This window comes from Photobacterium indicum (assembly GCF_003026215.1).
GTDB classification, from domain to species: domain Bacteria; phylum Pseudomonadota; class Gammaproteobacteria; order Enterobacterales; family Vibrionaceae; genus Photobacterium; species Photobacterium indicum.
The window spans coordinates 115,343-165,945 of record NZ_PYOC01000010.1; the positions used below are offsets into that span (position 1 = coordinate 115,343).

44 protein-coding genes (1 of these 44 cut by a window edge) are annotated in these 50,603 nt (G+C 39.4%); 19 read left to right on the plus strand and 25 right to left on the minus strand.

All coding sequences use genetic code 11. The annotated features are described in order from the left end of the window. The 3 genes from C9J47_RS21060 to C9J47_RS21070 form a co-directional block, all read right to left on the minus strand. Positions 1-662: the 5' portion of a YfcC family protein gene (locus tag C9J47_RS21060; protein ID WP_107255260.1), read on the minus strand. Its footprint begins 745 nt before the window's first position; the window shows 662 of its 1,407 coding nt (coding positions 1-662); its start codon is at positions 660-662; its stop codon lies off the left edge, out of view. Positions 663-725: 63 nt separating this feature from the next. After that, positions 726-1,835 carry an NAD/NADP-dependent octopine/nopaline dehydrogenase family protein gene (locus C9J47_RS21065; RefSeq protein WP_107255261.1) on the minus strand — a complete coding sequence of 370 codons (1,110 nt, stop codon included), beginning with the start codon at positions 1,833-1,835 and terminating at the stop codon, positions 726-728. 181 nt (positions 1,836-2,016) lie between these two features. Then, the gene (locus tag C9J47_RS21070; protein WP_107255262.1) at positions 2,017-2,964 is read right to left on the minus strand and encodes a LysR family transcriptional regulator; all 948 of its coding nucleotides are present in this window, start codon (positions 2,962-2,964) and stop codon (positions 2,017-2,019) included. Between the two features lie 510 nt (positions 2,965-3,474). On the opposite strand from C9J47_RS21070, the gene C9J47_RS21075 reads away from it, so the two are divergent. Beyond that, positions 3,475-4,014 carry a hydrolase gene (locus tag C9J47_RS21075; RefSeq protein WP_107255263.1) on the plus strand — a complete coding sequence of 180 codons (540 nt, stop codon included), beginning with the start codon at positions 3,475-3,477 and terminating at the stop codon, positions 4,012-4,014. 110 nt (positions 4,015-4,124) lie between these two features. On the opposite strand, the gene C9J47_RS21080 is transcribed toward C9J47_RS21075, so the two are convergent. Next, positions 4,125-4,895 carry a DmsC/YnfH family molybdoenzyme membrane anchor subunit gene (locus C9J47_RS21080; protein WP_107255264.1) on the minus strand — a complete coding sequence of 257 codons (771 nt, stop codon included), beginning with the start codon at positions 4,893-4,895 and terminating at the stop codon, positions 4,125-4,127. A 194-nt stretch (positions 4,896-5,089) separates the two neighbouring features. Beyond that, entirely contained in the window at positions 5,090-6,487 is a 1,398-nt protein-coding gene (locus C9J47_RS21085; protein WP_107255265.1) for an MDR family MFS transporter, read from the minus strand. A 99-nt stretch (positions 6,488-6,586) separates the two neighbouring features. Here C9J47_RS21085 and C9J47_RS21090 point away from each other — a divergent pair, with 99 nt between their 5' ends. Continuing rightward, on the plus strand, positions 6,587-7,474 hold the full coding sequence (locus C9J47_RS21090) for a LysR family transcriptional regulator (protein WP_006229616.1): 888 nt from the start codon (positions 6,587-6,589) through the stop codon (positions 7,472-7,474). Positions 7,475-7,809: 335 nt separating this feature from the next. Next, entirely contained in the window at positions 7,810-8,946 is a 1,137-nt protein-coding gene (gene nagA, locus C9J47_RS21095; RefSeq protein ID WP_107255266.1) for an N-acetylglucosamine-6-phosphate deacetylase, read from the plus strand. Between the two features lie 141 nt (positions 8,947-9,087). Here nagA and C9J47_RS21100 read toward each other — a convergent pair whose 3' ends face one another. Together C9J47_RS21100 and fdhF are read right to left on the minus strand one after the other, a co-directional pair. Next, positions 9,088-9,459, minus strand: coding sequence for an NADH:ubiquinone oxidoreductase (locus tag C9J47_RS21100; protein ID WP_107255267.1), 372 nt, complete (start codon positions 9,457-9,459; stop codon positions 9,088-9,090). A 502-nt stretch (positions 9,460-9,961) separates the two neighbouring features. Next, positions 9,962-14,119 carry a formate dehydrogenase subunit alpha gene (gene fdhF, locus C9J47_RS21105; RefSeq protein ID WP_107255268.1) on the minus strand — a complete coding sequence of 1,386 codons (4,158 nt, stop codon included), beginning with the start codon at positions 14,117-14,119 and terminating at the stop codon, positions 9,962-9,964. A 401-nt stretch (positions 14,120-14,520) separates the two neighbouring features. Between fdhF and C9J47_RS21110 the strand changes: the two genes are divergently transcribed. Further along, complete coding sequence (locus C9J47_RS21110) at positions 14,521-15,486, plus strand: chemotaxis protein CheV (protein WP_107255269.1); 966 nt, start codon at positions 14,521-14,523, stop codon at positions 15,484-15,486. Between the two features lie 334 nt (positions 15,487-15,820). Here C9J47_RS21110 and C9J47_RS21120 read toward each other — a convergent pair whose 3' ends face one another. Further along, complete coding sequence (locus C9J47_RS21120) at positions 15,821-16,057, minus strand: hypothetical protein (RefSeq protein WP_107255271.1); 237 nt, start codon at positions 16,055-16,057, stop codon at positions 15,821-15,823. A 52-nt stretch (positions 16,058-16,109) separates the two neighbouring features. Continuing rightward, positions 16,110-16,868, minus strand: a complete 759-nt coding sequence (gene pdsO / locus C9J47_RS21125) for a sortase-associated OmpA-like protein PdsO (RefSeq protein ID WP_107255272.1) — start codon at positions 16,866-16,868, stop codon at positions 16,110-16,112. A gap of 259 nt (positions 16,869-17,127) precedes the next feature. Between pdsO and pdsR the strand changes: the two genes are divergently transcribed. After that, a complete protein-coding gene (pdsR, locus tag C9J47_RS21130) occupies positions 17,128-17,814 on the plus strand; it encodes a proteobacterial dedicated sortase system response regulator (protein ID WP_107255273.1) in 687 nt (228 codons plus the stop codon). 6 nt (positions 17,815-17,820) lie between these two features. Beyond that, entirely contained in the window at positions 17,821-20,076 is a 2,256-nt protein-coding gene (gene pdsS, locus C9J47_RS21135) for a proteobacterial dedicated sortase system histidine kinase (RefSeq protein WP_245903567.1), read from the plus strand. A gap of 495 nt (positions 20,077-20,571) precedes the next feature. Here pdsS and C9J47_RS27180 read toward each other — a convergent pair whose 3' ends face one another. The 6 genes from C9J47_RS27180 to C9J47_RS21160 form a co-directional block, all read right to left on the minus strand. Then, complete coding sequence (locus C9J47_RS27180) at positions 20,572-20,745, minus strand: hypothetical protein (RefSeq protein WP_170107555.1); 174 nt, start codon at positions 20,743-20,745, stop codon at positions 20,572-20,574. Between the two features lie 217 nt (positions 20,746-20,962). Beyond that, complete coding sequence (locus C9J47_RS21140; protein WP_107255274.1) at positions 20,963-21,226, minus strand: hypothetical protein; 264 nt, start codon at positions 21,224-21,226, stop codon at positions 20,963-20,965. 168 nt (positions 21,227-21,394) lie between these two features. Further along, positions 21,395-21,793, minus strand: coding sequence for a VOC family protein (locus C9J47_RS21145; protein WP_011220835.1), 399 nt, complete (start codon positions 21,791-21,793; stop codon positions 21,395-21,397). Between the two features lie 298 nt (positions 21,794-22,091). Continuing rightward, complete coding sequence (locus C9J47_RS21150) at positions 22,092-22,343, minus strand: hypothetical protein (protein WP_107255275.1); 252 nt, start codon at positions 22,341-22,343, stop codon at positions 22,092-22,094. 203 nt (positions 22,344-22,546) lie between these two features. Next, positions 22,547-24,019: an ArnT family glycosyltransferase gene (locus tag C9J47_RS21155; RefSeq protein WP_107255276.1), complete on the minus strand. Its 1,473-nt coding sequence runs from the start codon at positions 24,017-24,019 to the stop codon at positions 22,547-22,549. After that, positions 24,012-25,172: a glycosyltransferase family 2 protein gene (locus C9J47_RS21160; RefSeq protein WP_107255277.1), complete on the minus strand. Its 1,161-nt coding sequence runs from the start codon at positions 25,170-25,172 to the stop codon at positions 24,012-24,014. The genes C9J47_RS21155 and C9J47_RS21160 overlap by 8 nt, the downstream gene beginning before the upstream one ends. Before the next feature lie 180 nt (positions 25,173-25,352). Between C9J47_RS21160 and C9J47_RS21165 the strand changes: the two genes are divergently transcribed. Both C9J47_RS21165 and C9J47_RS21170 read left to right on the plus strand, forming a co-directional pair. Continuing rightward, on the plus strand, positions 25,353-26,027 hold the full coding sequence (locus tag C9J47_RS21165) for a response regulator transcription factor (RefSeq protein ID WP_107243780.1): 675 nt from the start codon (positions 25,353-25,355) through the stop codon (positions 26,025-26,027). A gap of 5 nt (positions 26,028-26,032) precedes the next feature. Beyond that, a complete protein-coding gene (locus tag C9J47_RS21170; protein ID WP_107255278.1) occupies positions 26,033-27,325 on the plus strand; it encodes a sensor histidine kinase in 1,293 nt (430 codons plus the stop codon). On the opposite strand, the gene C9J47_RS21175 is transcribed toward C9J47_RS21170, so the two are convergent. Beyond that, positions 27,276-27,731 (minus strand): GtrA family protein, encoded by a 456-nt coding sequence (locus tag C9J47_RS21175; protein ID WP_107255279.1) that lies wholly within the window; start codon positions 27,729-27,731, stop codon positions 27,276-27,278. The genes C9J47_RS21170 and C9J47_RS21175 overlap by 50 nt on opposite strands. A gap of 260 nt (positions 27,732-27,991) precedes the next feature. Here C9J47_RS21175 and C9J47_RS21180 point away from each other — a divergent pair, with 260 nt between their 5' ends. The 4 genes from C9J47_RS21180 to C9J47_RS21195 all read left to right on the plus strand — a co-directional run bounded on the left by C9J47_RS21180 (position 27,992) and on the right by C9J47_RS21195 (position 30,854). Further along, a complete protein-coding gene (locus C9J47_RS21180; RefSeq protein WP_107255280.1) occupies positions 27,992-28,909 on the plus strand; it encodes a polyprenyl-phosphate transporter in 918 nt (305 codons plus the stop codon). 181 nt (positions 28,910-29,090) lie between these two features. Next, a complete protein-coding gene (locus tag C9J47_RS21185) occupies positions 29,091-29,585 on the plus strand; it encodes a hypothetical protein (RefSeq protein WP_107255281.1) in 495 nt (164 codons plus the stop codon). Then, on the plus strand, positions 29,582-30,178 hold the full coding sequence (locus C9J47_RS21190; protein WP_107255282.1) for an SCO family protein: 597 nt from the start codon (positions 29,582-29,584) through the stop codon (positions 30,176-30,178). The genes C9J47_RS21185 and C9J47_RS21190 overlap by 4 nt, the downstream gene beginning before the upstream one ends. 412 nt (positions 30,179-30,590) lie before the next feature. After that, the gene (locus tag C9J47_RS21195) at positions 30,591-30,854 is read left to right on the plus strand and encodes an Lpp/OprI family alanine-zipper lipoprotein (RefSeq protein ID WP_006229590.1); all 264 of its coding nucleotides are present in this window, start codon (positions 30,591-30,593) and stop codon (positions 30,852-30,854) included. Positions 30,855-31,101: 247 nt separating this feature from the next. On the opposite strand, the gene C9J47_RS21200 is transcribed toward C9J47_RS21195, so the two are convergent. The 4 genes from C9J47_RS21200 to C9J47_RS21215 form a co-directional block, all read right to left on the minus strand. Continuing rightward, positions 31,102-32,007: a L,D-transpeptidase family protein gene (locus C9J47_RS21200; protein ID WP_107255283.1), complete on the minus strand. Its 906-nt coding sequence runs from the start codon at positions 32,005-32,007 to the stop codon at positions 31,102-31,104. Between the two features lie 271 nt (positions 32,008-32,278). Continuing rightward, positions 32,279-33,418 (minus strand): acyl-CoA desaturase, encoded by a 1,140-nt coding sequence (locus C9J47_RS21205; RefSeq protein WP_107255284.1) that lies wholly within the window; start codon positions 33,416-33,418, stop codon positions 32,279-32,281. Between the two features lie 280 nt (positions 33,419-33,698). Then, complete coding sequence (locus tag C9J47_RS21210; RefSeq protein ID WP_107255285.1) at positions 33,699-34,169, minus strand: hypothetical protein; 471 nt, start codon at positions 34,167-34,169, stop codon at positions 33,699-33,701. Between the two features lie 64 nt (positions 34,170-34,233). Further along, a complete protein-coding gene (locus C9J47_RS21215; protein WP_107255286.1) occupies positions 34,234-34,644 on the minus strand; it encodes a hypothetical protein in 411 nt (136 codons plus the stop codon). A 305-nt stretch (positions 34,645-34,949) separates the two neighbouring features. Between C9J47_RS21215 and msrP the strand changes: the two genes are divergently transcribed. The 3 genes from msrP (at position 34,950) to C9J47_RS21230 (ending at position 37,487) form a co-directional block, all read left to right on the plus strand. Further along, the gene (gene msrP / locus C9J47_RS21220; protein ID WP_107255287.1) at positions 34,950-35,966 is read left to right on the plus strand and encodes a protein-methionine-sulfoxide reductase catalytic subunit MsrP; all 1,017 of its coding nucleotides are present in this window, start codon (positions 34,950-34,952) and stop codon (positions 35,964-35,966) included. Continuing rightward, on the plus strand, positions 35,966-36,607 hold the full coding sequence (gene msrQ / locus C9J47_RS21225; RefSeq protein WP_107255288.1) for a protein-methionine-sulfoxide reductase heme-binding subunit MsrQ: 642 nt from the start codon (positions 35,966-35,968) through the stop codon (positions 36,605-36,607). The genes msrP and msrQ overlap by 1 nt, the downstream gene beginning before the upstream one ends. A gap of 250 nt (positions 36,608-36,857) precedes the next feature. Further along, positions 36,858-37,487, plus strand: a complete 630-nt coding sequence (locus tag C9J47_RS21230) for a hypothetical protein (protein ID WP_107255289.1) — start codon at positions 36,858-36,860, stop codon at positions 37,485-37,487. 106 nt (positions 37,488-37,593) lie between these two features. Here the strand turns inward: C9J47_RS21230 and C9J47_RS21235 are convergent, their stop codons facing one another. Together C9J47_RS21235 and C9J47_RS21240 are read right to left on the minus strand one after the other, a co-directional pair. Then, positions 37,594-37,995, minus strand: a complete 402-nt coding sequence (locus C9J47_RS21235; RefSeq protein ID WP_107255290.1) for an NUDIX hydrolase — start codon at positions 37,993-37,995, stop codon at positions 37,594-37,596. A 79-nt stretch (positions 37,996-38,074) separates the two neighbouring features. Then, positions 38,075-38,632: an HdeD family acid-resistance protein gene (locus C9J47_RS21240; protein ID WP_107255291.1), complete on the minus strand. Its 558-nt coding sequence runs from the start codon at positions 38,630-38,632 to the stop codon at positions 38,075-38,077. Positions 38,633-38,795: 163 nt separating this feature from the next. On the opposite strand from C9J47_RS21240, the gene C9J47_RS21245 reads away from it, so the two are divergent. Then, positions 38,796-39,254, plus strand: a complete 459-nt coding sequence (locus tag C9J47_RS21245) for a hypothetical protein (protein WP_107255292.1) — start codon at positions 38,796-38,798, stop codon at positions 39,252-39,254. 160 nt (positions 39,255-39,414) lie between these two features. Here the strand turns inward: C9J47_RS21245 and C9J47_RS21250 are convergent, their stop codons facing one another. Beyond that, entirely contained in the window at positions 39,415-40,116 is a 702-nt protein-coding gene (locus C9J47_RS21250; protein WP_107255293.1) for a class I SAM-dependent DNA methyltransferase, read from the minus strand. Positions 40,117-40,371: 255 nt separating this feature from the next. Here C9J47_RS21250 and C9J47_RS21255 point away from each other — a divergent pair, with 255 nt between their 5' ends. Beyond that, a complete protein-coding gene (locus tag C9J47_RS21255) occupies positions 40,372-42,531 on the plus strand; it encodes a heavy metal translocating P-type ATPase (RefSeq protein WP_107255294.1) in 2,160 nt (719 codons plus the stop codon). Positions 42,532-42,683: 152 nt separating this feature from the next. Here the strand turns inward: C9J47_RS21255 and aphA are convergent, their stop codons facing one another. Beyond that, positions 42,684-43,403 carry an acid phosphatase AphA gene (gene aphA / locus C9J47_RS21260; RefSeq protein WP_107255295.1) on the minus strand — a complete coding sequence of 240 codons (720 nt, stop codon included), beginning with the start codon at positions 43,401-43,403 and terminating at the stop codon, positions 42,684-42,686. A gap of 502 nt (positions 43,404-43,905) precedes the next feature. Here aphA and ylqF point away from each other — a divergent pair. Together ylqF and C9J47_RS21270 are read left to right on the plus strand one after the other, a co-directional pair. Then, positions 43,906-44,850 carry a ribosome biogenesis GTPase YlqF gene (gene ylqF / locus C9J47_RS21265; protein ID WP_006229568.1) on the plus strand — a complete coding sequence of 315 codons (945 nt, stop codon included), beginning with the start codon at positions 43,906-43,908 and terminating at the stop codon, positions 44,848-44,850. Positions 44,851-45,508: 658 nt separating this feature from the next. Then, the gene (locus C9J47_RS21270) at positions 45,509-46,666 is read left to right on the plus strand and encodes an MFS transporter (protein ID WP_425440613.1); all 1,158 of its coding nucleotides are present in this window, start codon (positions 45,509-45,511) and stop codon (positions 46,664-46,666) included. Positions 46,667-47,397: 731 nt separating this feature from the next. Here the strand turns inward: C9J47_RS21270 and C9J47_RS21285 are convergent. Beyond that, positions 47,398-50,124 carry a hybrid sensor histidine kinase/response regulator gene (locus C9J47_RS21285; protein WP_245903569.1) on the minus strand — a complete coding sequence of 909 codons (2,727 nt, stop codon included), beginning with the start codon at positions 50,122-50,124 and terminating at the stop codon, positions 47,398-47,400. Between the last annotated feature and the right edge of the window lie 479 nt (positions 50,125-50,603).

Consider the following 50,603-nt stretch of genomic DNA (forward strand, 5'->3'; position numbering starts at 1 on the left):
CGCATCACATAAACCACACAAACGATCCAGCCTAATGCGAGAATAACGGCGCGTAAAATAATGCCTTCCATAAAGTTAATTTCGGCCGCATTCGATGCAATAACCGTCGCAAATGGATTAATGGTTGAACCTAAGCAACCAATTCCAGCTCCCACCATAATAATGGCAACACCGACGATACTGTCATAGCCCGCAGCAATCATTACTGGGATTAACAAAGCATAGAAAGGAATGGTTTCCTCCGCCATGCCATAAACAGTCCCACCCATTGCGAATAATCCCATAAGAATAGGAATCATCCACTTTTCACGTCCATCTAAACGCTTCATTGTGCCAGCAATACCTGCATCAATAGCACCGGTACGGGTCACAACGGCAAGAAACCCGCCAATTACCAATACAAATAGTGCGACATCAACAGCACGAGCTGCATAGCTAGCTGGATCGTAAAAACCCTGAATAGGAGCCATCAATACTTCAACAATACCCTGCGGATTAGCAGCAACGGTTTCAAATGAACCCACTAACGGTACCATTTTACCGAGGGTTTCATTCATCACCATTTGGTATTGCCCTGCTGGAATGATCCAAGTCAGCGCGGCCATTAAAACGGTTAAGATCATTAAAATTGTGTAGGCAGAGGGAAACTTAAATTTCGTCATTAGGATGTCCTTATTTAATGGGGCTCAGAGCCCCATATTGTGGGTGGTATTCCACCTTCTTATTTATGCAACAAAGTCCATGATTTCTTTTACTGACATGTCTGATAATCCCATTTTTTCTAAGGTGCGCCCCTCTTTAAAATAGTCAGTGTCGTTATAGGCATTATCAATATGCAGGCATGATGTCACGAGCGGTGTATTCACTCCTGTCAACTGTCCTAATTCGTAACAAGGCACTAAAAGATAAGCAGCATCTTCCGTGATATAACGGTTAGACGCTGAATTAGGGGCACTATTCAGTTTTCCATGTGTTTCTGATGTACGGTTCACTTCATACACATTTTCACATTCCATGGCATACAACGCATTCATAGCATCAAGCTCAGGGATTAATTCAAGTCCTAATGCTTTACCAATCTGAATACGCTCACTTTCCATTACTGCTGCCGCTTTCGCTGTTGAAATAGAACAGCAATCTTTGTAATAGTTAAACTGCCCATCAAAATTTTCAAGTAACCCCATACTCAAAGTTGTAAGCAGTGGATGCCCACCAAAGTTGATGTTCTCTAAACCAGCATTAATGACATTATCGAGTTTTTTTAATGGTAATGGCATCACAGGTTGCAATTTAGCGATAGCGTCATCTGTTTTAGAGGCAGGAAAAGCGGCAACAGGTAGAAACTCTTTCATTCCCAGAATCGCAAGCTCTGCAGGACCAACAATACGAGTCGCCCATGGAATTGAGATTGCATCCACAAAGGTGATATCGAGATCACCATAACCCTGCTCTGCTTTAATACGATTAAGCACCAATGAACCATAATTACCCGGCATTAACATCACTATTTGACCGTCACGCAAATGCGGTAACATCTCAATGAATAACGGTTCTTGTGCAAATGAAGGAACAGGTAAAATCAGTAAATCAGAATACGCAACGGTTTCAGCCAAATCACGACTAATGGTATCAATGGCTTGGAAACCAGCATAAGCCAATGACACATCATTAAATGAACTTAATGCTTCAATACCACCACGTTGTTCGATATCAGTAAGCGGTTGATCAAAACCTATTGCCCCGTATAAACACACCTTCGCGCCATGTAATGAAAAGTGATACGCCGCGGTTAACCCTGCATTACCAGACCCAATGATAGAGACTCGATTGGACATCATTCTTCCTTATTTTCTGTTTGTTTGATCTTGAAATCAGACTAAGAAATACAATGAATATTGACCAATGCTAAACCCTTTCAGCACTATGCAAAAATGTAATACTCTACAAACACAGCAAGCATAAGGCCATGATAATTATGAAATTTAAAAGTAAACAGTTCTAACATACAACACAAGGTTAACTGTGATGTATCTCCGTATCATCATTGTTTAAATCGCGCATAGAGCCAATTTTTAGGTAGATATTCATTTCATCGGCTAGCAACATAAACTGCTCTATGAACAACTCTGCATGGCGATGAATCGGCTTAAGGGCGGGATATAAAATATCGAACTCAAAAGGCAGTAAGAACGTAAGCGGACGCATTACAACATCACAATGCTCGCTCGCCATATGAGCCGTAAAGGGATCAGTAATGGCGATACCAACACCTTCACGCACCAATGCAGCAGCGGTACTCGCTAATGACACCTCAATATGCTCGATAGTCGATAAATTATAACGGCGTAATAACTGATCAATACGCCGCTGCGTAATGTCTTTCTCATGACGGATAAGTACCTGATCTGCAATATCATAGATATCGATCGACATTTTATTGGCTAAAGGTGATGATGCAGGTAACAAACACACGCATTCACTTTCTACTTTTTGTGCTTTAACACCCGCGAGCTGCTCATCAATAAATGCAAAACCAATATCCGTTGTTTGGCTTTGTACCCGACGAACCACATCTTCAGAACGATACGTTTTAAAACCGACTTTCATCCGTGACGATTGCTTTAAAAATGTCGCTAAGATACGCGGAAGAAAAGCATTTGATAACAAGGGCATCGCGGCAATATTTAAACTGCCAAAACGATGTGCACGAATAGAATCAGCTGCACTATCAAGGCCTGACACAGCTTCAAAGACTTTTGCGACTTCTAAGTAAAACGCCTCACCTTCGTCACTCAAGACTAATCGGTTACCCTTACGGATAAATAAATTAAAACCTAAGCGTTGTTCAAGCCCTGAAAGTAGGCGGCTTACAGCGGGTTGGCTTAAATTGAGTCGCTCTGCGGCTGCAGTCACCGTTTGGCATTCAATAACAGCTTTAAATGCGTTTAATTGCGTTAATTTCATAAGAAGCGGGCTGTAATTTTTGGGTGACTAACGCTAACAGAACAAAGCTATAATTACATTGAAGCAATTAATAGATTTAGCTTATTTATTAATTTATTAGTACTGAAAAAACTCGTCATAACCTAACTTAAATTCAATGGCTGACGTATTCAGCTAAAGTCTAATAGTCAATAATGGAAATAGTTGTATGATATATACCCAAGTTACCTCAAGATGCTCGTTTCAGCGAGAATTTGTTGGGCTCTAGGCAAGGCACTTATTTATAGACCTAGTCGTTCTACGTTGAAAATAAGTAACACCGCATATAGTCCAACAAAACTCGCCCTTTGGGAGTGATTCAGCGTATCTACTTCTGTGTCAAATGTGCTTGAAAGGGAATGCCATTCCTACACACATTTTCCTTGAATTAAATACGCTGAGATCACTCTGAATCCTGCATCTTGAGGTAGCTTGGGTATACCTAAGCAGATTTAAGGATCTGAATTACAACACTTCAATAAGGACGATACTATGCTTGATGCTAACAATACCGCGCTCGTGATCATTGATGTTCAAGGCAAATTGGCTCAAATCATGGCTGATAAAGATGCCCTATTCAGTAATTTAGAAACCATGGTTAAAGGTGCTGCTATTCTCGATTTACCCACTCTTTGGGTTGAACAGTTACCCGATAAGCTCGGTGGTACTATTGCAGAAGTTTCAGATAACCTTCCCAATAAAGAACCTATTGTGAAAAATACATTCAGCGCATACCAAACGGCTGAATTTGTCTCTGCATTAGAAGCGACGGGTTGTAAAAATGTGCTTGTTGTTGGTATCGAAGCGCATATTTGTGTGTATCAAACCGTGATGAATTTATTAGATGCAGGTTATGGCGTAGAAGTGATTACCGATGCTGTATCGTCAAGAAATGTGCAAAATAAGACAATTGCATTAAACAAAATGCAGCAAGCAGGCGCGCAGCTATCTTGTACTGAAATGGTGCTATTTGAATTACAAGCAATAGCACAAGGTGAGCGATTCAAGCAGATATTGAAGATTATAAAGTAACACGCTATTTCTTCATTTTATTTATTACATCTCAGAAAAAACGACCGGTTCACCGTTAAGATGAACCGATCGTTAAGTCACTTAATAACAATATTAAACCAAGTACAACATCAAACCAGCGTATAACCTACAGCCGCTAGATATGATGAACATAGCATTAAGGTAAGTGCAAAAGTCATGATACCTAACACAGGTTTACTACGCGTTAGTAACGGCATTAGCCATACGCCCACTGCTGCTAATAACAAGCCTAAACTCATAACCTGTGCAATAAATGGACCTAACTCACTGTGGCTGTCGACACGTGCTGCTAGCTCCCCCACTTGCGGCAACCCTGTTAGTAAGCAAATCACCGCAATCACAGCACCAGTAATAGGAAGGTAGCGATTTACCTCTTCAACTTTATGTTCAGCCTTCACCAATAAAGTATGGGCAAAAAGCGTTCCGCCGCATAATGTCGTGGCAATGAAATGACTGGCAATTAGCCATTGATCAGTCCTAACAATTAAACCATGTGTTAGGTAAACCAAACCACTCACTAACGCAACAACCAGTAGCAGAGTTCTAAATCGGTCAGATCCAAACAAGTTTTTTTCAGCAAACCAGTACACATTTGCCAGTACAAAGAATACCGTTACCATGAGTACTTCAGTGCCAAATGTAGATACTGAGTAAACTTGGTCTACCATTAAGCTTGCTTCACGTAATGTTAAAGCAACGAATAGCAGAAGCCAAAACACAGGCATAGTTTTATGTACACGATCGCTTTGCCCAAAGCATAACTTTCCGCTAAGAATGACAAATGCCAACACAATAAAGGCGCCTATTGTTAATTGTGTTAACGCGCTAGATAAGAGAAACGGCCAATCAGACCAATACATGACACACCTCGTCATTGTGCAATAGGCAGATCATTACAATATACACATTAAGACTGCATACATTGAAAATGAGTACTAGAAATAAAGCCAAGCATTCTGCCTGATTATGATAAGAGATGCGAGAATAACACTCATGCCTTAAGACATGAATGATTAGCCGTTATGCTGCAACATACAAATCATCAACTGTTAGGCTATTTGTCTTTTACTGCATGTGGTTTTATGTCTGATGATAACGCTTGCCCTTTCATTGCAAACACAGCGAGCAGAAAGGCAATAACAGCAACAACAGCCATACCCGCGTAGGTCATACTAAAACCCTGCGCTAATGCCTCTGGGGCAAAATGAGCAAGTGTATTATCACCACCTTCTGCAAGTACAACTGGCACCTGGCTATGGAATATAGTGGCACAGATCGCGACACCGATAGCGCCACCAAGTTCTCGCCCAAAGCCAAACAATGACATACCTATACCACGATCTTCTGCTGGTAATACGTTTTGAACAACGACACTTAATGCTGGCAAAGTAAGTCCTAAGCCAAGCCCTGCCGCCGCCAATGCCGCTGATAAATACAGGTCAAAGTGTAATAGCCATAACGCAATTGCCGAGAGTAAAAATCCGACAACAACAAAGCGCTTATAGTAGCCTTTTCTAGCAATTTGCTTACCACCAAAATAGGCACCTGTTGTGATGCTAAACATAAAGATCATCATCAACAGGCCACTGCCTGACGCTGTCATCCCTTTTTGCCATTGCATTTGAAGCGGAAGGTAAACCAATACTGCAAACATCAGTAACTGGGAACATAAAATCAAAAGCACGCTAATAACATAGCCCGGTAACGATACCAATCTTACTGGTAAAATAGGGTCTGCCGCTTTTCGTTCAACCCACACTAATAGCAACATAACGGTAAATAACGCAATGCTGGCAATCGTTGCATCAAGGCTGGCTTCTGGTGATATTAATAACAATAACAATGTGGTTGCTGTCATTAATAAACCTGCGCCCTTCCAATCAAACTTTGATGCGCGTTTAACACTTAGGTGCCTTAGGTTTTTGTTTATCATCCATACCGCAATAGCGCCTAATGGAATATTGATCCAGAAAATCCAACGCCATGATAACTGCTCAGAAAAATACCCACCTAACAAAGGTCCTGCAATACTGGATACAGCATAAACGATTGAAATATAGCCTTGATATTTCCCTACTTCACGGGCAGGAATACTATCTGCGATCACTGTGAATGCTAAGGCAATTAAACCACCACCACCAATGCCTTGTAACACCCGTGAGGCAATTAACTGTGTTAAGTCTTGTGATAATGCACAAGCAACAGAGCCAATAATAAACAGTAAAATACTGATGTTCAGCATTTTTACGCGTCCAAAAATATCACTTAATTTGCCATAAACAGGCAAAACAGCCGTTGCTGCAAGTAGATAAGCCGTAATCACCCATGTGAGTGCCTGCCCTGCATTTAATTCCGCCCCAATAATAGGCAAAGGTGTGGTAACAATACTTTTTTCTAATGAACCCAATGCAATAACAAGTGCTACGCTGGTAAAAATTGTTTTAGGTGACATACATTCCCCCATAACTAAAACGGAGCCTAAAATAAAACAAGTTTGCCGTTACGAAAACAGGATATAATGAACCTCATCATTTCATAAATGGGATCTTAAATGAAACTGGATGATTTAGACCTTTTCCTTACCGTCGTAAAAGCCGGAAGTTTCGCATCAGCCGCCAGACAAAGAGCCATTCCGACCAGCACGCTAAGCAGAAGAATACAACAACTTGAAACCGATACTGGCCGCAAGTTATTGGTGCGCCATGCAAAAGATATGAGTTTAACGAAAGATGGGCAACTACTTGTTCAGCAATTTTCGACTGTATTTGATGATATTCACCTTCGACTTGAAAGCGTCGATAAAGAAAAGGAAGACTTTTCTGGCGTTATTGTTATCAATGCTCCCATTATTCCACTCAAGCACCAAATTGGTCCTTTAGCGTTAGAGTTTGCAAAGCTACATCCTAAAGTACAAATACGCTTCCAGTTAGGGAATCAAAATAATTACCACCTTCGCGGTGATATTGATATTGCCTTACGCTTTGGTCATCAGCCTGCTTCTGATTGGGTCGCAAAACGTTTGTCACATAACCCATCGGTAATATGTACGACCCCTGACTACCTAAATGATAAACCAGACCTAACCCACCCTAACCAATTAGTACGTTACGATCTGTTATCACCAAGCCCTCAGCAACGATGGGTGTTCAACCATATTAGTGGCGAAAGTGTAAAGTTCATTCCGAATGCACGCATTCAATCTGACGAGCTAGATACTATCCATCGTGCTGCCGTTGCAGGGTTGGGCATTGCACGCCTTCCTGAATGGTATACAAAAAAATCCTTTGAGAATGGCGAGTTGATTCAATTATTTCCTGACTGGCAAATGGAAGGATCTGACGTTGCACTGCTATATCCACAAAGAAAGCTACTGTCAGAACGCACTCAAGCACTGATTGACTTTATTTTTGAGCATTGGAAACCTTTTGAGTCACTATAGAAACAAACAAAGTGCCAATGGCCACAATTGCTCATTTAACATACGAAATGTGAGATTTTAGAACCAATACTTTGATATAAAGCTAAATATACACCTTTAAATCAACTCGTATTATTGACTACAGCGCCCTTTTTCATATATCTTATTTTCTATCGAGAATTAAGATTTACTCTTAACTCCAACAAATTTGAACGGGCCTGCTGTTGTAACAATGCAATCCCATCTTTAACTATAATTATGCGGAGTTCATCTTCAGCATATCTCTGCAACTGAGTGATTGCGTTTATTCACAATAACCAGAAAGCAGTTACTAAGCGGATAATAACGAGAGGCTTATGTTTGCACTAACGCATGTTAATGTTTTTGATGGTCACACGACCCTTCTAGACCAAGCGATTATCATTGAACAAGACACTATAACGTCTATCGTTTCGATGAAAGATGCAAAATTACCTGCAAGAACTTTCAATGCTAATGGCTTATTAGCAACTGCTGGCTTTATTGATATTCAATTAAATGGTTGTGGCGGCGTATTGCTTAATACTGACATCAGAAAAGAAACACTTGATGTAATGAACGCAACTAACCTTAAAAGCGGCACGACGCAGTATTTACCAACTCTTATTACTAGTCAAACTGAATCAATGAAGCAAGCTATTGATATGGTTGCAGATATTAATGAGCCAAGTAAAGAAGGCGTATTGGGTTTACACCTTGAAGGCCCCTTTATTAATAAAGCTAAAAAAGGAGCGCACCAAGAGCACTTAATTCGTGAACTTGATGAAATAACAGCATACTACCTTGCTGATAATGCAGATAAAATTAGCGTAATAACACTTGCACCAGAAAACACCTCGCAGCACGTTATCGATATTTTGACACAGGCTGGCATTACAGTGTCACTTGGTCACACTAACTCGACATATGAAGAGCTTGCTGAAAAAGATGGCATCACAATGGCTACGCATTTATATAATGCGATGACGCCACTTGGCTCTCGTGAACCAGGCGCTGTCGGTTATATTTTCGATAAAAAGCCACATGCTGGCATCATTGTTGACGGCATTCACTCTTCATACGCATCTGTTCGTATTGCCCACCAACTAATGGGTGAAAAGCTATTTATGGTAACAGATGCCGTTAATCCAGCAGGCACAGACTTAACCGAATACGACATGGCTGGAACAACGGCTTACGTAACTGATGGAAAGTGCCATTATGCCGACGGTACTATCGCAGGTGCTGCAATTACCATGATTGAAGGTGTAAGAAACCTTATTGATCAGGTTGGCCTTACACGTGATGAAGCATTGCGTATGGCTAGCCTCTACCCAGCAAAAGCATTAAAACTTGACCACGAATATGGTCAGTTAAAAGCAGGTTATAAAGCGAATATCACATTGCTAACTGATGATAATCAGGTGCAGCATGTTATTCAAATGGGCAAACAACACGACTTTACTGCTCGCTAATCTCACGACGAGATACACGCAAATACAAAAAAGGGGCTGATTATTAATCAGCCCCTTTTCTATGGAATGTTTTTATAGCTAAAGGTTTTTATAACTAATAGCCATCGAGATAACTCTTCGTTGTTGTGTAATCTGTACTTATTATGCCGCTTGAGTTTCCAATGCATTCATTTTAGCAGTACGATTCATTTGGAATTCACGAAGCGTGAAATACAAGTAAGTCGCAACAATCGAGAAGAATAAGTACGATAAAGAAAATACAAACGGTGAATTGATCAAGTTTGCTTCAAGGCTCCACATCACACCTACCACTGTCACGCCCATTTTCGCAACCACTCCCATTAAAAGAAGTAAAGCCGCTAATTGAGGATAACGTGTCGAGCGAAAAGCTAACCAGTAACCTGTGCCTACAGCGACTGCTGCAATTCCAAAGCCGACCATAAATGAGTGGAAATGCTCGCCTGAAAGTACACCAGCTACAATTGATAAAAGTAGAATAAAACCAAATTTCATAACAACCTCACTAATAGAAAGCGTCCCTTCAAGATAAAACCGCGTTGACAGGGGTATTTTCCCACTTTCTGATTTATTTTCATACTAAGACATATGATGGCCGTTACCCTTAATTACTTAATTTTTCACAATTTTACATCCTGTAACATTGCAACCACCTGCAATATGGACACTTAAACAAAACTTGTTAATCAGTTGTTAAGTGGTGTGTAAATTGTAAGAAATAGTTACAAAGTGTACTTTTAGATTTAAAAACTCTAATAGACCATTCTTTTATTCCTTTACGCACTTCTATAGTGTGCAAAATCACCTTTACCACACTATTAAATATGGAATTTAAGTTTCCAAATTCAATCGAACAAAAAATACACTATTTCATATTCCACATAAAAAAAACCATCAAAAGCATGTGCTATTGATGGTTCTAGACTCTCACTATATCGATAATGCTAAACCATTCATTTAATACATTGAATGATTTCGCAGCTACAAATTGACAGTATTAGCAGGTTTCCACTAACACTCGTACTTTTTCAATTTTAACCGCTGCCACTTTGAACTCAGGGATCTTCGCATGAGGATCCGTTGCTGTCGTCGTTAAACGGTTTGCAGGCGCTTCAGCAAAATGGAACGGTACAAATACCACACCTTCTTGCATACGCTTGGTAACAAATGCGGGAGTTTCAATACTGCCACGACGCGTCGACACTTTTAGCATCTCACCATTACGTACACCCAGACGCTCTGCATCAACAACCGAAATCATTGCACGAGGCCCAGCCAAGTTATCCAACCCTCGGGTTTTTCTTGTCATGGTGCCAGTGTGGAATTGTTCTAATAAACGTCCTGTTGTCAAAATAAGTGGATATTCTGCATCAGGTAACTCAGCCGCGTAACGGAATGGGATAGCAGCCATCTCCCCTTTTCCACGCGTAAATTGAGAGGTATGCATAACACGCGTACCGTCAGGTGCGTTGTCGTTACACGGCCATTGAAGGCCATCTCTACCGACACGATCCCAGTGAATACCCGCATATTGTGGCGTTAACTGGGTGATCTCTTCAGTAATGTCTTTTACTGATTGATACGCCCAATCACTCCCCATTGCATTTGCAATGCTTTGAATGATCCACCAATCTTCCTTTGCTTCACCTGGAGGATTAACCGCAGGAGTAATGCGTTGAACACGGCGTTCAGTATTCGTGAAATGACCTGATTTTTCGGCGAAAGAACATGACGGTAAAACGACATCCGCATATTGCGCAGTTTCAGTTAAGAAAATATCTTGTACCACTAAGAAATCTAATTTCTCTAAGCCTTCTAGTACATGCGCTTGGTTAGGATCACTCAGAACTGGATTTTCACCCATTACATATAAACCTTTCACCTGATCATGACATGCTGCATCGATAATCTCGGTTAGGGTTAACCCATCCTCTTTCGGTAAGTTGGGTTTATTCCACGCTTTGGCAAACTTGGCATGAATTTCAGGAACCTGTACTTTCTGGTAACCAGGGAAGTTGTTTGGTAGTGCCCCCATATCACAAGCACCTTGCACATTAGATTGACCACGTAATGGGTTAATACCACCACCCTCAATACCAATGTTACCGCACAACATCTGCAAGTTAGCTACAGAACGTACATTATCATGGCCCGTTGTATGCTGCGTAATACCCATCGAGTAATACACTGCGGTACGATTAGCAGTACCAATCATCTGCGCCATTTTAATAACGTCTTGCGCTTTCACGCCCGTGATCAATTCAACTTTATCTGGGGCATAGCTATCAAGCATGACTTCTGCTTTTAATGCTTCAAAGCCTTCTGTTCGCTCATTGATATACGTTTGGTCATGCCAGCCATTTTTGATGATTTGCTGCATGATACCGTTCATTAGCATCACATCGGTACCTGGGCGATGTGCAACATACAATTCAGAATGTTCAGCAATATCAATGCGCTTAGGGTCCGCCACGATTAATCGTGTTTTACCCGTACGAATCGCTTGTTTGATATGAGATGCAATGATCGGATGTGCCGATGTCGTATCAGAACCAATGATAAACACCACATCAGAGAATTTGATGCTCGGAATGTCATTAGTCATCGCACCACTACCAATTGACGCTTCTAGCCCTGTAACTGTAGATGCGTGACACAAACGCGCACAGTGATCGACGTTATTTGTTTCTAACTCACGGCGAATAAACTTCTGGAAAGCAAAGTTATCTTCATTGGTGGTTTTTGCCGACGAGAAACCCGCTAACGCATTGCCGCCTCTTTCTGCTTTAATCGCATTGAATTTGTCAGCGACCAGCAAAATAGCCTCTTCCCAGCTAGCTGGCTGTAGTTCACCATTTTTACGAATTAACGGGGTTGTTAAACGCTCTTTGCTATTTACAAAATCAAAACCAAAGCGTCCTTTAACACATAACATTCCTTGGTTTACTGGCGAGTCTTTTACGCCTTGCACATAACGAATCTGATTTAATGATTCATCGACATACATCGTCAGCTTACAACCCACACCACAATAGGTACAAATCGTCTCAACTGGCTTCAGCATTTCGATTCGACCTTGCGACTTATCTCGCTTATCGACCAGTGCGCCAGTAGGACACACTTGAACACATGCCCCACATTGAACACAGTTCGAATCACCCATGCTATAGCCTTTATCAAAGCCAGGGCGGCATTCAGGGCGGCTTGCGCTTGAACCATCAGCATTTTTGGCGAAACTCAATGTACCGTGAACCGCTTTTTCATTACAGGCTTCAACACACTGACCACAACTAATGCAACGGTTAGCGTCGAATACAATGAATTCAGAGCTATCATCTACATGGAATTTCTGGCAACTCTCAGTGGTTAGTTCGGTTTCTGCAACATCATATTCGGTTGCATAGTCACGTAACTTACAATCGGTATTTGCTTGGCAACCACACTCTAAACAACGTGCCGCTTCGCGCATTGCTTCGTCATTGTTAAAACCCGTTTCAACTTCACTAAAGCTTAACTCTCGCTCTTTCGTGCTCAATTCTGGCATTACAGAACGCATTACTTTTTTAATCTCTACAAACTGCTCAGGAGCAACCTGCTTTAACTTGCGCTCTTTTTGAGAGTTAAAAAGCTTAACTGGAATGTTTTCCATATCACCGTCGAAGAAACGGTCAATCGCCTCTGCAGCAATGAGTCCATCTGCAACCGCCTCAATGGCTGTTGCGGGTCCACGACGGAAATCACCAATACTGAATACATTACCTAAACCAGAGTGCATGGTATTCGGATTAGCATCTTGAGTATTCCAGCGCGTTAATGGCAGCTCTAATTCTTCTTTATCCATGAAGCTTAAATCAGGCTTTTGCGAAACCGCAGCAATAACGGTATCAAACGCTTCGGTAAAGTATTGACCTGTCGGCTCCGGTCGACGACGACCAGATGCATCAGCCTCACCCAGTGCCATTTTCTCTAGCTTAACTTCACATACGTGACCATTCGCGTCAGCAATATTTTCAACAGGGTTTGTTAAAAAGTGAAATTTAACGCCTTCATGCTCAGCTTCTACAATTTCATAATCTTCAGCGGGCATTTCATCACGTGTACGACGGTAAATAAGCGTGGTATCAGCACCGTCACGTACAGCTGTTCGTGCACAGTCAATTGCAGTATTACCACCACCAATAACGGCTACTTTTTTACCCGTAATATAACGACCTTCAGTGACGTAATCTTTCAGGTAATCGACACCTAAATAACAGCCATTAAGATCACTACCGGTATAAGTCATTTCTACGGCTTGCGAGGCACCAACTGCAAGGCATACCGCATCATAATCTTCAGTGAGTTGCGTGAGTGTGAAATCATCGCCTAACTTCTTAGAGGTCAGTACTTGCATGCCATTTCGGCACATTAGCTCAATTTCTTTTGCCAAAATAGCCTTAGGCAAACGGTATTCAGGTATACCGTAACGTAACCAACCACCCGCTTCAGGCATCGATTCAAAAACCGTTACATCGTAGCCTTCGTTTGTTAGGTAATAGCCACACGTTAAGCCGCCAGGGCCACTACCTACAACTGCAATGGACATACCTTTTGATGCTTTCTTTGGCGGTACATAATTTTCTTGTGCAGCAAGATCTATATCGGCTGCATGTCGTTTAAGCTGACGAATGGCTATTGGCTCATCGACTAACCCACGACGGCATTCGGTTTCACAAAATGCAGGACAGACACGACCAATGGATAACGGCATAGGCAGTGTTCGTTTAATCACCTCTACAGCTTTAACATGATCATCTTGAGAAATATGGTAAAGATAAGATTGAATGTCTACGCCAGCAGGACATGCTGTTTGGCACGGCGCTTCACAATCAGCATAGTGATCAGAAAGAATACGATTTAGTGCTGTTTGACGAAGCGACGACAGTTCTTCAGACACTGTTGTGACAGTCATGTTCTCAACGGGTTGAATTTCACAAGCACGTTGAATACCTTGCCCAGCCACATCGACGACACAAAGTTCACAGGGTACTTTTTCGCCATTTTTATTAAGACCACAAAGTGACGGTATTTCAATATTACAGTCAGCTGCAGCTTCAAGTAGGGTTTGTTGCACATTTACAGGAAATATTTGTCCATCTATCGTGACATTTACCATTGATTGCCTCTTTAAGGTTCTCGGTACTGCATCTTATTAATCATTGACCGTAATCATATTTATCAAAATGATATGTACTATAGTAATGACCGAACATTTATTGTTCTTCGTATTCACGAATGGCAGTAGCTCAAGGATGACTGGAGAAAAATCATCAATTTTTACTTATTCCCACAACGTATCAAAAGCAGCAGAAAATTCTTTGATTTGGAACACTGTCGGCTGTTATATCTGGAATATTTTATCTGTATGCGGCAGTATCGCACTTAAAATATTCTCTTTCTTTGGATGTTTAACAAAATTAGACTATTCATCTTTTTTATATAAAACGTGACTTTTACCTAACCGTCGCATTATAATTTACTGATAAATTTAATAATTATTTGGATTGCAAGCAGATTATGACCAATATTTTAGATTCAGTTGATCAACGCACTCAACTTGTTGGTCAAAACCGGCTTGAGCTTTTAATCTTTCAACTCAATACATCCCAATTTTTTGCTATCAACGTCTTCAAGGTAAAAGAAGTCGTTAAACTTCCTCATCTGAATATTTTACCTGGGTCACATCCCAGCGTGTGCGGTGTCGCCAATATTCGAGGTACATCCATTCCCGTAATTGATCTACGCAGTGCAATCGGCATGCGTAGTATGGAAAAAAATGATGAGTGCAATATCATTATTACTGAGTACAACCGTACTATTCAGGCATTTCTTGTCGGTCAGGTAATGAACATTGTTAATATGACGTGGAAAGATATTCAAGCACCACCAGAACAAGTGGGACCTAATAATTACTTAACCGCAATCACTAAAATTGAACGTGATGGCATGCAACGTTTGGTCAGTATTCTGGATGTCGAAAAAGTATTAGCAGAAATCATTAATTACAATATCCAAATATCGGATGAAGTCTTAGATAAAACCATTGTTAATCAACTTCATGGTCGCAAGATCTTGATTGTCGATGATTCATCTACCGCTCGTGGTCAAATTCGCGATACCTTGTCTCAACTGGGTATTGAAGTCATCGAAGCTAACGATGGTATGAAAGCCCTAACCTTATTAAAAGGTTGGTGTGATGAAGGTAAAACAGTCACAGACGAGATTCTTATGATGTTCACCGACGCCGAGATGCCAGAAATGGACGGCTATAAGCTGACACATGAAGTGCGTAATGACCCACGCATGAATGATTTATTTATCGCACTGAATACATCGTTGAGTGGCAGTTTCAATGAAGCCATGGTTGAAAAAGTCGGTTGTAATCGTTTTATCTCTAAATTCCAGCCTGATGTGTTAGTCGATGTTGTTCAAGAACGTTTACGTGAAGTACTGGGCCATGCACCTACTAGCCACTCGAGTTAATATTTTTTAAAGAATTTAATACCGATCTGAATAAGTAGCTGATCAGACATTTTCGCAGCAAAAATGATTAGATACTTATTTAGATGGATTTCACATGAATGATTAGCAATAAATTATACTGAAATGCACTACAGACAACCTCATAAAAGCCGACATTAGTTGCCCCTCATCCACTTTTAAATAACGCCGACAAAACGCGATTATCTTACACTCTGCAACGTAAGTTATGCTCTCCCAATCATTGAACGATTTACTCTTATTCAAATACCCCACCACCTTAGTTACATTGTCACTTATATTTGCAACTAGCATTGAATAAATCCTTTTTTCAATATTAAAACCGATGAATGTATTCGTTACTTACTGCGAGTTGCTGCATCCCATCATATTCATGCCATTCAGGCGGGCTCTCTCGATCTTGGTTATCAACCAGTTCCAATGTTTCACCGTAAAGTGTGTCTATTTGCGGCTCTCTTATATCTTCAGCCCTTACTGATAGCTGCATGGTAATCAGTAAAATAATCAGAGTTGGAAGCACCCAACTAGGTGCCTCCGGTTTGTTTGATTTCATCAATATCTCCTCTGCCTACTCAATTAAATACACGTCATTAGATACAATCTGTTTATGGGTATGTATGTGCTGTAAACACATTCTCTTGAGTGCTGCGCAGGGTTACACGGCGGTCAAAAAAATCATTTTCGAAGTTTTGTTCTGATTTTAATGGCTCTAAATCACCATAGGCATCAACAAGAAGCTGATCGGTATCGATACCACGAGATTCCAAATAATCACGAACAGCATCAACACGGCGCATTGATAAATCAAAATTCTTCTGGCTATCACCTCGGCGATCGGCATACCCAGCGAGTTGCCAACTCATCTCTGGTGACTGCTTCATCATTTCTGCTATTTCATCAAGTTGTTGCTGGAAAAGCGGCTCGATATCTGATGAACCAGTACGGAAATGTACATTCACTTCGAGCATTAATGCTTGTTGTTCTTCACTTTGTAATTGCAAATCTTGCTGCAAACGGGCGATCTCGATTTGAGCTTGGTTATAGTTAATATCTACACGCTCAAGTTCAGTATTGCGCGCAGTTAACTCTGCCATATCTTCGTTTTGAGATTTAATATGCTCATCTTGCCCGACAGCTGTACCAACAATTCCGCCGACCATTGCGCCGATAATAGCGCCAACAGGGCCCCCGACTAATGCCCCAAAAGCAGCACCCGATCCTAATCCTATGAGTTGCTCTTGCTCACCAACGACATATGTTTCGTCTGCAGTTTGCAGGTCTGCTTGGTTAGCATAAGCAGTTGGTGCCATTGTTGAAGTAAGAAGTGCTGCTGTAACCAAAGTTGTAATTAATTGCTTTTTCATGATGTATTCCTCATCGTTTTATTTATTATGAGTAACCTGCAACGCGTATTCTTTATTGAAGTAACGTTTCAAAGCGGGTTGCCGTTTCGATGTAGTCATTAAAGCAAGTTGATCTGGCAATATAGAGGAAAGAAAATGGCAATGCGGTGATCAAATGTGGCGAAAAAAAGGCAATGTGTTTTCGTCCCTTTTTTAGTCCATTTTTTGTTGTATAGTCAGCACATAGAAACAATACATATAAAAGAGAAACAAGGTTCCCATGAAAAGAATTGCAATCGTTGAAGATGAAGTCGCCATCCGTGAGAACTACACCGACGTATTGGTAAAGCATGGCTATAGCGTTCAAGGATACGATAACCGCCCAGACGCATTAACCGCCTTTCAAGAACGTTTACCCGATTTGGCAATCATAGACATCGGCTTACAAGATGAAATTGATGGTGGTTTTTCGCTATGCCAATCATTGCGAGCCATGTCTTCAACGGTTCCTATTATCTTTTTAACGGCTAGAGACAGTGATTTTGATACGGTTTGTGGTTTACGCATGGGCGCTGATGATTACCTCACCAAAGACATCAGCTTGCCGCATTTGATTGCTCGTATTGCAGCGTTATTTCGCCGCAGTGAAGTAATGGCAAGCCCTACCGAGCAAGAGTCGTTAATTGAACGAGGTTCACTGACTATTGATCAAAACCGTATGCAGGTTTTTTGGAAGCACCAACCTATTGAATTAACAGTGACAGAATTCTGGATGATTTATGCGCTAGCTAAACGCCCTGGCCATGTTAAAAGTCGTGATGACTTAATGCAGGCGGCACAAGTGGTAGTTGATGACAGCACGATAACTTCTCATGTGAAGCGTATTCGCAAGAAATTTATTCAATGTGACAACGAGTTTGATTGTATCCATACCGTTTACGGTATGGGTTATCGCTGGGGTGTATAAGTGCGTATGAAAGCTAGAATGATGAAATTCACTCCCCAATTACGCCTTGGTTTGCGCACAAAAGTCATTCTAATATCAAGTTTCTTACTGTTACTTCCTTGGCTTGGATATAAATATGTTTGGGAAATGGAAAAACTGCTTCGTCAGGGTCAAGAGCAAACATTGATTGGCACCACTCGTGCTGTCGCAACCGCATTAAATGAACGCCCTAATCTGTTTAATCTTCAAGCCAGTTTTCTTAAATCGGTCGAAAAAGGTAAAGATCTGTATGCTTACGACTTACAAAACCCGATCAAGCTAGATGGAAAACTGTCTGATTGGCACGATTACGATAGCCAGATGGTCAATTATGGTCGTGATTATGTACAATTCAGCCGTCGTCCTTATTCCGCATCAAACAGCATTAACTTCAAACACATGGTCGGTAAATATCAAGGCTACCTTTACGCAGTATTCGAGGTAAATGATAAGTCGCCGATTATGCGCCGTAAAAATTCGACACGGGTTGATCGAAGTGATCACTTAATTATTGCGATGACATCGCCAAACGGTGAATTTCAACGTTATGTTATTTCACCTTATGAAAGTGGCTGGGTAAATGCTTTTCATATAACAGAACCCACTGACGATAATCAAGATTCGGCTACAAGTTATAATACCAGCATGATCGATCCCGCTTCTTTAGTGGCAGCCAGTGATATTCAAGGCTTTTGGCAAAATACAGAAAGCGGCTATAACCTTGAGCTCCGAATTCCATTAACGATGCTCGGTAATAAACTAGGTTTTGCATTTTACGATATAAACAATAGCCGTAATCGTATTATTGATACCATAATTGGCACATCTAATACATCGCACCTTAATCGATTAGGAACAGTATTGGTTCCATCACCTGAAATAGATAAAATTTTAAAAGGTATGGGACATAACAGTTCGCGTATCTCTGTTATCGACCGTCATCAACGAATATTGGCTCAAACTGGTGACATTCAAGATTCTGATGGTGTTTGGTCTTCATCTGTAAAATACAGTGAAGATGATGATTCGTGGTGGTCGGCATTTGAACAAAATGTATTACATCCCTTGTACTACAAATTTCTTATTTCAGCACCTCAGCAGTTTATCGACTCTCAACAGGATGCAGCAAACCTTAAAGGTGTCCATATATCACAAGCATTACAAGGCAGAGGCTATTCACAATGGCGACTCTCTGAAGATAAAAAAGCCATGATATTAGCGGCAGCCTACCCCATCTGGCTTGATAATAATGTAATGGGGGCAGTCGTTGCTGAAGAATCGACGAATGGCATCCAAACATTGCGTAATCGTGCTTTAGAAAAGTTGTTTAATATTATTCTAGCTATTATGGCAATAGGAACCATTACCTTATTCTTATTCGCTTCAAATATTTCATCGCGAATTCGGCAATTAAGAGACGAAGCTGAGCTGTCAATTGACAGCCAAGGGCGCATTCAGAAAACCATTTCTCCAGCCAAGGGCAGTGATGAGATTGCCGATCTTTCTCGAAGTTTAGCTTCTATGGTTGGGCGATTAGGGCAATATAATCATTATTTAGAGAACCTATCTTCACGCTTATCACATGAACTACGTACCCCCGTAGCGGTAGTACGTTCTTCAATTGAAAACCTTTCAATGCATAACCAAGATGAAGATTCACAGCGCTATATCGCACGGGCACAAGATGGTATTCACCGCTTAAGTACGATCCTGTCAAGTATGACGGAAGCTACACGTATTGAGCAGAGTCTTCAAGGTGCAGAAAAAGAGAAATTCCCGCTGAATGAGCTAGTAACAGGCTGTATGCACGGTTATCAAATGGCATTTCCTGAGCAACAATTTAAAGTGCAAGTACCCGAAGTGAATGTGATGATCGAAGGTGCACCTGATTACCTTGCGCAGCTCTTGGATAAGTTAATCGCTAATGCGGAAGATTTCAGCCACAACGAATCTGAAATTGAAGTCAGCCTTTCTAGTGAAACGATTCAAGCACAAACATACGCTTCTATAATCGTCAGTAATCATGGCCCTTTACTGCCTGATAACATGACGGATCAATTACTAAACTCAATGATCTCAATTAGAACCCAAGACAAGCAAAATAAGCCTCATTTAGGATTGGGATTGTTTATTGCGAGACTCATAACTGAATATCATAATGGCAAAATTATGCTTAGAAATAGAACGGATAATAAAGGTGTAGAAGTCATTGTTACCCTGCCTTTAGGTACCAACGATAAATAAGGCATAGGAAGGCTTGAATATATATACCCAAGTTACCTCAAGATGCTCGTTTCAGCGAGAATTTGAGGTAGCTTGGGTATACCTGTGATGCATTTATTTTTAATAGAAACTAAAATGAATATATAAAATAACGCCTAATACTTTAATAAGTATTGGCGTTATTTTAACACAAGAGATTTTGAGCTCGTAAATAATCTATACATCAAGTAATACATCTAGCTAATAATACATTTATCATTAAGCCATTACTGCAGCAGAATACAAGCCAATTGCAACTAAGATAGCAGCAATGGCCAATAGAACCTCAAAAAGCATATTTGGCATAGTTTATCCAACTAGTGACCACCAAGCCCAGCTTTCGGCGCCACTCATTACCCAGCCTAATGTCAACATTGAAAGCGTCATACCGTATCCAATAACAATATATTTACTCAGTACTTTCAATTCAGTGACTATAGCGAAGGTTGTGCATTTACAGACATATTAAACCCTCTATTAGTTAATGAGTTTCGCTCTACTTGATGCAAGGAAATAGGTGCTATTAGGTTCAACAAGCACACCATCAATATTAGATGTTGTTGTCGAATTGTTCACTGTGAATGAACGAAATACACGAACTGCGGCATACACGGTAAATAAAACAAACATTAGACTAATAATTGTATTCAATATCTCTACCTCATTATAAGTACAGAAACAATATTACGAGAAAGAGCTAAATCTAACCTGAACAACAACCAGTAAAGTGGCGACAACACGTCATAATAAAAATCGAACTACCTATCTAATTTTCAAAATAATTGTATTCCCTTTAGACACTGTTAGCATTACATCTAAGCCACCTCAAAATGTAACATTTAACACATTAAGGCAACATGAGAGTAATCTATTCCACGTTATCAATTGGCTGTGCTGAAGGTGCGCCTTCAAGGCTAAATTCTTTCTGAGTTGTATCAATTTGAGCCATAAGCTGTAGCTCTTTTTTTTCAATATCTTGATATTGTTTTTCACAAACACGTTTCGTTAATGGATCTTCGCCAAAGGTACTCAGGCAGCGTTCGATGTACATATCATGCGACATTAACAATGTTTCAGCATGCACGGTGCTTACAATCGTACACATGAATATGACAATAAATAGGCTTCTCATTTTAGCTCCTACAAGTAGGTTTACACTAATTGAAGTTGATATTGGCGAACACTGCCAGCTAAAGAATGAGAATAGAAACAAAAAAAAAGAACGAAGGTTTGAGTATATAAAAAAGCACAGGAAAGTCCTGTGCTTACGAAATCAGTTTGCAGCTTATTAGATTTAACGTTAAAGAGCCCAATCTCTGTTTTGAAGCACTAAACAATAACCATCAACATCTTGGAAGGTTTTACCTACCCCTTCCCAGTAAGGGTTATTGTTTTCAACTACGCTAAAGCCTTCATCAATCATACTTCTGCATGCTCGCTCCCATTCTCGGCTACACGCGATATAAAAGACTAACTGATGACCACTATTAGATGCTTGTCCAACAGTAACACCACGCTGGTGAGTAAACTCTAGATGGTATGCGTGCTTTGGGTGCCCTAATACAACGCCGTCGAAACCATCATGGTCATCAAACTGTTTCACCATTTCAAAACCAAGCGCTTTACTGTACATCAGCGCTATTTTTTTGAGGTTATCGGTTGGTCTTACAACACGAAGTGTTGAGTCTCTTGGTATCATTTTTATCGTCCTTTGATCTTTATTACACCACAAATAGCTATACGCTGATTAATTTCTTGGGGAAGATTCAGAAAACCATATAGCGTGGTAAATTTAATTTCGGTATCGCTGACTGAACAGTTAGGTGCATTCAGTTGACTATGGCTCTACTTTCACAGCTTGTCACAATACCGTCAAGTAATAACACAAGTAAACCACCAGCTTTGTGAGCAACACACAATAGATCAAAAAAGAGCCACAGGGTTTGTTGTGGCTCTTTGAATATAAAGTTTGAAATTACGCTTTTCAAAAACAAAGCCTAATGCTGCAGTTCACCTGAAGCCAATAACGAAAGGCTATCTGGTGTATATTTATTAAAGCTGATTAATGACTTTTTGGGTGGATAAACAAACTTAGTCACCTTAACTACATACCTTGCAACAATATGGTCTGCAGTATCTTTTTCATCGTACCAAAACGTATCAATGTCTATCTTTTTACCAATATCCCACTTCATATCGGTTCGAACAAAAACATGATCTTTAGGGATCCCGAGTAGTTCTTTATACATAATGATGGCTCCAATAATTTAAAATTAATCAAATACTGACGCTATAATTTCATACTACTTAAGTAGTAATTGATGTTTCCATCACAGTTTAAAAAACAACCAACGAGACCCCTATCGCATATCTAAAAACCAAACAAACTTACTATATCAATCTCTAATAGAATAATAAAACAAAGAACAACCAACCTTAAAATACCTATATATCAATCCCTTAAATTGACAACCGCATCATCGGAGTTAGATTGAGCGCAGTAAACCAGTTCTCGATTAGTCGACTCGGCCCTTAATTCACAACGGTTCTTATTCCACATAAAACCTTGTGGGATATGATTTATTTCTACAGCCAAAAACGTTGGTTCTTTCAATTCATTCAACACCGCACCAAGTGACCCTGTCACCTTCTTTGCTTTACCATTTGAATAGAACTGAGCAGAGAATGGACGCTTATTCAAATATACAAGCTGACTTTCTGGCGCCTCAATTTGTTGACTCCACGTTGATAATAAATTTTTCTCAACTTCTTTACCCGTTAGATTATAGCCAAGTAATAACGCAGCAATAACAATAAGTACAGGCGTGATTAAACCAATTTTATATATCTTTTCAGGGAGCTTTAACTTTCCTTGGTAACCCGCGACTAATAGTGCAAAGGCAGGTAAGCCAGGCATAACATAACTCGATAGAATATTACCCGAGAAGGTAAAGAGAATCAGTGGTGATAGCATCCAACACCACAAGAAACCGAAATACCCATTGTCACTTACTACCCCTTCTTCTCCCGCTTTGAAAAAGCGAGCAACCTGATACATCAAAATAGGTGTCCAAGGTAATGCAGAAAGTGCCCAATACAGCCAAATAGTGCCTCGTATTTCCTTATGTGCGGTGCCATATAAATCGCCTTCCCAGCCACTCACAATAAACCGTTTAATGTGTTCACCAACAATAAAGTAATTTAAGAAGCCAGGGCTTTTCCATTCTGCAAGCAAGTACCATGGTAATGACAATATTAAGAAAATAGCGATTCCACCTTTCCAAGGTAAACAGGTAGGAATACGTTTCCACCTTTTATCGCCACAAATCCAAATTATTAGGCTAATACCCACTAAAACAAGGGTTAACGGTCCTTTTGCCAGCATGCCAACAGACAGGCCAACAAAAAACATATAACCCCAGAAACGAGATTGCTTGGTCCATGATTGCCAAAAGCCAATCATGGCAAGTGTGATACCAAACGTGAGTGCAGTATCTGTCATCACTGCACCGGAAATAACAATAAACGCGACTGTAGTGGCTAATATAGCCGTCGCTAACCACGCCTGTTCTTTATTGCTATTCTCTTCCCTAGAAGCAACAAACCACGTCATCGCTAAAATAAGTAACCCAACAAGTAAATGAGGTACGCGGGCAGCAAATTCATTAACGCCGAAAATTTCAAAACCAGCGGCACTTAGCCAAGTGAAAAGCGGTGGTTTTCCCCAAAATGGCACATTGTAATCAAACATGGGGGTAATCCAATTCCCAGTTTCATACATTATTCTTGCCATTTCACCGTAACGGGCTTCTGTTGTATCCATGAGTGGGTATAAACCAAGACTCAAGAAACGAATCAGAATCGATATAACAGTAAGTGCTATTGCGAGTTGAGTTAAGGATGGTTTTCTCAATGAATTAAACATTATGCTTTACTTCCTCACCCTTTGTACTTAGCACTCCTTTCATAAAGACATGCTCTAATGAAACATTCATTGTGTGTGCGTTCTTGTCTATAGGCTTCATTTTAAATGTCTGTATTTCAGTATTGTCTTCGGCATGATTAGTATTCATAGTCACATTGGCTGTCGCATTTTTTATTGTCTGATCCATCACAACAAATAATGGCCGTTGCTTTGCTTCTATAAACAAACGCCCCACGTATTCGCCCATTAAACCAATAGAAAGTAGTTGTACTCCGCCTAACAACAGAACAATCATGATCGTCGAAGGATAGCCCGCAACGGGATCACCCCAAATAATCGTTTTCGTAAAAACAACCGCTGCCATAATAATTGCTGCTATCGAAGTAAATAAACCTGCAGCAGTGGCAAGTCGCAGTGGTCGAGTACTGAATGACGTAATACCTTCAAAGGCAAGGTGCACTAATTTGGTGTAATTCCATTTTGTTTCACCCGCTTGACGAGCATCACGATCAAATTGCAGCGTTGTACGTCTAAATCCGGGCCATGCAAACAACCCCTTCATAAAGCGAGTTCGCTCTGGCAGTTTATTTATCTCATCGACAACACGGCGATCAATGAGCCTAAAATCACCCACATTCTGAGGGATGGGTATATCCGACATACTGTTAATTAACTTATAAAAAGCAGCCGCGGTTACGCGTTTAAACCAGCTTTCGCCATGACGTTTATGACGTTGCATATCAACAACATCAAAACCCAACTTCCACTCTTTCACCATGGCAGGGATCAATTCCGGGGGATCTTGAAGATCTGCATCAATGAGAATAACAGCCTGCCCTTTTACAGCTTGTAAGCCTGCACTCATTGCCGCTTCTTTACCGAAATTGCGGCTTAAACAGATAGTTACTATCTGGTGGTATTCACTAGAAAAACTACTCGCAAGCTTGACGCTGCTATCACTACTGCCATCATCGACATAAATAATTTCACAATGCTCATTCAAACCATCAAGCACAGCACATACCCGCTTATGGCATTCTTCAATGACTAATTCTTCGTTGTACATTGGAATAATAATGGATAGCAGGGGCGACTTCTCTTTACCTTTATTCTGCTTATCTCTGTGTTGAGATAATAAAGTAATGGTCGACATACAATACCTCTTAAATGCGTCTTTCCTGTGCGATTAAGATCATCGTACGAGAAGTCGTGTCATAAAAAGGTCTCTGACATTTTTTTCACTCTAATATGTGTCATTATATGCACCATAGATATTTACTATTTTTATTTTTATTTTTATTTTTATTTTTATTATTAAAACACTGGTAAGACGATGAAATTACTCCTTATTGAAGACCATAAAGACATCGCAGGTGTCATATTCGATTTTTTCGAAATTAAAGGCTATACACTGGATTATGCCAATAATGGTTTGCATGGTTATGAGCTAGCCAGCAGTAATTATTACGACCTTATTATTCTTGATGTCATGCTGCCTCGCATGGATGGATTTACCGTCTGCCAAAAACTGCGTGAACAAGGCGTTGATACCCCGATTTTAATGCTGACGGCACGAGATACGCGAGAAGATACCTTAGAAGGTTTCGCACAAGGTGCTGATGATTACCTTGTGAAGCCGTTTGATTTAGAAATATTGGAAGCGAGAATTAAATCATTAACCCGTCGACGTATTGGCAATACAGCAACCAAAACATTAAATTTTGGCGAGCTAACATTAGATTTAAATACGCATATTGTCTCTCGTAATGACTGCCAGTTTTCTTTAAATCCCACCTTATTTACTATATTGAAACTGATGATGGTCAGAGCGCCGAACGTAGTAGCAAAAGATGAGCTCATCTCTGCACTTTGGGGAGATGATGAACCCGAAGGGAACGTGTTAAGAAGCCATATATACCAATTACGCAGTCAAATAGATAAACCATTCAAACACGCTTATATCAATACGGTGCCAAAGGTTGGCTATCAACTCATTGATAAAGGGTAAGCAACGTGTCTAAAGTTAAATCCGCAAAACAGATCACTTTCACCTATTTTGCGATTGTGGCATTTGCCATTATCGCGACCCATTTTTCTCTGATGGAATCAACACTTGAAGACCTTGAGTATTTAAATGCCCAGAACCGACTCAATTACTCAAAAGAAGTTGCTCAAGAGCTTTTAAGCGATAGCCATAACACCAGTGTTGCAATTCCCCCTTTTAGCTTTGCGTATGTTGGTAAAGAAGCATTGCCTGCCAATATAACAATTCCTGACAATTTTCAATTCAATACCGCTGTAGAGCTGAAACAGGAAGAAACACAAGACACTGAATACTTTATCATGAAGTCGCAACTAATCATTCGCGACCAAGTGCAGACGGTCTATATTTTATACTTCGATGAGATCTATGAATTCAGTGAAGAGCAAATATTTTGGAGCCAAGCAAAACAGCTTATTATCTCTATCACTCTGCTACTGGTTAGCTTTGCTGTTGTACTACGCATATCACAACGCCTTACTAGCCCATTATCAACACTCGCTGAAGAGCTAGAAGCACGTTCGCCCCATGACTTAACCCCAATACCAGTACCCAAAGGTGTCGAAACAAAAGAACTTTTACAGTTAGTTCATAGCTTTAATCAATATCAAGCTCGGCTTCATACTTCTGTTGAGCGGGAACGCTCATTCAATCGTTACGCTAGCCATGAATTACGAACACCACTAATGGTTATCAAGGGAGCGGTGTCTTTACTTGGTCAATCTAATGAACCCGTCTTTATTGAAAAACAACGACAACGCCTGCTGTCTGCCAGTAATGAAATGAACGATTTTGTGACAACATTATTGTCGCTTACCCGTGATGAAGATCTCTCTAACTTAGTGCTGCGCTCACTAGACAAAGAAGAAGTTGAAAATATCCTTCAGTCTCATTCACATTTGATCAATCACAAACCAATCAATTGTGAGGTGATACTAAAAGAAGAAACCAAGATCAAGGTACCTGAAACTACAATAAAAATATTGATAGGTAATTTAGTAAAAAATGCGTTTGCGTGTACCGAAGAAGGCACGGTAACGATCACGGTTTCCCCTTATACCATAGAGGTTGCAGATACTGGTATAGGGCTTGATACTAAGCCACGAGGCATTGAGGGCTATGGCTTAGGGCTCGTGATTGCCAACGATATCTGTCGTAAATATGGTTGGCAACTAGATTTGGTTAATAACACCACTGGAGGATGTACAGCAACTATCACGCTACAGCCGAACGAAACACCCAACGGTCAGCCAATAGATAGTTAGTTAGCATTCCCAATAACACCCCTGGCACCATCGCGACAACAGACCAAACCACCTCAATATCGAGGTGGTTTATGATTAGGGTTTTCATCTCAGGGTATTTGACTAAAAGGACGATTAATAATTGATTTATATCTATCGATTGCATTAGTAACCAATAACAGCCCCAGTTTGGAATGAAGCCGATACAAGAAACAGCGATAAAACGCCCCCACTGCTGCATCGGTTTTGGGGTATTGCTCGCATCAAAGGTAATATGCCGATTTAGCCACCAATTAGACGTTGCGGCCACCCAAAATGCAATGGCACGAGCAGGAATAAAGGCAATGTAAAAAGACAGAAGAAACATCGTTGCGGCATCAACTATAAAACCAATACTACCAACACCTGCAAATCGAAATATTTTCATTTTACTACAGCCCTTCATTATCATTAGGATCTTATCACCTGTTATCTAATCATCATCTGAATAGTATGATGAAAGGTAAAGACTACATGGTCGGCAGTAAAAAAAAGGTGAATGAAAAGAAATTAGAACGACTGTCTAATCAGGAATAACGAGTAGCTCTAATATAAATAGCCTTAACAATTAAAAATTACTTTTTTTTCACCTTAGCATTGTATAATGCCTGCAATTTCATAAATTCATTCACTTTAGTACGGATTACAATGAGTAAAATTTTCACCTTTTTAAAAGGCATGGCGATGGGTGCTGCCGATGTAGTACCTGGTGTATCGGGTGGTACAATTGCCTTTATCACAGGCATTTACGATACATTGCTAGAAAGTATTCGACGTATCAACCCCAGCCTAATTCGTGTTATTAAACAGCAAGGCATTAAGGGCGCATTCGAGCATATCAATGGTACTTTTTTAGTCTTGTTATTCTCTGGCATTTTAACCAGTATTTTTACTCTCGCACGCGTGATCACATGGATGCTTCATACGCACCCTATTCCACTTTGGTCTTTTTTCTTTGGCTTGATCATTGTGTCTGTCATCCATATGTTAAAACAAGTTGAACAATGGAAAATAACACGCCTCATTGCTCTCGCTGCTGGCGCTTTCTTTGCCTACGGTATTACGGTACTTCACCCCTTAGCAATGGAACCTACGTTACTTAATGTTGTTATTGCTGGTGCTATTGCAATTTGTGCCATGATTTTACCAGGCATTTCTGGCAGCTTTATTTTGCTGCTATTGGGTATGTATGGTCCTGTATTAGCTGCAGCGAAGTCATTCGATATTATTACACTGGCATTATTCGCGCTAGGTTGTTTAATCGGCCTACTTACGTTCTCGCACCTTTTATCATGGGTATTACGCCATTACCGAGATATCGCATTAACATTCTTAACGGGGTTAATGATTGGTACACTCAGTAAAATTTGGCCATGGAAGGAAGTGTTAACATGGCGTACAAACTCTAGTGGTGAGCAAGTTCCATTACTAGAGCAAAATTTATCACCATTCAATTTTGAACAAGTGACAGGTCAACCCTCTTTAATCGTGTATGCAATTATTGCCACGATAGTCGGCTTCGGTGTTGTATGGGGATTAGAAAAGTTTGCAGATAAGGCTGAGTAATCTGCATTAAACGGGCACCAACCATCTAAATACCTGCTCTATCTAGCCCTGCTTATTCTTTGCAGGGCTAGATTCCTCTCTTGCCATTTCTCGGTAACTACCACATTTTCTTCTAATAACACTTTGATTACACAATGCAAGTGATACTATTCACAAACACATTACAATTAATAGTCAAAAAATGTTACTGCCTCAGCCCAACTCAATATTATTGTTAACGCTAAAAACACTTGTCGCATTTGGCATTGGATTTGGTTCTTTACAACTACTCGACGCATATACTGCACCCAGTATTCAGTCAGTGTTGCCTTCGCGTACTCCTTTAGAAGAAACATGCCAACTCAGCCAACAAGCATGTGAACAACAAGCTGCCATAATCCAACTAAGTACCGATTTTGTTCACCCTTTAGAAGCTGCAACAATAACCGTCGACTGGCCTGATTTACCTCAAGGCACTACACAATTACTGGTGTCGTTAGAAGGCAACGAAATGATAATGGGGGTCTATAAATTGCTCTTAACGAAACAAGCTTCTGGTCAATACAGTGGCGAGCTCATGCTACCTTTCTGCACGACAAACGCAATGACATGGCAAGGAAGCATTAAAGCCCTTTCCTCTACTAACTCAAATGACAGTATTCAGCCTCTCAATATTTCTTTAAGGATGACACAATGAAATATCAATGGATAATTTTAGCGTTAGCACTGGGTGCAGGGCTTATTACGCGTTACGTAACAGATAGCAGCGACCCATCTATCACTGCCGATCAAACATATCCAATTAATATTTTAGAAAGTGGCGACAAAGCCATTGATTTATACAATACAGAAGATAGCCGTATACGCGTTGTCTATTTTGGCTATACACATTGCCCTGATGTGTGTCCAACCTCGCTTGCGGTGCTGTCTGCAGCCTTACAAAAGGTATCTCCGCAACATCTATCTAACCTGTGGCCAATTTTTATTACGCTAGACCCAGAGCGTGATACACCCGCAAAAAGTGCAGAGTACGCGCAATACTTCCATAAAAACATTATTGGAATGACTGGCACAGATACTCAAACAAAAGCACTTGCTGAAAAGTATGGGGTTTTATATGTTCGTACAGAATTAAAAGATTCAGCATTAAAATACGCTGTCGATCACAGTTCGTATTTTTACTTTTTGAAGCCAGATGGCACTTTGCTTGAAAAAATACCGCATACACTTAACCCTGATATCTTAGCCGAAGCAATTAACCGTTTAGCGGGTGAATCGAAACAAGCATAATGCCAATATAGCTCCTTAAAAAGGTGATTTTGCTTTCATGTCATTAATATAATTAAAAATAATGCGCATAAATCAAATTTGTCTGACAGTTTTCTAACAATCGAGTGGAATAATCATTTTTCTTTAAGGTAGATTGTCCATTAAAAAAACAAAAACATACAGGATTATAACAAGCTCAATTAGCTTGAAGCCCAGAAGCGACAAGCGATTCAGCCGTTTATCGATATCAATAAAAAGTTGATATCACTATCATTCTGTAAGGTATTCTCACGTTTGATAGAGTTTTTTTTATTAAAAACGTGCTTTTAATGAGCAATTTTAAGATGTTATGCCATAATGATCTTGCCGACTAAAACTTTTTCAATACTCGGTTTGTAGTGGCAAACTTATGTAGAATGTAGAAGGAATAAAAATGAATCGTTCACTAACTATCCTATCTGGTGTAATTTTGAGTGCAGCTCTTATGGGTTGTTCAAGTTCAGATGAAGTAGACCAAATGCAACAACTGACTAACAAAGTAGATATGCTTTCTGATCAAGTTAGTGCTCTTCAGAGTCAACAAGATCAAATGGCAGGCGCAGTAAATGACTCTCGTGCAGCGTCAGATGCAGCTTACCAAGAAGCTATGCGTGCAAACCAACGTATTGATAATATCGCTGGTTCGTACACTAAGTAATATGCTTTATTAAAATAAGTTGAAGTGATGGTATCTATATCATCACTTCTTCTTTTTATTTATAAAAAACCAAAGGTCACCGAATCCCCTACCTGCTTCTTTTCACTTATCCTATTAGTACTTAAATAAGACGAGTACATTGCCATAATATGCAATATGAGGCCACGGTATAAAGCCTCCTGAACAGCGATTAAAGCTTATTTACATATAGCTAATACCGTACAGGATAAGTAAATGCTAAGAGCTTCTACTGTACTTCGATAGGTAGACCCTGCTGAAGATTAAGAGCTGCATTTAAACGTGATATAGCAATATCATTACCTTCCACTTTTTCTTTCAGTGATTGATTCGCTTTAACGGGTTTTGATTGACCTACTTGCTCATCAGATTTAGATAACGGCTGATGTACTTCAACATACAACGCTCCATCGGGTTCAACTGATTGCTTTAATGGCTGATTAATAATTTGAACTGATGTACCTCTTGGTACTTGTGGAAATAACCACTCAATATCCCATGGGTTCATCCGTATACAGCCAGAACTTACTCGCATCCCAATACCAAAATCCTTATTAGTACCGTGAATTAAATACTCACCTCGGCTATAAGCAAGACGCATTGCATATTCACCTAACGGGTTTTCAGGGCCTGCAGGTACAACCGCTGGCAATTCAATATCTTTTTTTTCACGGTATTCTTTACGAATGTTTGCTGTTGGCGTCCATGTAGGGTTTTCTATCTTCTGACTAACCTTCGTTATCATGTTCGGGGTTGCACGTCCCACGCGACCAATACCAATCGGGAAGATATACACAATCGATTTGTCATCTTCAGGGAAATAATACAACCTAAGTTCAGCGAGATTAATAATAATCCCTTTGCGTTTTACATTAGGCAGTATCACCTTTGTCGGTACAGTCAGTAATTGACCAGGTGTAGGTAAAAAAGGGTCTACGCCTTTATTTGCCGCCAATAATGCTAAAAAACCCACATTATATTTATTTGCTATATCAGCAAGGCTATCGCCCTTAGCGACTTCGTAATACTCTACTGTGCCGACAATGTTGCTATCATCATTAGGCAGCTGATATTCAATTGCATTAGCAGCAGCTGAAGCGAAACACGTAAGAACTAAAAGTATTGAACGAAACACAGCATACCTCCTTTAGTAAACTAGTCATAATTATGGCAAATTTTTGTTTTATCTGCCGTTATACCGAAACAATTCCTACATTTAATACCGATCATATTCTATCGAGTTAACAAGATGGTCAAGATGGCGTTAAACCTCTATGAGAAAAAATAACGAATCAGCTGTAAAACACAATCTATTCAACATACGAGTTAAATTCCGCCTAAGGCGATCAAAAAGGCGGAGCATCACTGCTCCGCCTTACTCGTTTAACAATACTAAAACAATTTATCTATGCATATTGTGCTGTTAGCATTTTCCAAGATTTTCGTTGCTCTTGTAAGTGCAGTTTCATATCGTTGTATTGCTGCATAAATTCAAAATTTTCATAATGCTTGGTTAAATGCTTCTTCTTCAATTCAACCATACGTTTTTTAGCTGCGTAATAATCTGAAATTTTGCTCATCAACAATTCGTATTCTTCTTCCAGTAATCGAATGCGAGCTTGAACATCACAATTATTGGCATTAGACGCCGCTGTTAACTTAGCCTGTAAACGAACAAGTTGCATTTTCGCTCGTGCTTTCTCTACACGATCTTCAGGAGAAACACGTAACTTGCGAGTGAAACCAAAATAAGAGCACGACTTAATTAACCACTTAGTTGGATCAAACTGCCACCAGCGAATGCCGTTACGATAATCATTTTCAAATATGTGATGGTAATTATGGTAACCCTCACCAAATGTTAGAAACGCTAGAATACCATTATCGCGTGCAGTGTTCTTATCAGTATACGGCTGAGAGCCCCATACATGAGCCAATGAGTTAATAAAGAATGTTGTATGATGGCTCAAAACTAAACGAACGACGCCGACGAGCAATAGTGCCCCCCATATATCGCCATGCACAACACCAAAAATTAATGGGAAACCGAAATTCGTCACAATAGCTAATATGCCGTAATACTTATCTTGCCACATTACAATTTTATCTTTCTGTAAGTCACGGCAGTTTGAATAATCAGTATAACGACTAGCTTGATACTCACGTAACATCCAACCAATGTGGCTATAGAAAAAGCCCATTTTCGCTGAATACGGATCTTTATCATTATTATCAACGTGGCGGTGATGAACTCGGTGATCAGACGACCAATGCAAGATACTATTTTGCAATGCAAAAGCACCACCAATTGCAAAAATAAAACGCATTACAGCATTAGCTTCATACGTTTTATGCGACCATAAACGATGGTAGCCCGCAGTAATTGACAAACCACAATAGCTAAATGCCACAGCAAGCATTACAACTTGCGTCCAATCAAAGCCGATAAAATATGCGTAAAGTGGTGTGCCAATGGCTGCTACAGCCAGCGAGAATGAGAAAATAAAGACATTCAGCCAAATGAGTGGTGGTTTAGTGGTCGACATCCTTTTATCCTTTTAGCCTTTAAATTGAGCGTACATGTGTGCGCTAGAATAATAAGTACGGTTAACTAGGTCAATCAATAAATTGCCATTTTGTTATTAGATGTAAACAGATAGAGCAAAAGTCATTCATTAGTATTAATTGTGTGATGTAGTTCACTCTATAAAGTAAGCAATGTAGATACCAAAACCTTTGACTGTTGTCTAAAAGCATAGCTAACTTTCAATAACATAATGAGGTTTAGAAGCGAGTAGAAACTATTACGTGAAAGGATTTACTAATTTAGAAGGTAATATCGACGGCAGAAAAACGCGAAGAAGCTAAGTGGAAGTCGGCACTATTCTCTTGATAATACGTGGATGGCATACGTTCAAGTAAACCCGCTTTTTTAAGTGCTTGATGCTCTTCTCGGGTGATAACCACGTAGCTTAAATACGCATCAAGTAATTGCTGAATATTTTCAATTGACGCTTCATCATCCCTCACTAACACTTTCAGCATACCGATTAAAACAGGTAAAGGTAACGTCATTTCGCGAACAAGTAGTTTCCTATTAGAAATGTGACTCGCCGCTTTCGATCGTTGTGAGTATTGAAAAATACCTTCCCAATCCATTTTTCCCTGTTTAGTAACAAGGTTATGTTGGTAGCAATAATAGGACTCTAAAAAGCGACGCAAATAATGAAAGCGCTCTGCATACACCTCTAAGTAGATATGCTGAAGCTCTAAATTGATATAAAATTGATTTATCATTGCTAACTTATTATTGTTCTAAAAATACGCGACCAACTGAATGGCCGCGATTTTATGAAGAAAACTACAGGTTAAAACGTACGCCAGCAGCACCTTCAAGCTCCATGCTCGAATCATCTACATACCACGTTGTACCCGCTTCAGCATAAAGATGGAAATAAAGGAAAGGTACTTCCAACCCAAGTCCCGCTTTTGGGCCCCACGTCTTCTCACTATCATCTACCCATTGTAACCCTACAAACGTATACAAAGGTGAATACTGTGTTCGCGCTGTAATCTCGCCTAAATTCCACATAGCGTCTGCCGAAACGCTAAAAGTATCTAAGCCAACAGCAAATCTATAATCATCTTGGTATTTTGCTGTAATGCCTGATGTTGGACTGCCGAGAAAAAGTCCGGCACTCAATGGCGCAGTTGCTGATGCATGAAATGTCGTAAACAACAACGAAGACGCCAATACTAGTTTTTTAATCATTCCTGATCTGATCCTTACACTGTTTTTATCCGTACCTTAATCGTCATTTAGTCCTTTAAATTTCATGATTATAAGTTTGAACAATAAGTGCTTATCTATATTTTTAATGTAAAGCACTGCCTGTGCGAGAAGCAAAATACCTACTTTATTTTTGAATTCATAGAAAAAAATCAAAAAAATTGAAATTTATCAGCTACGCCTCAGGTCTTATACAACAGTTCATATACTTTCAATTGCACAAACAACTATGTTTAAAAACATAAGACAATGTTTAAAAGCATGACGACGACATATTAAGGATGGGTATGCTAATCAAAAAAACGAACCGCTGGACACTGAATGAAAACGAAGCGACGCCTGAGTCAGTTTATAAGCAGCGTCGTGATATCTTAAAGAAGCTTGGGATAGCTGTTGTCGGTATGCCGCTGGCCTCTAATGCACAAGCCGGTATTTTTGATTTGTTCTCCGATGATAAAGCAGCACCTTCTATTGATTTACGACAATCATTAACCGCGACACCGTCGGCAAAATATCATCCTGATTTATCATTGACGCCAGAAGATAAGATATTGCAATACAACAATTTTTACGAATTTGGCACCGAGAAGTCTGACCCTGCACGTTTAGCAGCGAACTTCAAAACAGACCCATGGACAGTAAAAATAGATGGACTCGTTAACAAAAACATTACGCTGGGCTACGACGATATTTTAAAAAAATTCACACTTGAGGAGCGCATCTACCGCTTACGCTGCGTGGAAGCATGGTCAATGAACGTACCTTGGATTGGTTTTTCTCTCGCCGATTTAATCAAGATCGCCGATCCTAAAAGCAGTGCTAAATATGTCGCCTTCGAAACCTTGTTTGACCCAGAGCAAATGCCAGGGCAAGCCTCTCGCCGTATTGGTGGTGGTATTGATTACCCATATGTTGAAGGGTTACGTTTAGATGAAGCAATGAACCCATTAGCGCTTATTTCAGTTGGTTTGTACGGTAAAACATTAGCACCACAAAATGGCGCACCACTGCGTTTGGTTGTGCCTTGGAAATACGGTTTCAAAAGCATTAAATCCATTGTGCGTATTACATTAACCGACAAAGAGCCACCAACAACGTGGAACCGTTTAGCCGCAAGCGAATATGGCTTCTATGCCAATGTGAACCCCAAAGTTGACCACCCTCGCTGGAGTCAAGCTAGTGAGCGATTCATTGGTGAAGGTAACCTATTTAGTAGCCGTCGACAGCCAACATTGATGTTTAACGGTTATGAAAAAGAAGTCGGGCATTTATACAAAGGCATGGACTTAAGGAAACAATATTAATGAAACTATCCCCACGACACATCTTTTGGCTAAAAGTCGTTATTCATATCGTATCTCTTGGTTTTTTGCTTCAACTTGTTGGTCAGACGCTAACGGGTAATTTGGGTGCAGATCCTATTCAAGGTATCAGTCACTTTACAGGTAAAGCAGCCTTGAACACGTTAATGATAACACTACTACTTTCACCGCTTGCGCGTTATTTCAAGCAAGGTGCATTAGTCAGAGTACGTCGTTTAGTCGGGATGTATAGTTTCTTTTGGGCGGCACTGCATTTAAGTGGCTACCTAATTTTAGATCTTAGTTTAGATTGGCAATTATTAGCCAGTGAAATTATTTCTCGTCCTTATCTCTCACTTGGCGCAATTAGCTGGATCATTTTGGCATCTCTTGCCATCACTTCCACCCAAGGTATGCAACGTCGGTTAGGTCGCCGTTGGCAGAAGCTGCATAATTGGGTATACCTCGCATTGTTATTAGCGCCTATTCATTATTATTGGTCGGTAAAATCAGGTATTGTTGAGCCTAGCCTTTATATTCTAATGGCCATAACACTACTTAGCTTTCGATGGAAAACGTTTAAAAAGTGGTTACCTTCTTCATCTAGACGACTGCAGTCTGGTAACAAAAACCAACAAGCATAGTGCTAGTAACAAAGCCGAAACATGTAAAACTCGATTGTAAAATAGTCGAGTTTTTGCTCACTTCCCTCTTTGTCTATTCTACGCCTTCAAATACATGTAATTTATAGGGTTGATCTACGATCAACTCTGTACTTTTTGGTAGGATGACATATTATCTCTGTATGTTTTATAGATGAGGAATCAAGATTACACTCGTCTTCGATGATTTGATTACTTGTTGCACTTCACTATTTTTTAAGGCGAGCATTTCTTGGTTAGTGATCTTATTACTGTCAGCATTCAACAATTCCAAGAGGATTGCTTGCAACTATGTGACCAGCATTACCCGACAGTTCACAATCGTGGCATGCGTGAAAATCACTTAGGAAAAGCACTATGCCGAAGAATGATGTCAACTTTTCAGCAAGCAGATATAACGCCACTATTCACTCAAATAGATGATGAAAATGCACTGCCTCAACCAATATATAATATAAAAAGCAATGAATTTACAGTTTGGGTTATCGCTCACCACTTATTAAGTGCAAATATCGCTCGGCGTGACGCGTTAGTACACACAATAAAGAATGTTTCTGAACACTTTGATGCTAATACTAAGAACTACCTTCTACTTGTTGCTGATCATTGGTTTGATCGCAGTAAAGCAAGTAAAGAAATACCGTCTTGGTGGCTAGGTCAACTACCAGAAAATATTGAAGATTATTATCACGATGGCATTAAATTGTTAGAAACGCCAAACACGCTACCTGTCGCGATGAATGAATGTGTCGAACTAACTAATGGACTAATGCAAATTCATCATCCATTAAAGAGCCATGCTAGCAACAAAACCGTTCACAAATACATTCTTTTAACTGCCATTTACACTGTTAAGCTCTAGTACACAGATAAAAGCATTCAGGATGCAGCTTAAACGCATTTACCTAATGTCTTGGTAAGCTTTGCTGTCTTGTAGTTTCAATACCTTGTAATCAATATCCGTTTAATTAATCAATCCAATCATTTTTCTTCAAATGTTCAAGAATAAGCTTCGTTGCTGCAGATCCTTTGTGTTTGTCTTTATAACTAAGCCAAGTCACCTCTTCTATTTCAGATGCAGCAACAATTTTACCGGTGTACTCAGCTTGATAGCATGTCATTTTTACAATAACACCTTCCGCTTTTCCATCCGCTTGGGCTTTGAATGTATTAAAGTACTCGATACTGTCCGGAGTAAGTTCGACTGAAAGCTCCTCGTGTATTTCTCTTACCAGTGCTTCTTTATCACTTTCACCAACTTCCCTCTTTCCACCGGGAAGATAATAAATATCTTTACCCTTAGAGCGGGCCATTAATACTTGTTTATCTTTTACATACAGCCAAGCTAATTTATCGATTTCTTTTAACACGCACGATACTCTTAAAAATTAAAATAAGCAGGAAGAGACCTATTGATCCTCTTCCCTTATATGCGCAATATGCACGCTTTTATTGTTGTTGCGCCACTTTTTTCATTTGTAGCCCTAAAAATACAAAGCTTATACCTTCAAAAAGCAAAGAGATACCAACAAAGATACCCAATAATGACATCGAGAACGTTGGATCATCCAGCATCGAAAAGAAGTACAAACCAATCGCTGTTGAAATTACGCCACTGAGCACAATCCACGTCCAGCCCCCAAGGTTTTTATTACTCATACCGAAGATAATACGTGTGACACCATTAAAAATCATGGTAATCACCATCAACATAGTAATTGTCACCAATCCCGCTAATGGCTTAAACAAGATAAATAACCCGCCAACAATATACAGCACAGCACTGAGTACGTACCATAGTTTAATGCGCCATTCAGGAATAGTGAAGGTGTGATATGCCTGTACGAGTCCGCTCATCAGAAAAGTGACCCCAATGATCGAGGTGATAGTAACACCAACCGCTACGGGTAGACTGATAGCACCAAGGCCGACAAGTGCAATAATTGCCCCCACAATAACAAACCATTTCCAGCCGCGTGCCATTATGTTGCTGATTGGATTATTCATCGTATTCCTCTAAATATTAATTATTTATAATCATTAACATGTTATGCACTCAGTATATACTCATGTAGGATTAAGCAACTGAAATTCAGAATAAATTAACTATAACCACTTGATTTATTGTTATAAAATACTGTAATGCATGAGTTTTAATTAGGAATTGAATGTGAAAGAGCATATCCATACTGCGTACAAAGGTGAAATTTATGGTATTTCATTTTTTTCTTACTTTGCTAATAATTATACTGATAAATCGCATTATCAGTTATGGGAAGCATTAATCGATGTTGAAGTTTTAACAGCAAAGCTTCTAGAACCGTATCTAGACAAACACTCAATAGAATTCGACAAACATGATACGGATATGCAGCTTAAAGGTATAAAAGATGCCAAATTTTGGGTAGATCTCCCATGGAATCAGCTGGTACAGACGCTAACTAACTGGGTTGAACCGTACGAAGAAAAATATCGATTATGGGCAGAGGATGCAAAAGAAGATATCCATGCTTTTACTCTTATTGCAGACCACGAAACGGCTATTTTTCAATGCTGGAAAGCTGAAATAAACGGGACATCTGGCGTACCTATTCTATTGAGATTCATAAAACAATATTCAACGGTATAACGACAAATACCCATTTCGAACACCAGATATACGGAAGCACCTAAGATTATTAGCCTTAAGTGCTTCTTCTGCCAAACGTGATTACAAGAAACCGAGCTTTATAATTTCATATGCAAGATAGGAAATAGTTTTGTCATAACGTATAAAAGCAGGTTGCTAGTTAAGCAATAGGTCTGCATTTAATAAAGATGAAATTAGGGTTTTTACTTAGGTGGCTAAAACGTTCAAGTGAAATTTCTTTCATTGCTTCTGATGGCTTCCCTTCTGAAAGTTCAACCACACATAAATTAGCTTGTGATATAAAATTGAAAAGCTCAGTCAAAGAGCGACGATAGAATTTAACTTCTACTGGCTCACCTATCGTGTCCCAAACCTCCGTTACCAATTCTCGTTCAAAATAATCACCAGAAAGAGAAGATTCAATATCAACAAGCGGATGATGCGTTGAAAATACAAAGCAACCACCACTTTTTAGTACTCGATTAATATCATTAAATAATAAAGAAAGATCTTCAATATAATGAATAGCGAGGGGACAAATGACAACATCATAGGTATCGCTTGTCTCATTAGGTAAACCTAACGATAAGTCTTGAGTATACGCTGTTAGTTTATGCCCAAACTTCGCATTCACAATATCAATCATTTCAGGTGAAGCATCAATTGCAGTTACTTTAGCGCTATTTTCTAACAAGAATTTTGCGTAAACACCACTACCACAACCTAAATCTAAAACATGCCTATTTGTTAAATTAGGCAGCATTGCTTGTAATGAAGGTCTCTCTAAATGTGCATTATAAATATTATTCTGTATTGCAGCATCATAGTCATGAGCAAACTTTGAATACATTAACCCCTTCATCGTGACCCCTATCATCAAATAAGAGGAGTATTGTACCGTAGCTACCTAACATTGAGTTAATTCATTAAAAACTTAATTATCGAAAAAACTACCATGGCCAAATATTCAAAGACACCTTTACAAGGTTTCCTCGAGTAGAGCTACCTTATCTGATTACTTTAACCATTATATATTTTAGGTAAATAAAACCATTGACCTTAAAGTTAACTCCAAGGTTATCATGAGTTCTCAAGCAATAACAAAGAGGGTTTGAAAATGACTGATTGTGCTGTAAAACAATGTTGCTCAAGCAAGCAACCGATGCAAAATACACCAATAAACGGTAAGTTCACAAACCACAAATTCCTAATCAGAGGGATGGACTGTGCTAGCTGTGCTATTAAAATTCAAAATGCTCTAGCCAACGTTGCCAAGGTTAAGCACGTTCGCGTTGCATTTGCCACTGAACGGTTATTTGTATCACTTGATGAAGATGCCGATCCAAGCCTGATACGCGAAACCGTTGAAAGCATTGGATTCACCCTTTTAGACGCAAACGCGAAAGAAGAAGAAAAACCATTCTGGAAAGCCTATTCCACGTTTGTCCTACTAGCCTCACTAATGGCTATCTCAATCATTGTAATGCTTCTATTCCCTAGCATGGGAGAGCAAACATTCTTCATAGCAACAGCCATTGGCACACTGCCATTTGCAAAAAAATCATTCAATCAAATGAAATCTGGTACTTGGTTTGGTATCGAGACACTAATGACAGTTGCTGCTTTAGGTGCGCTGTTTCTTGGTGAAAACATCGAAGCCGGTCTTGTTCTTCTCCTGTTCTCTCTAGGCGAAATGCTTGAAGGTTTTGCTGGACGAAAAGCCCGAGCTGGCATCAAAAGCCTGATGCAACTTACACCTGATACCGTCACTCGCATTGTTGATGGAAAAAGAGAAAAAATCCAAGTTGAATTCGTGATCCCTGGTGAAGTTATCGAAGTACTTCCGGGGGATCGTATTCCCGTTGATGCAACGATTCAATCAAGTATCGGTACGTTTGATGAAAGTGCACTTACTGGCGAATCAATTCCTGTAAATAGGAAGAAAGATGAAAAGGTAATGGCTGGATGCATGGTTATAGATAAGCCTGTAACTCTCGTCGTTGAATCAGAACCAGGCAACAATGCAATAGACCGAATTATCACTCTTATTGAAGAAGCTGAAGAAAGTCGGGCTCCCATAGCACGAATGGTTGATAAATTCAGTTCATGGTATACACCACTTGTAATGGCTATAGCAGCTTTAGTTATGGTAGTTCCGCCTTTGTTCATGGGCGCAGAATGGATGCCTTGGGTTTATAAAGCACTAACACTTCTACTGATTGCTTGCCCATGTGCATTAGTTGTATCAATTCCAGCAGCTGTAACATCGGCATTAACTTCTGCATCACGCTCCGGTGCATTAATTAAAGGTGGTGCTGCTCTTGAACAACTTAAGAACGTTAAAGTATTAGCATTTGATAAGACAGGAACACTTACACAAGGAAAGCCAAAGGTAACAACTATCATTTCTTTAGCTGAAGATCGCAATGAACTACTTAAATTAGCAGCATCACTTGAGCAAGGATCAAGCCATCCTCTAGCGAAGGCTATCATCGAACATTCTAAAGAGTATGGTATTGATCTAGTTGAACCTGAGACCATAAAAGTTATTAATGGTCGTGGAATTATCGGAAAGGTAGATAATCGAGAAATATCAATCTTAGCACCACGATACGTTCATAGCTTTATCATGGGTATGAATGAACTTAAAGAAGCTGTTGAAGAAATCGAGTCACAAGGAAATACCGTGGTTGTTATCCTTGAAGGGATGGCCCCTCTAGGCATTATCGGAATGGCAGATACATTGCGAGAAGATGCGGTAGACGCAATCAATGATCTAAAGAAAATGGGGATAAGAAGTGTAATGCTAACAGGTGATAATCGCAGGGCTGCAGCTTCTATCGCTGGTCGCCTTAGTATTGACTATAAAGCTGAACTATTACCTGAAGATAAAGTGAAAGCAATTCAAGATCTGCAGCTTCAAAATTCTGGCGCGGTGGCTATGGTTGGCGACGGTATCAATGACGCCCCAGCTTTAAAAATGGCTGAACTTGGTATTGCTATGGGCAGAGGCAGTGATGTGGCATTAGAAACAGCCGATGCAGCCCTTACCCACGAAAAGCTAGTTAAGCTTCCTGTAATGATTAAGCTCTCCCAAAAAACAGCTAAAATCACACGACAGAATATCGCTCTAGCATTAGGTATTAACTCGTTTTTCTTGATAACAACCTTGTTTGGAGTAACGGGTCTGATGGCAGCGGTATTGTCCGATGCAGGTGGAACTCTCCTTGTTACGCTAAACGCATTAAGACTAATGAAGCAGATGAAAATAGAATAAAATACGTTCCGCTCATCTAAATAATAAAGAATCACTATGTAACATTACATTAAAACCCATAGTTGCTTTATTCGTAATACAACTATGGGCAGTATTTATCGCTACCGCTTAGGTTTCACACAACCCAGCACGCAAAAAAGACGACGCAATAATTAGTACTGAGAATCCTTTACTACTTTTTCACCATAAACCCCATTCTTAGGAATCGCTTTATAGCTAGAGTTTGCAGCTCGCATAATACGAATACCTTCCGCCCCCGCATCACGAGCCGAAATGATGTCACCATCAGAATCGCCGTAATATAATTTAATATTATGTTCCTTAATGAATGGGGTCTTGGTGTAAGCCGTTTTACTGGAACCAGCAAAAATCACTTTGTGCATATTCGCAATGCCAAAAGTATCTTTCAGGTATTGTGTAGTCATTTCGCAATCAGACCCTGTACGACCAGTAATGAAATAAATATCATCACCACGCTCTTGGTGCATTGCGATCAACTTCTGACCAATTGTTTTAGGTAAGCTGAAAGCTTCCCATGAACAGTTCATCTTATCCCAGAATTGTTGTGACTGAAGGTAACTATAGCCATTCGGCGAAAAGACTTGCTGACCACGATTAAAACCAGGGGAACTGAACAACACTGTATCGTCAATATCAAAGCCCACAGCCATCGGCGGTTTGTCCGCAAGGCTAGCTTTAATATCTTCTACCGAGATCCAATTGAGCGGCACTAATTCGCCTTTCTGCATCACATCAATCGAGCTGTACCCTGTTTCTGTTCCGGGTGTTTTTGGGTCTGCTTGTACAGACGTCGACACAAAAGCGCATGCCATTAAAGAGGAAAGTGCGAGAGTAAGTAATTTTGTTTTCATTATGCTTTATTCATTAAAAAACGTTATGCAAACGTACTCTCACTCAGTAAGGATAAATGAGAATACCATCACAGAATATTTAATCGCAAAAACCGTTACAGAAAGCTAAGATTTCGCTTTTATTTAATACATTGAGCTATAAGTAAAATTAAGGGTTGTTGCAAGGTTATAACGCCGTCTAGCGGTAATGATTTAATGACGTTTAGAACGACTAATATAAAACGTCATTATCAGACAACCATTTCTAACACTGAGCGCTTACATTGTACAAATCAAAGCCATATATAGTGTTTGATACTGACTTATTTTCCGATCTTTTAGTGAAGATGCTAGAATCTATGCATTCGTACATGCTTTAAAGAAAAGTCAGATGAGTTACCGACAACATTCTATTACTCAAATCGACTTCTGTTTTGGTTTTTCAGATTTTGACGCATTCACTTTTGTAGCCCAGCATGTACCAAAATGCACCGCATGATTTTAAAAAAGGTTCAAATTTTAAATGAGTAATATGATCCAGTGGTTCCCAGGCCACATGCACAAAGCACGTAAAGAAATTGAAGAAGCAATTCCGAAAGTTGATGTCATTATTGAAGTGCTCGATGCACGTATTCCATTCAGTAGTGAAAATCCAATGATTTCTTCACTTCGTGGTGAAAAGCCTGTTGTTAAGGTTTTGAACAAACGTGACTTAGCCGATCCTGAAATGACTGAAATGTGGATTGCACACCTTGAAAAAGAACAAGGTGTTAAAGCTATCGCAATCACGACAGAGAATATTGCTGAAGTAAATCAAATTATGGAGCTATGCCGCAAGCTAGCACCTGGTCGCGAAGCAATGGGTAAAAATATTCGTACTATGATTATGGGTATACCTAACGTAGGTAAATCTACAATCATTAACGTAATTGCAGGTCGCACTATTGCTGTTACAGGTAACCAGCCAGCCGTTACTCGTCAACAGCAGCGCATTAACCTACAAAACGGTATTGTGTTATCTGACACCCCTGGAATTTTGTGGCCAAAAGTAGAGAACCCGCACAGTGGTTTTCGTTTAGCGGCAACAGGTGCTGTTAAAGATACAGCTATGGATTATACCGATGTCGCTTTCTTCACCATTGAATACTTAGCAGCTGCTTATCCTGATTTAATCAAGGCACGTTACGATCTTGATGATGAATTACCAGAAACAGATATCGAGTTAATGGAAGAAATTGGTCGTAAACGTGGTTGCCTTCGCCCTGGTGGTCGAATTGATATCCATAAAGCGTCAGAAATACTAATCAATGAATTGCGTAATGGCGTACTAGGTAAGATCACTATGGAACGTCCAGAAATGATCACAGAAGAGCTAGTTAATGTCGCTATTGAAGCAGAGTTAAAGAAAGAGCAACAAATTAAAAAGAAAGAAGAACGTCGTAAGCGTTACCTTAAAAACAAACGCTAATTAAAAAGAAAAGGCACTGTTCTTCCGCTACAAAAGAACAGTGCCGGTGTCAAACATGACAAGTAGAAGGTGTATTCTGATGTGCTTAATACTTAAAAAACCAAACAGCCCTCACTGCTATTTAGCTCTTCAAACTCCATACCTAAACACATGGATATCAAAGCAAACTTCATACCATTATATAACCAGTTAAAATTCAACAAGTTAGATATGAAAACTGGAAAGCATTGCACAAACATAAGGACATAGTGCACCAAAACAATGCACCTATCCTCCCGCAACACCCTTTCTAAAAAGTAGCCTTCAATAAAAAATATTTTTCCATAGATAGAAAAACATACACACTAAAAATCATTTATAACACTAAACATTATAAGTAAAAGTCAGACTAAATACGTATTATTTTAAAAGTACAAAACATTTAAAAACAAAGAGTTATCATCACTTAAATGTAATTACCTTCACACTCATTGTGATTAACTCTAAACTAACTAAAACCAAATGAGTTAATATAAATATTTACGGCTATTCGCATTAGTTTTTCTCACTTTACGAAAAGCATCTTTGGGTCCATATTCCTCTCGAAATAACATCATAGACTGTCTTTTCTTAGGCAGACATCCCATTTACATATTTAATATTGGAGTACACAGTAGTGATTCAGAACACTACTTGTCGCAAAGGCGGAGGTATTTTTGTGCCTGTTGCCGGACTAACTGTTTTCGCAATAGCTTCAGGCTATTTAATGAGTTTAATCCCACTTTCGATGGGATCATTTAAGATAGACTCAAGTTTTGCTAGTTGGTTAGCCAGTATTTTTTATTTTGGCTTATTAGTCGGCTCTATGATGATTGAGCCAATTATAGCCAAAATTGGTCACCGAATCGCTTTTATCATGTTCCTTACGATCCTAGCGATAACTGTTGCTATTATGCCTTTATTTCCAAATAAAGAAGTATGGCTATTTGCCCGCTTACTTGCAGGCATGGCTGTAGCTGGCATCTTTGTCGTGATTGAATCATGGCTATTAATTGGTGACGATAAGAAAGAGCGAGCGAAGCGACTCGGTATTTATATGACATCGTTATATGGTGGTACGACTATAGGGCAATTTGGCATAAACATATTCGGTATTAATGGGTTTGAACCATTTATTGCAATTATTGCTTTGATTTTACTTGCGATTTTGCCACCTCTGTTTATTAAGCAAGGGCAACCAAATTGTGAAGAACACCATACGATGGGGTTTAAGCAAATTTCACGTTTAAGCAAACCAGCAATTATTGGTTGCTTGGTTTCTGGTGTCGTTATGGGCACGATTTATGGCTTAATGCCCTTAGCGCTACGTAAGGCCGATATGGGCAATGATAAGATTGGGGTGCTAATGGCTGCGATTATTTTAGGTGGTATGATGATTCAGCCTATTGTAAGCGCACTATCATTAAAAATGAGCAAAACATTACTTTTAGCAATGATGTCGTTACTCGGCGTGTTTGCTATGGGGATTACGTACTTCACGAACGATTACCTAACAACAGTATTCGCATTGGCGCTGTTAGGTATGTCTGCATTTGCTTTGTATCCGATAGCGATTACTTTGGCCTGTGATGAACTAGGTTCTAACTTTATTGTAGCGGCAACACAAATCATGTTGTTTAGCTATAGCGTGGGATCGGCAACTGGACCGTTGTTAGCTAATAAATTTTTGGTTAAAGCGAATGGATTAATGGATTTTTTCTTCATCGTATTATTAAGCACGGCGATTTATATGCTATTTGCGAGCTTAAAGAAAAAGCCTCAAATATTGGCGAGCTAACGGTATTTGTTGCTTAATGAAGAGCCATATACGTGTATAGATAAGCGCTCTAATACCAAAATTTAGTACCCTAAAAAAGAGCGGGCGCGACATTCGTCGCGCCCTTAGGTCTTACTTGCAGCAATCCGGCTACTATGGTGCTCCCTGCGTCATTCCATGATTTTGCTGATTCCTTCAGCTTAGTCCTTTATTCTCTATCCTAGAGACGTCCTTTGATCTTACCTTGATCCACCGAATCATCCTGTTCCGACTCTCTCTCCGTCCTAGAGGTGTCCTTTGCTTCATCCTGAAGCGGTCCATTTTCGTCTTCCTAACAAGTAAGCATCCTAACCTACTGCATCACTTCCGTTTAATTATCTCTTCACAGTCCATGTTCGATAAACCATCCTGATCCACCGCCCTCGTCCTGAGGCTGCCAAACTCCTTGGCTAATTTCCTGTTCCGTTCCGTCAGTTCCTTCCGACGCACTAAAGAATACGGGTTTTATAAATCTAAGCAACGAACAGAGATCACATTTATCATCAAATGTAAGAACAAAAACACTCAATGGAAATAAGCCCATGAAACTTCAAGGTTTTACTTTTAATTTGAAACATTCTATTTATCAAATTAACTTTATTTCTTACAGTTTTGTAAGAGACTTCGCACAGCATAAGCTTTTGTATGAAAGGGAAAAGATACAATCCAGTCTCTTTTTTCACTCGAGAAACGTATTTTATCCGATGAATTTATTATGCAACTTCATTTAAACTCTCTAATTTTTCTAATAAATGTTCTTTACGAAATGGCTTAGCAACATAATCATCCATTCCTGCTTCATAACATTTACTGATGTCTTCATCTAGAACACTTGCTGTTAATGCAATAATAGGTAATCGATCAGTATGCTGCTCTTTTTCCCATAATCTAATCGCTTCAGTTGCCGCAAAGCCATCCATGATTGGCATCATGCAATCCATTAAAATGGCTTTAAACAAAGTAGGTTCTTTCTGGGTAATGAGGTCAACAGCTTCTTGTCCATTATTAGCCACAACAATTTGGTAGCCCGCTTTTTTAAGCAAGAGTGAAGCGACCTTCTGGTTAACAATGTTATCTTCAACGATCAAAATAACATCTGCATCTGTTTGCCCTGATATTTTACTCTCTGTGATGGCTGGAGTTGTATTTATACTCACAGGTTTTATATCAACTAAGCGACTCTCAGGATTCAAAGCAGAGTTAGTTTGTATACCTCTATTCTTCTTAACGTTAATAAATGCACTATTAATTGCTTTTACAAATCGCTGACCAAGTAACGGTAAAATCGTTAATCCATCAATCGTATGACCAAAATCAAATTGCTCATCTTGAAGTTGAGAACAAATAACGAGGGCTGGTCTATCTTGAATATGATTAAATAATTCAATATCTTTAATTGTATGACTTATCGTTTTTTGGCAATATAAAATCAAATCATACTGTTGCGATATGCCAGGTACGGCTGCCGTTTCTATATCAGAGATAGTGACATTTAGTCCCCATTTTTTACATTCAATCTCAATTAGCTCGGCATTTGAGGTTTGATTTGATAAAAGCAGACACTTTTTATTCTCAAAATTAGAAATAATTTTAGGTTGATACTTAACAACATCAACGTCTAGGCTAAAGTAAAAATCACTACCAAACCCCTTTTCTGATTTCAGTTCAATTGAACCGCCTAGAAGCTCAACTAGCTGACGACAAATTGCCAGCCCTAAACCTGTGCCTCCAAACTGACGAGTAATCGAGCCATCTTCTTGCGTGAATGGTGCAAAGACTTGTTGTTGTTTATCTTTTTCTATACCAATACCAGTGTCTTTTATAGAAAAGAGCAACGACGCTTTTTTATCATCAATATATGTATAAGTTATCGATAACGTCACAGAACCTTGTAGGGTGAACTTCACAGCATTAGACATTAAGTTCATCAGTACTTGTCGTAATCTGTGCTCATCCAACATAACAGATGTAGGTAGTTCAGGGTCTAATTGAACTCTAAGGTTAAGCCCTTGTTCTGATGCTTTTGCCTGAACGATAGTAATCGTGTCGTAAACAACTTCAGCAATATTTGACTCATGAGGTGAAAGTACCAAATTCCCTGATTCTATTTTAGATAAATCAAGAATGTCATTAATCAACAATAATAATGTTTGCGAAGAGGTTTCGATGGTTTGCAAATATTCCGCTTGAGAAGGGTTCAGTTCTGTATCTGACAAAATGCCTGACATCCCTATAATGCCATTCAATGGCGTACGTATTTCATGAGACATGTTTGCTAAGAAGGAACTTTTAGCAACGTTAGCCTTCTCTGCTTCTTCTTTAGCCTTGATAATATTCGCTTGGCTAAAATGACGATCTTCCAGTAATTGGTTTAACTTAGAGGTAAACACAGTGAATTCATCATTACCATCTGATTTCACTTTCAATGCTGAATTATGAGCATCTTCAATTTTTGACATCGTTTTAATAACACGGCTCAAGTAAAAAAGAATACGTCGTGATAAATTGGTTCCGAGATAGCACATAACTACCATAGACAACAAGATTGCTGCAAGATACACACTCATTAACGTTTTGATATCTGTCGTAGTAGTTTGAATATCATCAACTAACGAGATACTCACCTCTTGTACAACATGCTGAATTAAGGTGAATCTGTCATTAAAAGCTTGCAAACCTGTTGCTATTTCACTGTCCTTCATCCCTCCGGTTAAAATTCCCTCTCGCAATTTGTAACTGTCAGAAAAAGCAGGATCTGTAAATATTTTAAGTAAAAGATCAATTTGTTTCGGGCTGGCACTAATAGCGATAAACCGATCAATAAAAAGCTGCTGACGCTCAATCACCGTCGACAATAACTGTTTAAACTCATTATTGTTCGTTTCTTTAAACTGATGAATGAACCAATTTTCTTCTTGTGCCCAAAAATACAACCACTGCAATTGATAAAGTACTTCTGTGTTTTTCTCTATATCTATATTTCCAGTGCTCACTCTATTTTTTTCGAACGTTATTAAAAATTGACTAACAAGATCATCAAACCATACAGACCAATCATTCAAATCTTCTTTACTTGTAGAAAGTAGCTCAACCTTCGCTTCGTCCATCTCTTTTAATATGTTCTCTGCACCCTCTTTTTCACTTTGAGAAAACGCGCTGGGCAGTAACAAAAAAGCACGATTAATCGCTTCAGATAGAGCATTCAATTCATTCAATTCAATGTCGCCCACTAATCTTTCTGTTTTGAGAGTGTGAACTTGTGATGAAATAACATATTGCTCTTTCAATAATTCAATTCTAGCATTAAGTAAATTCAACGATTGTACTTCGCCATACAATTTTTTTATTTCTAACCCAGCAAATACACTCATAAACAGTAGTGGTAACCCAACTAACAGAAACAGTCTCGATTTAATGGATATTTTGTTCAAAAAGCCCATATTCTCTCCTTGAATGTGAACTCAGACCAATGTCTGTTTGTAGTCACAGTAATGTCTACTATTATGTATAGTATGTTTAGTACTCACCAATATGAAAAAAATCAATGAATAAGGATTTTCTTGATAAACAAATCGTTATAACATTCTTATTTGGAATGTTCATCACATTATGAACTCAGACCAATGTCTGCTTGTAGTCACAATAGTGCCTACTATTATGTATAGTAGGTTTAGTACTCACCGATATGGACAAAATCAATGAATAAGGATTTTCTTGATAAACAAATCGTTATAACATTCTTATTTGGAATGTTCATCACATTATGAACTCAGACCAATGTCTGCTTGTAGTCACAATAGTGCCTACTATTATGTATAGTAGGTTTAGTACTCACCGATATGGACAAAATCAATGAATAAGGATTTTCTTGATAAACAAATCGTTATAACATTCTTATTTGGAATGTTCATCACATTAT

What these genes read in the sequence shown, in the direction of transcription:
- C9J47_RS21150 (WP_107255275.1), bottom strand. Translation starts at nt 22,343, where the DNA reads ATGTATAAAGAACTACTCGGGATCCCTAAAGATCATGTTTTTGTTCGA.
- C9J47_RS21085 (WP_107255265.1), bottom strand. Translation starts at nt 6,487, where the DNA reads ATGTCACCTAAAACAATTTTTACCAGCGTAGCACTTGTTATTGCATTG.
- C9J47_RS21185 (WP_107255281.1), top strand. Translation starts at nt 29,091, where the DNA reads ATGTTACTGCCTCAGCCCAACTCAATATTATTGTTAACGCTAAAAACA.
- C9J47_RS21075 (WP_107255263.1), top strand. Translation starts at nt 3,475, where the DNA reads ATGCTTGATGCTAACAATACCGCGCTCGTGATCATTGATGTTCAAGGC.
- C9J47_RS21110 (WP_107255269.1), top strand. Translation starts at nt 14,521, where the DNA reads ATGACCAATATTTTAGATTCAGTTGATCAACGCACTCAACTTGTTGGT.
- nagA (WP_107255266.1), top strand. Translation starts at nt 7,810, where the DNA reads ATGTTTGCACTAACGCATGTTAATGTTTTTGATGGTCACACGACCCTT.
- C9J47_RS21070 (WP_107255262.1), bottom strand. Translation starts at nt 2,964, where the DNA reads ATGAAATTAACGCAATTAAACGCATTTAAAGCTGTTATTGAATGCCAA.
- C9J47_RS21065 (WP_107255261.1), bottom strand. Translation starts at nt 1,835, where the DNA reads ATGTCCAATCGAGTCTCTATCATTGGGTCTGGTAATGCAGGGTTAACC.
- fdhF (WP_107255268.1), bottom strand. Translation starts at nt 14,119, where the DNA reads ATGGTAAATGTCACGATAGATGGACAAATATTTCCTGTAAATGTGCAA.
- pdsO (WP_107255272.1), bottom strand. Translation starts at nt 16,868, where the DNA reads ATGAAAAAGCAATTAATTACAACTTTGGTTACAGCAGCACTTCTTACT.
- C9J47_RS21145 (WP_011220835.1), bottom strand. Translation starts at nt 21,793, where the DNA reads ATGATACCAAGAGACTCAACACTTCGTGTTGTAAGACCAACCGATAAC.
- C9J47_RS21250 (WP_107255293.1), bottom strand. Translation starts at nt 40,116, where the DNA reads ATGAAGGGGTTAATGTATTCAAAGTTTGCTCATGACTATGATGCTGCA.
- C9J47_RS21140 (WP_107255274.1), bottom strand. Translation starts at nt 21,226, where the DNA reads ATGAGAAGCCTATTTATTGTCATATTCATGTGTACGATTGTAAGCACC.
- C9J47_RS21195 (WP_006229590.1), top strand. Translation starts at nt 30,591, where the DNA reads ATGAATCGTTCACTAACTATCCTATCTGGTGTAATTTTGAGTGCAGCT.
- C9J47_RS21155 (WP_107255276.1), bottom strand. Translation starts at nt 24,019, where the DNA reads ATGTTTAATTCATTGAGAAAACCATCCTTAACTCAACTCGCAATAGCA.
- C9J47_RS21190 (WP_107255282.1), top strand. Translation starts at nt 29,582, where the DNA reads ATGAAATATCAATGGATAATTTTAGCGTTAGCACTGGGTGCAGGGCTT.
- C9J47_RS21175 (WP_107255279.1), bottom strand. Translation starts at nt 27,731, where the DNA reads ATGAAAATATTTCGATTTGCAGGTGTTGGTAGTATTGGTTTTATAGTT.
- msrP (WP_107255287.1), top strand. Translation starts at nt 34,950, where the DNA reads ATGCTAATCAAAAAAACGAACCGCTGGACACTGAATGAAAACGAAGCG.
- C9J47_RS21180 (WP_107255280.1), top strand. Translation starts at nt 27,992, where the DNA reads ATGAGTAAAATTTTCACCTTTTTAAAAGGCATGGCGATGGGTGCTGCC.
- aphA (WP_107255295.1), bottom strand. Translation starts at nt 43,403, where the DNA reads ATGAAAACAAAATTACTTACTCTCGCACTTTCCTCTTTAATGGCATGC.
- C9J47_RS21080 (WP_107255264.1), bottom strand. Translation starts at nt 4,895, where the DNA reads ATGTATTGGTCTGATTGGCCGTTTCTCTTATCTAGCGCGTTAACACAA.
- C9J47_RS21120 (WP_107255271.1), bottom strand. Translation starts at nt 16,057, where the DNA reads ATGAAATCAAACAAACCGGAGGCACCTAGTTGGGTGCTTCCAACTCTG.
- C9J47_RS21165 (WP_107243780.1), top strand. Translation starts at nt 25,353, where the DNA reads ATGAAATTACTCCTTATTGAAGACCATAAAGACATCGCAGGTGTCATA.
- C9J47_RS21160 (WP_107255277.1), bottom strand. Translation starts at nt 25,172, where the DNA reads ATGTCGACCATTACTTTATTATCTCAACACAGAGATAAGCAGAATAAA.
- C9J47_RS21255 (WP_107255294.1), top strand. Translation starts at nt 40,372, where the DNA reads ATGACTGATTGTGCTGTAAAACAATGTTGCTCAAGCAAGCAACCGATG.
- C9J47_RS21240 (WP_107255291.1), bottom strand. Translation starts at nt 38,632, where the DNA reads ATGAATAATCCAATCAGCAACATAATGGCACGCGGCTGGAAATGGTTT.
- ylqF (WP_006229568.1), top strand. Translation starts at nt 43,906, where the DNA reads ATGAGTAATATGATCCAGTGGTTCCCAGGCCACATGCACAAAGCACGT.
- C9J47_RS21285 (WP_245903569.1), bottom strand. Translation starts at nt 50,124, where the DNA reads ATGGGCTTTTTGAACAAAATATCCATTAAATCGAGACTGTTTCTGTTA.
- pdsS (WP_245903567.1), top strand. Translation starts at nt 17,821, where the DNA reads ATGAAAGCTAGAATGATGAAATTCACTCCCCAATTACGCCTTGGTTTG.
- C9J47_RS21090 (WP_006229616.1), top strand. Translation starts at nt 6,587, where the DNA reads ATGAAACTGGATGATTTAGACCTTTTCCTTACCGTCGTAAAAGCCGGA.
- pdsR (WP_107255273.1), top strand. Translation starts at nt 17,128, where the DNA reads ATGAAAAGAATTGCAATCGTTGAAGATGAAGTCGCCATCCGTGAGAAC.
- C9J47_RS21215 (WP_107255286.1), bottom strand. Translation starts at nt 34,644, where the DNA reads ATGATTAAAAAACTAGTATTGGCGTCTTCGTTGTTGTTTACGACATTT.
- msrQ (WP_107255288.1), top strand. Translation starts at nt 35,966, where the DNA reads ATGAAACTATCCCCACGACACATCTTTTGGCTAAAAGTCGTTATTCAT.
- C9J47_RS21100 (WP_107255267.1), bottom strand. Translation starts at nt 9,459, where the DNA reads ATGAAATTTGGTTTTATTCTACTTTTATCAATTGTAGCTGGTGTACTT.
- C9J47_RS21210 (WP_107255285.1), bottom strand. Translation starts at nt 34,169, where the DNA reads ATGATAAATCAATTTTATATCAATTTAGAGCTTCAGCATATCTACTTA.
- C9J47_RS21205 (WP_107255284.1), bottom strand. Translation starts at nt 33,418, where the DNA reads ATGTCGACCACTAAACCACCACTCATTTGGCTGAATGTCTTTATTTTC.